This is a genomic window from Nonomuraea wenchangensis, assembly GCF_900111685.1.
Taxonomy (GTDB): Bacteria; Actinomycetota; Actinomycetes; order Streptosporangiales; family Streptosporangiaceae; genus Nonomuraea; species Nonomuraea wenchangensis.
Genome location: NZ_FOHX01000030.1, coordinates 1 through 50,988, shown reverse-complemented (window position 1 = coordinate 50,988; position 50,988 = coordinate 1). Strand labels below are relative to the sequence as shown.

Annotated in this window: 33 protein-coding genes and 4 pseudogenes; 15 read left to right on the top strand and 22 right to left on the bottom strand. The window is 62.3% G+C overall.

Annotation, left to right across the window (positions count from 1 at the left end; genetic code table 11):
* Positions 1-858 precede the first annotated feature (858 nt).
* Complete coding sequence (locus BMW85_RS47175; RefSeq protein WP_091094297.1) at positions 859-2,685, top strand: DUF2075 domain-containing protein; 1,827 nt, start codon at positions 859-861, stop codon at positions 2,683-2,685.
* Between the two features lie 115 nt (positions 2,686-2,800).
* On the opposite strand, the gene BMW85_RS47170 is transcribed toward BMW85_RS47175, so the two are convergent.
* Positions 2,801-5,455: an ATP-binding protein gene (locus BMW85_RS47170; RefSeq protein WP_091094296.1), complete on the bottom strand. Its 2,655-nt coding sequence runs from the start codon at positions 5,453-5,455 to the stop codon at positions 2,801-2,803.
* Positions 5,456-6,445: 990 nt separating this feature from the next.
* On the opposite strand from BMW85_RS47170, the gene BMW85_RS47165 reads away from it, so the two are divergent.
* The gene (locus BMW85_RS47165) at positions 6,446-7,531 is read left to right on the top strand and encodes an AAA family ATPase (protein WP_091094295.1); all 1,086 of its coding nucleotides are present in this window, start codon (positions 6,446-6,448) and stop codon (positions 7,529-7,531) included.
* A 5-nt stretch (positions 7,532-7,536) separates the two neighbouring features.
* Entirely contained in the window at positions 7,537-8,208 is a 672-nt protein-coding gene (locus BMW85_RS47160; protein WP_091094294.1) for a DUF4276 family protein, read from the top strand.
* 264 nt (positions 8,209-8,472) lie between these two features.
* On the opposite strand, the gene BMW85_RS47155 is transcribed toward BMW85_RS47160, so the two are convergent.
* The 3 genes and pseudogenes from BMW85_RS47155 to BMW85_RS52770 all read right to left on the bottom strand — a co-directional run.
* A complete protein-coding gene (locus tag BMW85_RS47155; RefSeq protein WP_425434432.1) occupies positions 8,473-9,801 on the bottom strand; it encodes an IS256 family transposase in 1,329 nt (442 codons plus the stop codon).
* 403 nt (positions 9,802-10,204) lie between these two features.
* The gene (locus BMW85_RS51760; RefSeq protein WP_281249713.1) at positions 10,205-10,687 is read right to left on the bottom strand and encodes a transposase; all 483 of its coding nucleotides are present in this window, start codon (positions 10,685-10,687) and stop codon (positions 10,205-10,207) included.
* A gap of 361 nt (positions 10,688-11,048) precedes the next feature.
* Positions 11,049-11,729 (bottom strand): annotated as a pseudogene (locus BMW85_RS52770) (ISL3 family transposase); the annotation flags it as partial.
* 238 nt (positions 11,730-11,967) lie between these two features.
* Between BMW85_RS52770 and BMW85_RS52765 the strand changes: the two are divergent.
* Together BMW85_RS52765 and BMW85_RS47140 are read left to right on the top strand one after the other, a co-directional pair.
* Complete coding sequence (locus BMW85_RS52765; RefSeq protein ID WP_177241258.1) at positions 11,968-12,282, top strand: hypothetical protein; 315 nt, start codon at positions 11,968-11,970, stop codon at positions 12,280-12,282.
* Positions 12,283-12,574: 292 nt separating this feature from the next.
* Entirely contained in the window at positions 12,575-14,422 is a 1,848-nt protein-coding gene (locus BMW85_RS47140) for a DUF262 domain-containing protein (RefSeq protein ID WP_091094292.1), read from the top strand.
* A gap of 30 nt (positions 14,423-14,452) precedes the next feature.
* On the opposite strand, the gene BMW85_RS47135 is transcribed toward BMW85_RS47140, so the two are convergent.
* On the bottom strand, positions 14,453-16,003 hold the full coding sequence (locus BMW85_RS47135) for a restriction endonuclease (protein WP_143082664.1): 1,551 nt from the start codon (positions 16,001-16,003) through the stop codon (positions 14,453-14,455).
* A 956-nt stretch (positions 16,004-16,959) separates the two neighbouring features.
* Between BMW85_RS47135 and ltrA the strand changes: the two genes are divergently transcribed.
* Positions 16,960-18,213, top strand: a complete 1,254-nt coding sequence (ltrA, locus tag BMW85_RS47130; RefSeq protein ID WP_218156255.1) for a group II intron reverse transcriptase/maturase — start codon at positions 16,960-16,962, stop codon at positions 18,211-18,213.
* A gap of 128 nt (positions 18,214-18,341) precedes the next feature.
* Here ltrA and BMW85_RS47125 read toward each other — a convergent pair.
* Positions 18,342-19,159: pseudogene (locus tag BMW85_RS47125) on the bottom strand (transposase family protein).
* A 597-nt stretch (positions 19,160-19,756) separates the two neighbouring features.
* Between BMW85_RS47125 and BMW85_RS52805 the strand changes: the two are divergent.
* A complete protein-coding gene (locus tag BMW85_RS52805) occupies positions 19,757-19,969 on the top strand; it encodes a hypothetical protein (RefSeq protein WP_483869910.1) in 213 nt (70 codons plus the stop codon).
* 235 nt (positions 19,970-20,204) lie between these two features.
* Here BMW85_RS52805 and brxL read toward each other — a convergent pair whose 3' ends face one another.
* Genes brxL through BMW85_RS47075 form a run of 9 tightly spaced genes read right to left on the bottom strand, consistent with a single transcriptional unit; the run spans position 20,205 to position 35,005 of the window.
* Positions 20,205-22,247 (bottom strand): protease Lon-related BREX system protein BrxL, encoded by a 2,043-nt coding sequence (gene brxL, locus BMW85_RS47115; RefSeq protein WP_091094288.1) that lies wholly within the window; start codon positions 22,245-22,247, stop codon positions 20,205-20,207.
* 2 nt (positions 22,248-22,249) lie between these two features.
* On the bottom strand, positions 22,250-24,790 hold the full coding sequence (locus BMW85_RS47110) for a PglZ domain-containing protein (RefSeq protein ID WP_091094287.1): 2,541 nt from the start codon (positions 24,788-24,790) through the stop codon (positions 22,250-22,252).
* The gene (locus tag BMW85_RS47105) at positions 24,790-27,201 is read right to left on the bottom strand and encodes a BREX-1 system adenine-specific DNA-methyltransferase PglX (protein WP_091094286.1); all 2,412 of its coding nucleotides are present in this window, start codon (positions 27,199-27,201) and stop codon (positions 24,790-24,792) included. Before BMW85_RS47105 ends, BMW85_RS47110 begins: the two co-directional genes overlap by 1 nt.
* Positions 27,198-29,147: an Eco57I restriction-modification methylase domain-containing protein gene (locus BMW85_RS47100; RefSeq protein ID WP_091094285.1), complete on the bottom strand. Its 1,950-nt coding sequence runs from the start codon at positions 29,145-29,147 to the stop codon at positions 27,198-27,200. The genes BMW85_RS47105 and BMW85_RS47100 overlap by 4 nt, the downstream gene beginning before the upstream one ends.
* 13 nt (positions 29,148-29,160) lie before the next feature.
* Positions 29,161-32,700 carry a BREX system P-loop protein BrxC gene (gene brxC / locus BMW85_RS47095; protein ID WP_091094284.1) on the bottom strand — a complete coding sequence of 1,180 codons (3,540 nt, stop codon included), beginning with the start codon at positions 32,698-32,700 and terminating at the stop codon, positions 29,161-29,163.
* 9 nt (positions 32,701-32,709) lie between these two features.
* Positions 32,710-33,288, bottom strand: a complete 579-nt coding sequence (locus tag BMW85_RS47090; RefSeq protein WP_091094283.1) for a BREX protein BrxB domain-containing protein — start codon at positions 33,286-33,288, stop codon at positions 32,710-32,712.
* Positions 33,285-34,070: a BrxA family protein gene (locus BMW85_RS47085; protein ID WP_091094282.1), complete on the bottom strand. Its 786-nt coding sequence runs from the start codon at positions 34,068-34,070 to the stop codon at positions 33,285-33,287. Before BMW85_RS47085 ends, BMW85_RS47090 begins: the two co-directional genes overlap by 4 nt.
* A 3-nt stretch (positions 34,071-34,073) precedes the next feature.
* Positions 34,074-34,643, bottom strand: a complete 570-nt coding sequence (locus BMW85_RS47080) for a BrxE family protein (protein WP_091094281.1) — start codon at positions 34,641-34,643, stop codon at positions 34,074-34,076.
* Entirely contained in the window at positions 34,640-35,005 is a 366-nt protein-coding gene (locus BMW85_RS47075) for a hypothetical protein (RefSeq protein ID WP_091094280.1), read from the bottom strand. The genes BMW85_RS47080 and BMW85_RS47075 overlap by 4 nt, the downstream gene beginning before the upstream one ends.
* A gap of 473 nt (positions 35,006-35,478) precedes the next feature.
* Between BMW85_RS47075 and BMW85_RS47070 the strand changes: the two genes are divergently transcribed.
* Positions 35,479-35,742, top strand: coding sequence for a hypothetical protein (locus BMW85_RS47070; protein WP_091094279.1), 264 nt, complete (start codon positions 35,479-35,481; stop codon positions 35,740-35,742).
* 271 nt (positions 35,743-36,013) lie between these two features.
* Here BMW85_RS47070 and BMW85_RS47065 read toward each other — a convergent pair whose 3' ends face one another.
* Positions 36,014-38,170 (bottom strand): tetratricopeptide repeat protein, encoded by a 2,157-nt coding sequence (locus BMW85_RS47065; protein WP_143082662.1) that lies wholly within the window; start codon positions 38,168-38,170, stop codon positions 36,014-36,016.
* 588 nt (positions 38,171-38,758) lie between these two features.
* On the opposite strand from BMW85_RS47065, the gene BMW85_RS47060 reads away from it, so the two are divergent.
* The gene (locus BMW85_RS47060) at positions 38,759-39,988 is read left to right on the top strand and encodes an IS256 family transposase (RefSeq protein ID WP_091094277.1); all 1,230 of its coding nucleotides are present in this window, start codon (positions 38,759-38,761) and stop codon (positions 39,986-39,988) included.
* A 256-nt stretch (positions 39,989-40,244) separates the two neighbouring features.
* Positions 40,245-40,472 (top strand): hypothetical protein, encoded by a 228-nt coding sequence (locus tag BMW85_RS49125; RefSeq protein ID WP_143082661.1) that lies wholly within the window; start codon positions 40,245-40,247, stop codon positions 40,470-40,472.
* Between the two features lie 740 nt (positions 40,473-41,212).
* Here BMW85_RS49125 and BMW85_RS47055 read toward each other — a convergent pair.
* From BMW85_RS47055 to BMW85_RS47045, 3 genes are all read right to left on the bottom strand, one after another.
* Positions 41,213-43,255, bottom strand: a complete 2,043-nt coding sequence (locus BMW85_RS47055; protein ID WP_091094276.1) for a hypothetical protein — start codon at positions 43,253-43,255, stop codon at positions 41,213-41,215.
* Positions 43,252-43,545 (bottom strand): hypothetical protein, encoded by a 294-nt coding sequence (locus tag BMW85_RS47050; protein WP_091094275.1) that lies wholly within the window; start codon positions 43,543-43,545, stop codon positions 43,252-43,254. The genes BMW85_RS47055 and BMW85_RS47050 overlap by 4 nt, the downstream gene beginning before the upstream one ends.
* 110 nt (positions 43,546-43,655) lie before the next feature.
* Complete coding sequence (locus tag BMW85_RS47045) at positions 43,656-44,315, bottom strand: HAD family hydrolase (RefSeq protein WP_091094274.1); 660 nt, start codon at positions 44,313-44,315, stop codon at positions 43,656-43,658.
* A 289-nt stretch (positions 44,316-44,604) separates the two neighbouring features.
* Between BMW85_RS47045 and BMW85_RS47040 the strand changes: the two genes are divergently transcribed.
* Together BMW85_RS47040 and BMW85_RS52755 are read left to right on the top strand one after the other, a co-directional pair.
* The gene (locus BMW85_RS47040; RefSeq protein ID WP_245775484.1) at positions 44,605-46,482 is read left to right on the top strand and encodes a DUF2075 domain-containing protein; all 1,878 of its coding nucleotides are present in this window, start codon (positions 44,605-44,607) and stop codon (positions 46,480-46,482) included.
* A gap of 115 nt (positions 46,483-46,597) precedes the next feature.
* Positions 46,598-47,089 (top strand): annotated as a pseudogene (locus tag BMW85_RS52755) (GIY-YIG nuclease family protein); the annotation flags it as partial.
* Positions 47,090-47,112: 23 nt separating this feature from the next.
* On the opposite strand, the gene BMW85_RS52275 reads toward BMW85_RS52755, so the two are convergent.
* From BMW85_RS52275 to BMW85_RS47025, 3 genes are all read right to left on the bottom strand, one after another.
* Complete coding sequence (locus tag BMW85_RS52275) at positions 47,113-47,235, bottom strand: nucleoside triphosphate pyrophosphohydrolase family protein (RefSeq protein ID WP_281249710.1); 123 nt, start codon at positions 47,233-47,235, stop codon at positions 47,113-47,115.
* A gap of 366 nt (positions 47,236-47,601) precedes the next feature.
* On the bottom strand, positions 47,602-48,906 hold the full coding sequence (locus BMW85_RS49120; RefSeq protein WP_143082660.1) for a PIN-like domain-containing protein: 1,305 nt from the start codon (positions 48,904-48,906) through the stop codon (positions 47,602-47,604).
* Positions 48,907-49,091: 185 nt separating this feature from the next.
* On the bottom strand, positions 49,092-49,622 hold the full coding sequence (locus BMW85_RS47025) for a hypothetical protein (protein WP_143082659.1): 531 nt from the start codon (positions 49,620-49,622) through the stop codon (positions 49,092-49,094).
* 169 nt (positions 49,623-49,791) lie between these two features.
* Here BMW85_RS47025 and BMW85_RS52270 point away from each other — a divergent pair.
* The 3 genes and pseudogenes from BMW85_RS52270 to BMW85_RS52265 form a co-directional block, all read left to right on the top strand.
* Positions 49,792-49,941 (top strand): annotated as a pseudogene (locus BMW85_RS52270) (DUF4291 family protein); the annotation flags it as partial.
* Positions 49,942-49,952: 11 nt separating this feature from the next.
* The gene (locus BMW85_RS47020) at positions 49,953-50,435 is read left to right on the top strand and encodes a DUF4291 family protein (RefSeq protein ID WP_281249709.1); all 483 of its coding nucleotides are present in this window, start codon (positions 49,953-49,955) and stop codon (positions 50,433-50,435) included.
* Positions 50,436-50,490: 55 nt separating this feature from the next.
* Entirely contained in the window at positions 50,491-50,613 is a 123-nt protein-coding gene (locus tag BMW85_RS52265; protein ID WP_281249708.1) for a hypothetical protein, read from the top strand.
* Positions 50,614-50,988: the final 375 nt, after the last annotated feature.

The following is a 50,988-nucleotide window of genomic DNA, read 5'->3' as shown; positions in this document are numbered from 1 at the left end:
TGCCTGCAAAAGGGCGTGACCTACAACGAAGATGTCGCCTTCCAGCCACCATCGAAGGCCATGGCTTGACAACTTACGCAGATCGGATGTCTGCGACACCCGCTTTAGGAGAGCGGAGGCTCTACAGCCGGGATGCCCCCTCTGAGCTCGGCAGATGCCTCGCGCGGCGTGTGCCACACCAAAGATCATCCCGTACATGTCCCCGCGAGCGGCATGCGCTCGGACGGTCTGGTGGCGGACTCACAACCATGCTGCACTTGCTCACCGAAGCTTGGTCGGCTGCCGCTGACGCCGTATCTGACCACCGGCACCATCGAACTGCGCTCGCCTTCAGGTGGTGCTTGCCAAAGCTCCGAGTGAGCGCCAGCAAGGCTCCTTCTAGTAACTGAAGGCGTTTCCAGAGGCCGGGGCGGGTCGGTTCTCTGACGGCAGCCACTTTTCGTCACCCATACCTGATGGCCCACCGCGTACCTCTACCGCGATCAAGTGGAGTCGCACCTCACTGATGGCGGCCTCCGTGCTGGACTCCCAAGCGGAGATGGCCGACGACCGTGCCGCCGCGACAGTCGTCGTTGCCGGCCCGTACGCAGGACCTGGCGAGGTTACCGCTGCCGAACGGCAGGGGCATTGTGACGGCCGCCCGATCGCAGGTGGGGCGCGCTCCGCCCACCGCTTGGAGGGGAGATGGACGGGTCCGCGGTTCGCCCCGCCGAAGCGCCAGTTTGTATCTGCGTACGGATGCTGCCCTGATCTGTCCCAATCTGTCAGCAATGATCGCTACAGTACGGCTCGCACCACCCTTCGCCCCCGCCCGTCTGCTGACCGCTGCGTCGGCCGTCGTTCCGAAGGAGCAGTCTCGTGGCGTTGCGTTGTCTGTACCAAGGCAGTGCAGGTGAACTCGCCGAGATCATCGCTCAAGGTCAACTGGTCGAGGAACTGCGCCGACGCTTCGTCGCGATGCACGGAGCGAAGCCGAGAGAAAGCGAGAGCGCCTCGTGGGGCGGCAGCATCCCCACCGTCATCGACCTGCTGATCAGCGCCGGCCTGCAAGACGTGCAGGTGTTGGTCGAGCTGACCGCGCCGATCTGCGACGTACGCATGGACATTGTCCTGGTCGGAAGCGAGCGCGAGACCGGCGAGATCTGCGTCGTGGTGGTGGAGAACAAACAGTGGTCGCAGGTCCGGCCGGTGCGCGGCACACAGATGGTGCACGTGCCGAACGCACCCGGCCGTCACCCACGCCTGCACCCGGCCGTCCAGGCTGATGGATACCGGCAGGTTCTGCGCGACTTCGTGCCGATGCTGCGGACCGCCAAGGTGATGAGCCTGGTCAACCTGCACAACATGCCCGCCGCGGTTCTTGAGACCATTCAGGGCGACAGCCAGGAGCTGGAGGGCGGTGCGAAGCGCACGAAGATGTACGGCCAGGAACAGGAGGAACGTGAACGGTTTGCGGCCATGCTCACGAAGACCCTCTCGGCCGAAATGGCACTCGAGCATGCTCAGGGCCTACTGTCCGCTCGCGTGTCGCCGACCGACAGCCTGATGACTGCAGTCAACAAGAGTGTGCGGGGACGCTCCGTCTTCCCCTTGCTGGACGAGCAGCGCAAAGCCGTTGAGTACGTCAAGGCCCAGCTGGCAGCGAGCCGTCGAGGCAACAAGCGAGTCGTGTTGATCGTGGGCGGCCCCGGCACCGGCAAGAGCGTGATCGCCTTAGAACTGCTGGCCGCGTGCAGCAAAGACGGGTTGAAGGTCGCGCACGCCACCGGCAGCCGATCCTTCACCCGCACGCTGTGGGAGTACGCCGGCGAGGACACGCGCGCCAGGCGCATCTTCCGGTACTTCAACAGCTTCGAAACCCTCCGTTCGAAGCTGGACGTGCTCATCGCCGACGAGGCGCACCGGCTCAGACGTCAGGCATCCGGCACGGGCCCGTCCCAGGTCAAGCAGCTCATCGAGGCGGCGGACGTACCCGTCTTCCTGCTGGACGAGCATCAGGTGGTGCGCCCCGGCGAAGACGGCACCATCCAGCTCATTGAAAACGCGGCTAAGGAAATGAAGCACGAGGTCCTGCGGATCGACCTGCGCAGCCAGTTCCGTTGCGGCGGCGACCCGGAGTACATCCGCTGGGTCGAACAGCTGCTCGGGCTGGTGGCTGGGGAACCACCGCGCCGGTGGCGGCCGCTGGAGAACTATGAGTTGTACGTTGCCCCCACCCCCGAGGCGATGGAGAAGTTCCTCTACAGGCGCGCTGCCGAGACCAACAGCACCGCCCGCATCGCGGCCGGCTTCTGCTGGCCCTGGTCGTCCGCCCGCAAAGACGGCACCCTCGTCGACAAACCGCCACACACACTGTGGGCGACACATCCAGGCGGCCACGGCCAGATTGGTTGCATCTACACCGCACAGGGCTTCGAGTACGCCTGGGCTGGCGTCATCTTCGGCCCGGACCTGGTCTGGCGCAACGGAGATTGGGAGGCCGACGTTAGCCAGAACCGCGACAGAGCGGTCGAGGACGCGCCCGACTTCGACTTCCTGGTGCGCAACACGTACAGGGTGCTTGCTACCCGCGGAATGCGCGGCACCGTGTTGTACTCCGTCGATCGCACCACTAACGTGATGCTGGCCAAGCTCGGTGCCTGTCTGCTCGACTATGACGGCGTACCCATGAACACTCCGCGGTAGACGATCACGGATCAACTTTACGTGCACCTAGTTTGAGCTGCCGTGAGGCCCTGATGGTCCTTGCTGCTCGCCCTCACTATCCTGCGTATGCCTCCCATGTTGAGCAAGCACCACGTCAAGTCCTGTCCGGCTGCTCGCTCAGATAAGGGAGTTTTTGGTTGAGCGGGGAATGCTGCAGGTAACGGGCTCGTTGTGCACAATCCGTAATACTGTCGGCAATACGTTGTACACGGTCCTGTACGTCGGCGCGCAGCCACATGACAGTTTCCTGGCTGTGACCGACGGTTTCCAGCACCTCTGCGGCATGGTGGAGGACCTCTTCGGTACGCAACGCGGGTAGATCTCCTACACGCCGGAGAATGTCGAGGGCATCTCGGGCCAATACTGCGGCGGCCTCAGTCTCGCCACGCAGATGACGGATCCGACTGATCAGGGAAAGCGCCGCGATCTCACTCCGGATCATGCCTGTTCGTCGAGTCTCTTCGATGGTTTCTTCAGCGAGAGCCAGCGACTGGTTCAGCAGAGCTGGATCGGTGTCGCCAAGTAGAAGTAGCACCTCGGCGTAGAGGTTACGGACGATGGGGACGAGGTTGAGCAGCCAGGTTTGCTCGGTTTCCCGCCATGCCTCCGCAAGCATCGGCTGACAGGCGTGCCTGCGGGCTGGATCAAATGCTATGAGCCGAGCAAGGAGGGCGCTGTTGTAGGCGTGCCAGCCGCTGAGTCCGCCGCGAGTCTCCTCGAAGGACAGAGCTTCCCGCAGGGCGTTCTCCGCCGTGTCTGCATCCCCCATGGCTGCGTACAACTGAGCAAGGTAGTTGAGCGCGATAGGAAGCTCCGCATTTAGCGGATCCTCGCGCAGGCGTTCCACACATGCGGTGAGGTGTACCAGCGCCGCCCCGAAATCCCCAGCATCGAAGAGATTTACTCCCAACTGCATGTCGGTGAGGTTGCGGGCATGGCGAAGGACTGGATCAGACAAGTTGCGGAGACGGGGGTCGGTCTCGTAGAGCCGTTGGGCTTCCCGGAGCACTGTAAGGCCACCGATCAAGTCGCGCTTTGGCAGCTGACGCCCGTACTCGGCAAGGGCGACGAAGAGTGCCAGAGAGTTGTCAGTGTCTCGGGCGAGTTCCACCGCTAGCTTCAGCATGTCCAGTGAGGGCACTAGTCCCTGAGTGTGTAGGAGGACTTTGCCGTGAAGCATGACCGTGCGTGCCGTCAGGACGGGGTCGCCGCAGCGGCGAGCCGCCTCCTCGGCGTGTGCGGCTAGACCTTCCAGGTCGTCGCCCTTGGGACGCCGCCGTGCCTGCCAGTGGATCTCGGTGATGTTGAGGAGGAGCTCTACGGCCTGCGCCATCAGAGAGTCCCGGTGAGAGGCTCGCTCTGGCAGACGCTCGATCTCTTGGACCGCGAAGCGACACAGTGTCTCCGCCTCAGCAAAGGACAGTCCCTTGACCGCCACATCCTTGGCCAGTTTAAGGTGCTCGGTTCCAGAGGCTGGATGCGGGACGCCCGAACGGAAGTGGCGGACACAATCGAGTCGGGCATCCAAAGGAAGCTCATGGCCGAGCGCCATAAGCCCTTCGGCGATCTTTGTGTGACGTTGCCGACGCCGGCTGGGACTCTGCTCTGCATACAGCTCCTTCTGAAGCAGAAGACAGTCGAACTGATAGCAGTCGGCAAGGGGCGCCCAGTCGGGATTCGGTGCCGCTGAGATAAATCCACTCTCCCGCGAGAGCCGATGAAGCCTGTCCTGGACTTCCTGCTCCTCTAGATCGGCCGCTCGGGCAACAAGCGGAGCCAGGAAAGTGGATCCCTGGGTGGCAGCTACGATCAGCAATTCCCGGTCAGAGGTTTCCAGTAGCGCCAACGGCCGCCGAACCGCTCGGCGCAAGGCTTCTGGTAGCGGGCCATCGAGCCCGCCATCGGTCCTCATCAAAGGCAGGAGCTGAACGACATAAGCAGGTCGCCCACCGGTGAGCCGGCTGAGCCGGGTCAAAGTTGATGTAGCGATATCGGGGCCGTGATAAAGGCGCACGAGTTCCGCCACGGCGCCGTCTGATAGGGCGCCGAGGGTAATCCGCTCCAGGCGTCCCTGGAGTTGCCACCGGTCGAGGAACTCCCTGACCGTTGCTCCTTCGGATGGCGGACCGCTATCCTGATTCGTCTCGTGAATCAGCACAACACCCACCGGGTGACCCCAGGACTGCTCGATGAAATGGTCGAACACAAGCAGGCTGCTGGGGTCGATCCACTGCACATCATCGACTATCACCAATGTCGGTCCAGCATTCACCAGGGCATCCACCAATGCCGACGCAAGACCATGAGCGACGCTTTGCCGGTACGGCAGCAAACTGTCCCCCTGCACAGAACCAGAATCAATGGCTGCCTGGGTGATCTGCGCCGCGGCTGCAAGGGCCGGGCCCACTAGAGGCAGCGACCCAACGAGTTCGGGTAGATGCTGCACAGCCGCATACTTGATGTGGCGGACGGCCCTCGGCGGATGAAGAGCATTGAAGATGGCCATCACGGGCCCGTAGGCATTGGTTTCACCAACAAATGCCTGACACCTGGCGCGAATCATTCGGATAGTCGGTTCCGCGGTACACAGCTGTGTAAGACGTACAAGTTCATCGAGAAGGGCTGATTTGCCAATTCCGAGTGGTCCTTCGACTACAAGAGCACGGCTTTGTCCTCGGTAGACGTCTTCCGTCAGCTCCATCAGCTTGTCTACGTGTTCCACCCGATCAACAAAGGCGATGCTCCTCATATGTTCTCCATACGTCGACCAGAGTCCACAGTGCAAGGCCCAATACTGAGCGCCGTGACGACGCGATGACGCGGAGTACAGGGCACGCTAGGCTTCGTTTGGTGCCAGCGCTGCTGGAGCCTGGCCCTGTGTCTGCCGGTTTCGAAGCCATTGGCGTCCCAGTCGAAGCTTGGATGACGCGATTCACGCATTCGGAGCCGCTTTGGTGGGGTGCCGGTCCAAACGGAGCTGAGTATGCTCTGCTGCTTCGGCATCCCCTTTCCGCCATGTGGAGTGTCAAGGAAGACTTGATAGACTGTCTGCCTTGTTCGTGCCGATTTCGCCCCTGTCCATGACCGCACCGACATCGCTGGCTGCCGAAGACCTATCGCAGGCAGATGGCTTCTGACTGAGCGTTGCGCCGCGCGCTCACAGCCGAGGAACACAGCATGTTCTTCCGCAAGCAGATCTACAACTGGGCGCGTGACGAGCACCTGCCCGAATCGCTGGCTCAAGTGATCATCAGGATGTGTACTGAGGTCATCGCGGTCACCCATCCCGATCAGGCTGTGGTGCGTCTCCATCACCGGGCTCGGCGCGAGAGCCGCAGCACGAATGCTCGTACAGCACTGCTGGAAATGGTCGCCGGTGACCCATGGCTCCGGCGGCTGCTGCTCGTCCAGCTCACCATGCACGTCAGAGAGTGGCGGAGAGATGTCGAGCTCTTCCTCGATGTCGCTGATCCCGCCGCCTTCACCGCCCCTGGCGATCGCGATCGCCCGCTGGTCGCGGAAGCAGAGATACGAGCGATGTTGACCAAGGGATGGAAGCGCACCTTCCGCGAAAGTGCCGAGTCGGCCTGGCAAGACAGGGCACGGCAATGGGTCATGACAGCCCTCCACGACGACCGCCATCGCGACCTGCGGCGACCGAGTCGCGCAGGGGTGTGCCCAATCTCCGACTGCAGGAGGGTGGAGGCGCCGCGTCGGAGGATCACTCTAAGCTGGGCACATGGCGCCACAGAGATTGCAGTCGATCGCGATCAGGGGATACACCTCGATCCGCTCCACTCGGGTGGAGTTGCGAGATCTCAATGTTTTGATCGGTGCCAACGGTGCGGGTAAGAGCAATCTCATCTCTGTCCTTGCCCTGCTCGGACGGATCGTCGACCACCAGCTGAACCTGTTCGTTGGCCAGGCGGGTGGGGCTTCGGCCCTGCTCTATCGCGGAGGCGGGAGTATCCCGGAAGTCGCCCTGCGCTTGAGATTCGGGCCCAACGTGTACTGGGCCAAGCTCATCCCGGCGGCTCGCGATGAGCTGATCTTCGGCCTTGAAAGCATCGAGGTGCGTGGCGAAGAACATGTCCTCGGACGGGGGCATCGGGAGAGTCGCCTCACGGATGAGATCGATGAGCAAGACTTGTCATCTGTTGCCGGGCATGTGGCTGACACGCTGCGCGGTTGTCGTGTCTTCCATTTCCACGACACCAGCGCGAACGCTCCTGTCAAGCAGACAGGGTTCGCCTCCGACAACATTGCGCTGCATCCTGATGCCCGAAATCTGGCCGCCATCCTGCTTCGGCTCCAGCAGGAAGACCACGCCGTGTACAGGAGGATCGTCCACACGATCCAGCAGGTCGCGCCGTTCTTCAGGGACTTCGTGCTCATAGAGGAGAACGACCGACTCCGGCTGCGATGGCAACAAGAGGGCTCGGACGTCGTCTTTCCCGCGGACGCGCTGTCGGACGGAACACTCCGTTTCATCTGCCTTACGACCTTGCTCAGCCTTCCTGATCTCCCTGACCTTGTTGTGCTGGATGAGCCGGAGCTTGGTCTGCACCCCTATGCCATCGTGCAGCTGGCCGACATGCTCCGGGCCGCTAGCACCACCAGTCAGATCCTGATCGCGACCCAATCGGTGACGCTCATCAACCAGTTCGAGGTAGACGATCTCATCGTCGTTGAGCGGGACAAGGGAGCATCGGTCTTCAAGCGGCTTGCCCCCGAAGGATTGGCCGACTGGCTGGAGGAGTACTCCTTGGGCGAGTTGTGGGAGAAGAATCTGCTCGGTGGCAGGCCGCAGGCCGAGTCGCGGTGACAAGAATGCGCCGAGTGCACATCCTGTGCGAGGGCCAGTCCGAGGAGACCGTCGTGCGCGAAGTCATCGAGCCCTACTTGCGCAGCTCCGACGTCTACGTCACTTGGTCCATCTTCACGACCAAGCGTCCCGCAGGTGGCCCTTCCTACAGAGGAGGCCTGTCCAGATGGGCCAAGCTCGCCTCGGAGATCCGCCTGCTCCTTGCGGATTCCTCCATCGCCGTTTTGACGACCATGCTGGACTACTACGGACTCCCAACCGACGTGCCCGGCATGGCGACACGCCCCTCGGGTTCGCCGTATGACCGTGTGACTCACGTCGAGCGAGCCATGGCCGGCACCATTGACCATCCTCGTTTTGTGCCGCACCTGGTACTCCATGAACTGGAGGCATGGGTTCTGCTGGGGCATGAGGCGCTCGGTGAACTCACCGGCGACGACGCACTGGCCCAAGCCGTCCGGGCCATAGTCGTGCAGGCCGAAGGTGCCGAACTGGTCAATGACGGGCTCAACACAGCCCCCTCCAAGCGTCTACTGCATCTATATCCGCGGTACCGCAAGACGTCTGACGGCCCGCTCGTCATAGCCGATATCGGCATCAACACCATCAGGAATGCCTGCCCTCACGCGGACGCCTGGTTCTCCGCAGTGAACACTGCGCTCACGAAAGAGCTCTGACGCGCCGGATTCAGATGCTTCGGCAAGCCGACTCTCGGAAGGCATGCCTCAACGAGACTCGTGCAAGGCCGGTAACAGGTTGCTCGATCGTCAGCTGGCGTTTGGGGCTGAGGGGTCGTCGGCTCCCTGAACGGAGATCTGGCAGACATCCGCCCGGCGACCAGATGCAGTCCAGAAGATCCATTCGTCACCTGTGAGGTGGACACCTTGGAGGTTGTCACTTCAGGTGTGTAAAGATCGTTTCTGAGAGCTTGGGAGCGGTCTTTACCTGATACGGCCTGGATAGGCGATGTCGAGTTCGATGAGTGCTTCGCGCCAGCCGATGGTGCGCTGTCCTTCGATCAGGCGGGCGGTGCTGGGCGAGTTCTTGATCTTTCCGGTCTTCTCCTTGGTGATGGCGCGTTCGCGGGCGCGTTTGTCCTCGATGTTGATGATGGCCAGCCACAGCAGTTTGACCACGGCGTCGTCGCCGGGGAAGTGGCCGCGGGCCTTGGTGACCTTGCGCAGCTGGTAGTTCAGCGACTCGATGCTGTTGGTGGTGTAGAACAGCTTGCGGACCGCCGGGGAGAAGGCGAAGAACGGGGTGAAGCGGTTCCAGGCGGTCTCGAACACACGGGCCGCCTGCGGATACCTCTGGCCCCAGGTGGAGGCGGTGAAGTCGGTCAGGGCGTCGAAGGCGGCCTGCTCGCTGGGTGCGGTGTAGATCTTCTTGAGCTCGGCGGCGAGCGTGGCGCGGTCACGGCGGGCGACCGGCCGGAGCGCGTTGCGGATCAGGTGCACGACGCAGGCCTGCACGATGGTGTGCGGGAAGGCATGGTGGATGGCGTCTTCGAAGCCGTTCAGTCCGTCGGTGCAGGCGATGAGGATGTCGCGCACTCCCCGGTTGCGCAGGTCGGTCATCACAGAGGTCCAGAAACGGGCCGACTCGCCGGCGGTGGCGGTATCGAGCGGGGTCTTGGCCAGCCAGATCCCGAGGACGTGCTTGTCGCCGTCGGCGTCGATGCCGATCGCGAGGTAGGCGGGTTTGGCCTGGACGCTGTGGTTGTCGCGGACCTTGACCACGATGGCGTCCAGGAACACCACCGGGTAGACGGTTTCCAGCGGCCGGGCCTGCCAGGCGCGGACCTCTTCGAGTACGGCGTCGGTGATGTTGGAGATGGCCTCGTGCGACAGTTCGACCTCGTAGATCTGGCGCAGGTGGTGCTGGATGTCGCGCACGCTCATGCCGTGCGCGTACAGGCTGATGATCATGTCGTCCAGGCCGCCGGAGACGCGGCCGGCCCGCCTGGGCACCAGCATCGGCTCGAAGGTGCCGGCCCGGTCGCGGGGTACGGACAGCCGGACCGGCCCCACCCCGGTCTGCACGGTCTTGCCGATCCTGCCGTTACGGGAGTTGCCCGAGCCGTGGCCGGCCACTTCGTGCTTGCCGTAGCCCAGATGCGCCGACAGCTCGGCCTCCAGCGCGCGTTCCAGCACGGCCTTGACCAGTTCGCCGAGCATCGAGCCCTGCCCGGTCAGCCGCAGCCCGCCCGCGCCGTCGCGTGAGCGTTCCAGCAGCAGGTCCAGCACGTGATCGCCGAGCAGGTCCCGCAACGGCGTCTCGCCGTCACGCTGGGGGGATTTTTCCCCGCCATGATGAGCGGCCGCCCCCAGCAGCGCCGATGTGTCATCGTGCTGTTCTTGCCCCACCGCGGCCAGCGCGGTTCTTCCCCGTGTCGTGGACATGATCATGTTCTCCCCCGAGATGGTCAATGATCGTTGCAGACTTCCGTCTACGTTCGGTGATCATTTCCACACCTGGAGTGATACCCCCACACCTTGCTACCGCCAGGTGTCCACAGAGGAGAAGAATCCCTACGACAGCCCGAGGGAGTTCCGAGTTAGGAGAGGGGAGGCTCCTGTGCCTGTTCAGAGGCGTTGAGCTGGGCAAACAGCCTATGTGTGACGGCGACGGCTGAAAACTGGATCAGGCACACTTTCCGTGATTGGACCCTGGTCAGTCGGTCAGCAGGATGCGTTTGCGCAGGAGATCGGGGTTGGCGCGGCCGTACATCTGTCGCTTGAGCATCTTGGTGCGGTTGACATGGCCTTCGACGGGCCCGGAGCTGTAGGGCAGAGTGAGCCCGGCGGTGACGGCGTCTTGGTCGCGGCGTAGCCCGGTGACGAAGGAGCGCAGCTCGGGTAGATCGTCGTTCAGGACGGCGTTCATCCAGGTCTCCAGGTTCTGCCCGCGGCGGTGCGTCATCATCTCGGCGAATTGGTGTACGCGCTCGTGCAGGGCCGCCAGTTGAGGGCATGCGGTGGTGAGCACTTGGAGGCGGTGGTGCTCGTCGGGGTCGAGGTTGGCGGGGTTGCGCAGGAACCAGCTGGTGGCCTGCCGGACGGTGGGCGGCCGCGTTGGGGCCGGCGTGGGAGGCGTTGCGTTGCGCCAGGGGTGGACGTACTGGCGGACGGTGGTGCCGCTGCCGCGATATCCCAGCGCCTGCAGTTCCCGGTAGAGGGTTTCGGCGTTGGTGCACCCCTCCTTCCACCGCTTGCGCAGGTAGGGGTCGTAGGCGTCCAGGTTCTTGGGCCGTCGGCCGGTGTCGTTGTGAACGAGCAGGTCCTCGTGGCTGGTGGCGCGGGCGAAGCGCCGGACGGTGTTGCGGCCCAGGGACAGCAGGCGAGTGATCTCCCGGCCCCTGGCCTTGTTTCAGCAGGGCGTGTACGGCGGCATGCCGCTCGCGGGTCCTGGTGGCGATGCGGTCCTGGCGGTCGGCGGGCGAGCGGGGCAGGGCGGGCAGCGCCTCGGGCGGTGAGCTGGCTTGAGTGCTGGGCGTGGCGATCAGGGCTTGGAGGTGGTGGCGGTGGCGGGTGACGGTGCGTTCGACGGCCTCACCGAGGTTGCGCCACAGGTGCCACCTGTCGGCGACCTGGGTGGCGTGAGGCGCGCCCCGGGCGATGCCTTCGGCGTAGGCGCCGGCCCGGTCGCGGCAGACGATCTCGACCCCAGGGTGGGCGCGCAGCCATGCGGCCAGGGTGTCGGCCGTCCGGTCGGCCAGCACGTCCACCACGGTGCTGGTGGAGATGTCGATCAAGATGGTGCCGTAGGTGTGACCTCGCCGCAGGGCGAAATCGTCCACCCCGAGCACTCGTGGACCGGCTTGCAGTGTCGGGTCGGGCAGGGCTCGGAGCAGCCTGATCAACGTCATTCTGCTGACGGAGGCCGCCAGCCGGGAGGTGAGCCGGGCTCCGGCCCGTCCGCCCAGCGCCAGCGCGATGGCCTGCAACGCCCTGGCCGCGGTGACGCTGCGGCGGCCGTATCGGACGGTCAGCGCCGGGACCTGCTCGGCGAATGTCGCCTTCGCACACGTGGCAGTGCGGCAGAAGAAGCGGCGTACCCCCAGGTGGATGAGCACTTCCTGGCCGCCGGCTGCGGTATCGGACAGTCGTCGTTCGTAGCGGCTGTGCACCTGCTGCGACGGAGTTCCACAGGATGGGCAGGCGGCCTCCATGGTGCCGGTTGTGGCCTGGATCCTCACCGTGGTTCCCGATCGGAACACCTGCTCAACGCACACGCCGGCCAGATGAGGGAACAGGACGGCGACCAGTTCCTTGATCAACACGCTGCAGATGTTCGTGTTGAGATGGACGACTACCGGCTGGAACGCCCGAACCGTGATCTACTCAGCGGGCCCGATCACGGAAAGTGTGCCTGATCCCATTTTCAGACGTCGTTGACACTATGTGGCGCCTGGGCCACGCAAGATCATCCCGCGTATGTCTCCGGACAAGCTAGCGAGTGGTCACGCATCTCTGGGGTGGAAGCTCGCGCGGGGCGTGGTGACCGTTGCGCACGACCAGGCGGCGACCGGCCTCGTCACGCTCATCGGCGAACGCGGTGATTTAGGCGTCGACCTCGGCCTTGAGCGCTTCGGCGAGTATCCGGCGGGCGCCTTCGCGGACCAGTTCGTCGATCAGCGCGGCCGAGACCGGGCCGCCGGCCGTGCGGTGGGCGCCATCGGTGGGGTCAGGGACTACGGCGAGTATCGGGTGTGCCTTCCCGACCGACGTCGGCGCGTCGGCCATGCGTGAGAGACCTCAAACGATCACCGGGAAGGTACACCCCATCCCGGCCGTCCACAGGCCTCAAGCATTGCTCGAGTCATGCTCACCCTCGCGCTAACTGGCAGTGCTTCTCGGGACCGGCCCGTTCTACGGACCGCTCTGGGTCCGACGCTTCCCCAAGCTCGCACCATGCCAGAGAGGTATATCTCTCTCTCGCGTTCTCGATCTGCTGAAGCTCTCCTTCGCTATGATCGCGGATCGAGCGCTCAATCGAGGATTCTCCTGCCTGCAGAGTTGAGATCGACAAGAATATGGAGCTGTGGACGCCAACACGTACTCACTGAAGCAGATCCTCACTCAGGAACGGCGGTTTGTCGTGCCGACGTTCCAGCGGGACTACGAGTGGACCCTCGAGGGGCAGTGGGAGTTGCTCTTTGATGATCTTGAAGCAGTAGCGGACCGATTGTCCGAGGCGCGTGTGAACGCCGAGCTGACGGGGCAACCGCTATCCAGGGCCGATCGGCAGGTGACCCCACATTTCCTCGGTGCCGTTGTGCTCGATCAATTGCCAGCTCCTGCGGGTGGCCTTGATCTCCGCGCGATCATCGATGGCCAGCAGCGTCTGACCACACTTCAATTACTGCTGCGGGGCGTCCTCGATGTGCTGATTGAGAGGGAGTCCTCGCGTGCCCCGCAGGTAAGGCGGCTGCTCCAGAACCCGTCCGACATCATCACTGCGCACCACGAACGTTACAAGCTGTGGCCTCGGCGTAAGGATCGGGAGATGTGGCCGGTCGTGATGTCTGATGAGGTGACGACCGCAGCTGGACACGGGTATCTGCAAGCCAGGGCGTACTTCGCTGAGAGGGCTCGCACTGCCGTGTCCGGCGTAAACGGAGAGGACCTCACCGATGCGGTGGTTGACGCGTTGCTTGATTTGTTCAAGCTGGTCGTGATCGATCTCGAGGACAACGACGATGCCCAGGTCATCTTCGAAGTACTCAACGGCCGTCAGACACCGCTATCCGCTACCGATCTGGTGAAGAACCTGCTATTCCTGCGTGCAGAGCTGAGGGATGAGAAACAGCTCGAGGACATGTACGACCGTTTCTGGTCTCCCTTTGACGACGACTGGTGGAAGATCTACAAAGGGCGTGGCCACGCGGCGCGTGGGCGGCGGGACATCCTACTGTCAAGCTGGCTGACAGCTGTGTCTGCAGATGAAGCCAACATCGGTCACCTGTACAGCGAAGTGCGTCGCTATCTCGACAGTGCTGAGCGTAAGACTCCAGATGTACTGGCTGAGCTGAACGCGTACGGCGCCGCCTATCGGGACGTTTATAGCGAGAACGGCCGCGGAACAAGGCGGCTTCGACAGGCTTACCAGCGCTTTGACCGGCTAGAACTTCTGACGGTCACCCCGCTACTCGTCTGGCTGCGCACTGTGACGCCCGAACGCCTTACGGAGAGAGAGCACGAGCTCGCCGTACTCGCTCTCGAATCATGGGCAGTCAGACGAATGATCACTGGGGCAAACACCCGTACCTACGGGAAGGCTTTCCTCGAGGTCCTCAAGGCTGCCAGGGCAGCCGCTTCCAACCCGGAGGAATCGATCGCTAACGCGATCGTGGCCGCGTTGCACGCCGCTCCTGCCGGCCTTAGCTGGCCGGAGGACAACGACCTGGAGGACACCTTCGTCAACAGGCCACTCTATGGTGTGCTCACACAAGAGCGGATCAGGATGCTGCTCGGCGCCATCGATGAGCGGATGCAGATCGACAACCCCAGAACCGAGCCCGCGGTGTTCGACTACGACCGTCTGCAGATCGAGCACGTAATGCCTCAGTCGTGGCGGGATCACTGGGCTCTTGATCTGCCAAGCGAAGAACAGCGTTTTTTGGCCGCTCAGCAGCGAGAGCAGTTGGTGCACCGCATGGGCAACCTTACTCTAGTGACCTCCGACTTCAATCGGGACGTCTCAAACCTGGCCTGGGAGATTAAGAGGAACGCATTGGCGACGCACGCCAAGCTGCAGATCAGTGCCGACTTTGCGAAGACCGAAACCTGGGATGATACGACAATAGAAGGGCGAGCACGCCTGCTCGCCAGAGTCGCTGCACTTGTATGGCCGGCCGCCGACCACCTGATCGAGGAATTGCGGCTCTAAACCATCCGAGATTGATGGAGGCTCTGATGGTCACTGCTCTAGATCCATATGATCACCCGGTGTCTCGTTGTAGGTTTGGTCCCGCTCACGCATGCTGTCGCACGGAGTGAGGTCGCGGATTCTGCCCTGCAGGTCGGCTGGATTCCAGTTGCAGCTCACCGCAAACAGCTGTGCGTTGATTGATCGAGCGCACTCCACTCGATCGGCGTAGTAGGTCACCCGCTCATAGCCAAGCGGATGATGATGGGCGAGGTTGCAAATTATAAGCTCGCTAGACTGAAGTGGTCGCAGATCAGGATCCATCTCTGCAGGCGCAGACTTGCCGAAGAGTGGGTTTCTAATGACAATTCCGGTCACCCACTCCGCTGGCCGCATGGTGGTGGTCGATTGAGCATCTCTGTCGGGATCAAGGAGTAGATCGAAGTCATCGTGCTGAACAACGTATGCCACCACCTCTATATCCGTCTGTGACCTTAAAGGGAACCTTTCCGATCTCGTAATCGAGCGGCTGTGCAAGGGGCGGAAGTGCACTGCTTCATGAACTCCAACCGCCTTGCATAGTTGCATTAGCGGGGAGAGATCCAGTGGGATGCCTTGCAGCTGAAACGATAGGTTGACCATCGATACGAGTCGCGACTGGTGAGCAGCGAGATTAGCCGTGAGAGTGTAGAAACCACCATCACATACATCCGTATAGCAGCATTCCTCGGAATGGTGAGAATCGTCATGCGCGGCGCGCTCCGCCCATCGAGGAAGCGCTGTGGCGAACTCAGCTGCACCGAGGCCGTGCCAGTTCTGGGAGGCCTGTTGGATACTCCAGCACGCTTGCCCAGTCACCCACCCTAAGTTTGATAGCGTATCGATCAAATCCAGAAGTGACTGCTCGCCATAAATTTTTGGATACAAATCAAGTGCCACACCGAAACCTGCCGCCGGCATCCAATCGATGTCCGGGATCTCCCTGGCGAACACGAACTGTCCGAATTCGCCACGACAGTCAAGCACGCGACTACGATGCCCATCAGGCCACATGAACTCTGCGGGCGACACGGGCAGCACCGCAGCCGATTTCCTACTTCTCGCTGACATGGTTTGCATGAGCGCTGCGTCCAAGAGAACTGTACCGTGGGCGAGGAGAGCCTCCTTCTTGCGATGCAGGAGTCGCAGCAGTGACTCTCGATCGAGCAGGATCTGCTCAAGCTCGCCCCCGGAGAGAAGAATGACTGGTTGGGCGGTGTTTGTAGCCAAGTCTGCGATGACGGTCTCAGAGAAGCCCCCAATGCTGACCAAGAGTCCGGTGACATGGGCAGGTACTCGGCGTAGCCGAGATCGGAGGCTGTCGATATCATCGATACCCGACTTGTCGCTTCGCCACTTCGTCTCGATCAGGTAGCTCTCTGTGTCTCGTGTCGCGAAAAGGTCTACCTGTCGAGGCTTGGCCGCGCCAGCGTTTGGCGTGGTTTGAAAGTGATAAAAGCGGAACAGGTTGACCATGAACCGTTCGAGGTTGTAGCCACGCTTCGCCGGATTCTTGATCGCCGCGATAGTCCGGAACTCTTGCAATAGGCTGTGTTTGCTCACAGAGAAGATAATGCCAGAGGATCCTGAGGCGATCTGCTTTTTTGGGGCTCTGACCCCAGAGCTGCCGTCGCTGTCGCCTACCCGCGAACTCGCTGATTTCGAGTAGGCGAAATAGGCATCCTGCTTGGTTGATCAGGGGTAAATGGGTCAGTGGCGTATGGGCAAGCGCGAGGGCGCGCTGGCACCTGAGGACGTTCCTGCCGTACGTAGTAGTACGACTACTGAGCGCTTTTCGTGCGCCCAGCAGAGCAGGAGGTGAAGCCGTGACATAGCGGCTGATCTTGTTGTTCGTAAGCTCGTCGTCGCTTGCCGGTTGGAGTCCGGTCCGGGTAGCTGCCAGGAGGCCCGGTAGCAGGCTGGCGGTTTCGTCTGGAAACGGGCGGGGTCGAAGCCCAGCGTCAAAGGCCCTGTAAGAGGGGGAGCGACGGTGCGGTCCGTAGCATGAAGCGAAGCCTGCGGCGTCGTTACTCAGCCGCCCCTCGGGGTGGGACAAGGGAGAGCCGAGCCCCTCGAAATCGGGGTGAAGGCCATGGAAGCGGCCAAGAGCCTGGAAACGCAGCCGTCATGAACTCCCCGGCGTATGGGGCGCGGAACGTATCGATAGTGGCGACGGGAACTGGGGAGGCCCTCCCCGGCCCGATGACCTGCGGATATGTGTCATCGGAGCGTAGCGCCCTATAACCGATGACCTCGGGAAGTGGACGATCAGCCGGGTGGGCGTCGGAGGTGGCCGTAGTACCGCTTGAACCGGCCGGACAACACAACCGGCGGCGATGGGAAGGGCCACTACTTCGTCGATGCGTGCGGTGTTGAGGAGGGGCCCGGTGAGTGCCGTTTCGGCTATTCCCGCCGCTGGCAGGTCTGGTGGACGTTCTCCGCGAGACTCGGTCCGAGCCTTACAGCACACGCTGTACCGGGCGGCCAAGGCTGACCCCGGACGTCGATTCCACGCGCTGATGGACAAGGTCTACCGCAGAGACGTCCTGGCGCGCGCGTGGCTGATGGTGCGCAGCAACAACGGCGCGCCGGGTATCGACAACATCACCCTGGCCGACGTCGAGGAGTTCGGGGTGCCCCGGCTGCTCGATGAGGTGGCCGCCGAACTTCGGGAAGGTCGTTACCGTCCCCTGCCTGCGCGACGGGTCGTGATCCCCAAGCCTGGGTTGAAGGATGAGTTCCGGCCGTTATCGATTCCCGCGGTTCGGGACCGGGTCGTGCAGGCCGCCGTGAAGATCGTGTTCGAACCGGTCTTCGAGGCGGATATGGCCGACTGCTCGTTCGGGTTTCGTCCCAGGCGTTCGGCTCACGACGCCCTGCAGGTGCTCATGAACGAGTACGGGCGGGGTCGCCGGTGGGTGGTCGAGACGGACATCGCCAACTGCTTTTCGGCGATTCCGCACGATGAGTTGATACACGCGATCGAGGAGCGCATCTGTGACCAGTCCCTGCTTGGCCTCCTGCGGGTGATCCTTCGCGCAGGGGTCATGGAGGACGGCCAGGTGCGCACCGGGGACGTCGGGACCCCGCAGGGCGGGGTGATTTCACCCGTCATGTGCAACGTCTACCTGCACCGGCTCGACCGGGTATGGGATGAGACCGACGGGGTCCTGACCCGCTATGCGGACGATCTCACCGTGATGTGCTGGTCACGCAGCCAAGCCGAACGGGCCTTGGCCCGATTGACCGAGCTGCTGGCGGAACTCGGGCTGGAGTCCAAGGCCGCCAAGACCCGCATCGTCCATCTGGAGGTGGGCGGGGAAGGCTTTGACTTCCTCGGCTTTCATCACCGGCTGGTGCGATCGACCGGATTCAACGGGAAACGACCTTTCGTGTTCCTCGCTCGCTGGCCCGCGGACAAGGCCATGCAGCACGCCCGCGGCCGGATCCGGGAGCTGACGGACCGGCGCAGGAGACTGCGGCCAGAAGCGATCGCCGAAGAGGTGAACCTGTTCCTGCGGGGCTGGATCGCCTACTTCCGGTATGGGCACTCCGCCCAGCGCTTCAGCAAGATCAGGCAATACGCGCGAACGCGTCTGGCGAGATTCATCAGCAAGAAACATCGCGCCAGCAGGGGATTCGGGTGGCGGGCGCTGGTCGCCTTGTCCCCGAACGAACTCGGTCTGATCGGCATGTATGGAATCGTCGTCCCGCCCAGACCCTTCAAGGACTGGCGGGTGAGGCCGAATGCCGGCGGTGAACGACGTCGGTGAGCCGTGTGCGGGAGAACCGCATGCACGGTTCGAGGCGGCGGGAGCTGGAAACGGAGTCACGCACCTGGTCATGGTCACTGAGGTGGCACACCCGTCCGGGAAACCGGCGGAATCGAAGGCCTCAGGCCCTACCGCCAGGAGACGCCACCGCGCCAGCTCCCGACCCTACATCCTGAGTAGCGGCCTTCTTCGGTGGGCTGCAGGACGAGGATGGCCTGCACGATCGTGGTGGCGCGGTGTGGGCAGCAGCGCAGGCGGGTCAGGACTTTCCAGGTCTTCAGGGTGGCGACGGCGCGTTCGCCGCAGGCGCGGATGCGGGCGTGTGCGCGGTTGACCGAGCGCTGGTGGCGTGACAGCGGCGGGCGCAGCCGAGTTTGAACGGGGTGCGGATGCTGCCGCCCGCGCCTTGATATCCCTTGTCGGCGAAGGTCGTCACCCTTGCGGCGGTCAGCGCGTCGATCAGGCCGGTGGCGCGTGCCGCGGTCAGGTCATGTGTGGCGCCGGGCAGTGCGGGTGAGGCCCACACCAGCCGACCGGCCGGATCGGCCAGGACCTGCACGTTCACGCCGTGGCGTCGGTGTTTACCGGAGTAGTAGGGCCGTTCGTCGGCCAGCCGGTCGATCAGGATCAAGGTGCCGTCCAGGATGGTGTAGGCCAGCCGGCCGGCGCGTAAGACGGCGGCGTGGACGTCGTCGGCGAGCAAGGCGAGCAGGTCGGTCGCCTCGCGGACGTAGCGCCAGGCGGTGCTGGTGCCGACGTGGAAGCCGGCGGCCAGACGTGCGTAGGTGTCGCCGTTGCGCAGGTGGGCGAGTACGAGCAGGGCTTGCCGGGATGGGTCCAGGCGCCGCCAGCGGCAGCGGCGCTCGGCACGCCGGGCGCGGATCAGCTCGGCCAGGCGGATCAGGGTGTGATTGGACAGCGGAATCGAGGCACGATAAGACAGCAACGAGGCTCTCCGGTAGAGGCATCGGATCTTGGTCGACTGCTGTCTTACCGGGAGCCTCTTCTCATGCCAACCCGTCCCGGCGCCGCCCCTGTTGACCAGCGCGATCAGGTTGGAAAAGCCTCACTGTATTGCATCAGATGGATCATCCGGTGCCAAGGTGCGGCCGCCGAGCGCCAACGCCTGGTCTGTCGGCCACGCGTCCGGGTCGAGAGATATCCGCAGTAGGAGAGCGTGGACGGTACTGCTTGCTCACCAGGAATGACCCGCAGAAACACCCAGCGCCGTACTCGCCCTTCCTATGATCATCCCGCGTGTGTCCCGCACCCACCGAGACGGCCCCGTAGACCGTTCCGAACGGCAACGCCCCCGTCCTGCAACTGCGCAAGGTTATCGGCGGCGACATGGTCACCACCTACCTGGACAGTTTCGAGCGGGTGTGGGAGCAGGCCGGGCCGTACAAATCCATCCGATCACACTGCGACATCACCGACATGAACTCGCAAACCGCACTCTAAAGGCCTACATCCCGGCTACACCCTGGCATGCCGGCTGCAGACCCGGGCCGCGCAGGTCTGGCGCTTCACCTCCGACTTCGCCGTGCCCTTCACCAACAACCCCGCCGAGCAGCCACAGCGCATGGTCAAACTGCAGATGAAGATCGGCGGCTGCTGGCGCAGCGTACGCACCGCCGTCCGCTACTGCCTCATCCGCTCCTACCTCGGCACCGCCCGCAACCACGGCATCCACCCACTCGATGCCCTCCGCGACACTCTGTCCGGGAACCCCTGGATGCCACCACAAAACGCCTGATCAATCACAGGCGTGAATGGATACCGTCGGACCAGTCGTATTCGAACCTTGGGCGGTGTAGATGCATCCGACCTGGCCGAAGCCTGCCCACACCAAGGATCAGGCGGTCATCGGCCCGCCGCCCACCACCTGCGGCCGTGTCGGCGACGGCGGCATCACCCGCTGGGAACAGCTTCCACCACTCACCAGAAACCAGCCGATCCACGAATCATAAGTTGACCAGGGGTCGGCCACGTCAATTCAGTACGAGCGCCTTAAATACGGCCTGGCGAAGGTCGCCGTAAAAGAGCGGATCAACGCGCTCAAGGACTTCGGCGTTGACCTCCAGGAACTGCCGCTTGTTCTCGATTGGGATTAGAGCCCGCGTGGCGCCGTTGTCCATACCGACCTGCAAGGGCTCGGTGAGAGACGGGACCGGTTTGACGTTGCCCTGGACGCTCATGTCGCCGAGGACAAGAAGGCCGGGCTGTGGCGGGACCTTGCGAAGGACTGAGTAAGCTGCAGCGAAGAAGGCGACACCGACCCCGGCCTCCACCTTGTTACCAAGGAGGTCGATTACCTCAACGTGGAAATCGGAGGTGTCGACCTCGCGGCCTACGCCAAAAGCGTTCTTGTTGGCGAGTAGGTAGCTGAAGGCGCGGCTGATCGACTCCTTCACCGCGCCCGAGATGCCGCCCGCTGACTTGATTTTGCCCGTTCCGGACGACAGTGTAATCTCTATGCGGTATACGCCGACGGTGCCATCGCTGCTCACGGACGCGCTGTATATGGTCCCGGGTGCCAAGGGGTCGGGCGAGATGAGGTCCTTGCCACCCTGTTCGGGCACGCCGACGAACTTCTCCTCGCCTGTCTCCCTGATCTGGTAGCTGAACGAGGTCTGGTGGTACTCGAAGGAGCCCATTTTCTTGAGCTGCTCCTTCACGCGCCGACGGCCCTCCAGCGCAAGCTGCAAGAGCTCCTCCATGTCCCCGCGTGAGACCTGGCCATGTGGATGCAGGATTTTCACGAGCCCCGACACAGTTCGACGAACCGCCTTCCGGTCGCGGGCGTTGAGATGCGACCCTAGTGAAAAGTAGTGGTCAATGATCTCGGTGTGGTTGTGTTTGCGCAGGTCGCGGAGGGCCTCGGCGAGGTAATCGATGACAAATCCGTAGCGGTCAGTGAAGTGCTCGTTGTACATCTTCGGCACTTCCCACCCAGGCAGGTAGAAGTGGAGCCGGTCGATGAACGCCATGTCGTGGCGAATGACGTCGGGCATCGGTGCAAAAAGGTGATCGGTCTGCACCATCACGTCGATGGCCTGCTGGGTGTTGCCGAACATTGCGATGCTCGCGTATCCCGCCATCGCCTCCTGGCCGCGTTGAAACTGCCCTGACTCGCAGTAGGTCTTCATCATGGTGATGACTTCCTTCGGCATCTTTTGAAGGTCGGCCACCTCGTCGAAACCGATGACATCCCAGATTTGAACCATGCCTTTGTAGCGGCCCTGTTGTTGCCCGAAGAGGTTCGCTATGGTAGTCGGCCCTGTAAGCAGTGCGGAGTATGGGGATAGCTCCTGGACCGCGTAGCTCTTTCCCGTGCCACGAGGACCAAGCTCTACAAGGTTGTAGTTCCGCTCACAGAAGGGAATAAGGCGGGTCAGAAACAAGAACTTGAGCCGACGATCCATCACCGCGGGCTCGTAGCCCATGCTGCGTAGCATAAGGTCAAGCCACTCGTCGGTTGTGAATTCAGCGCGAAGCTTGCGGTACTCCTCGAGGTCGAAGGTAGCGAGCTGGATAGGCGTGAGCTTGTCGATCCAGAACGGGTACTTGCCCTTGCTCTCCTCGTCATACTCGAACCGCATGTCGACCTGCGCCCAGATGCCACCGGTGAGTAGACGATCGAAGTCGCGAACGTATTGACCAGGGATATGCACGTACTTGTGGCCAAAGTTTGTCACCTCGGCCCAGTACTGCGAGTCGACTAGCCTAACCTTAACCTTGTCGATGAAGGTGTGCTTGCCTGCCTCCTTGACCTTGCTCTGAGCCTTAGTGCTTTCGTCCGGCCGGATGTAGTTATCAGCGAGGGTATCGTTGACGACCTGCAGGCCCATTTGAATGGCCATTTCGTCGCTGGACGCGCAGTACTTGCCGAGTAGGTACTCAAGCACGAAGACCGGCACGTTAGCCCCGACCTTCACTTTGCGGACTAGGTCCTTGCGCACGACCTTGCCGGCGAAGACGCGGTTTACCTTGTCGTCTAGAGCGCCTCTTGTCGGTTGCTGCTCATTGCTCATGATCAGATCCCTAGCTTGACACGTAGCTCGTCAGATTGGGCCAAGACCGCGTCGGTTGCTGGGTCCAGGACCACAACGCGCACCGATGTGCAGTCATCGCGTGTGAGCATCATGCCAAGATTGGCTTCGGAGTTCGGGTTAACGCGAAGGACGCCACTCGCGTGGTCGAGATCGCCGCCCATGGCCATCCCTGCCTGTCCCACCTGCTCGTTCCCCGAGACGAGGACGACCCTCAGCGCGACCGGCTCGGCATGGAAGAGGTCGCCGACCATCAAGACCCGAACCCCGAAGGTGCGGTTGGTCAGCTGATCGGGTACGCCGCGCAGTTCCACGATCTTGCCTGCCGGCAGCTCCGAGCCTTGCAACGGAATGCGCAGGCTCACTACAGGGACGACGAGCTCCTGCAGGCTCACGCTTCCGTGGTGGAAGCTCAAGCCGCCGCCAGTCTTGAACACGCCCAAACCGGTGGGGAACACGAAGTCGAGGTTTGTGTCGTAGCCGAGCTCGGCACCGGTTACGCGAACGGTTCCCGCTGGTGTGGCTCCACCACGTCCGATCCAGCAGCGTCGATGGATGTCAACCGTGTTGCCGCCCGGGCTATCGGTCTTCATGTCGTCGTCTTTACGAATCGAGAACTGATGACCGTGGTCAGCGCTGATGACGAAATTCTCGATACCGACAGACGCCAGCTTGCGGATGGCACGCGCCACATTGCCAATGACTCCCTCCATGGCGGCTCGTGCGGTGAGCTCGTCGACGTTTTCACCGAGGGCATCGATCTCTTGGGAGCGCACGACCACAAGCGAGGCGTCCTCCATCGTCTTACTCAATTTGGAGGGCGAGGCGCTGAGCAACCTACCCAAGGGCAAATCCACCACGTCGGGTACCTTCGTCTTCAAGAACTTGAGGCGCTCGCTCAAGCCCGACATGGTTGTGCCCTCGATGCTGGATGCAATCTTTCCTTTGTGCTCGACTACAGAGAAGCTTGCAGATGCGCCAGGAAGAAGTGCAGCCATGCCTACTGGAGTTATTGTGGGCAGTGCCGCGATAGCCGGGCGAATTGTGAGGTCCGTCGTGCCTTCGAGTTGATGCGCAAGCTCGACGCCCATCTCGAAGCGCATGGCGTCGACCAGGAAGTAGGCGACCCGTCCCCCCATGGTCTGCACGACATTGGGATAGATGTGTGTCTGGTGCAGCATTCCCGAGACCGTCCAAGCAGCCTCACAGAGTACCTTGGCAAAGCCGTCGGCCATCTTCTTGAGCAGCTCTTCATGCTCTCGTCGGACAAGGGCCAGGCCCTTCTCAGTCTCGGGTTCCTCGCCCATTTTGGCAACCCACGTCTCAAGTCTCCGTTGTAGCTCATCGACTCGAAACCACCCGTCCTCTGCCGAGTATGCACGAACCCAGCTAACCGGATTGCCTGGGGGGTTAGAAAGGGCGAGTCGTGTCTTCTCGATCTCACTACCGAGCTTGGCCATCAGGCGGCAGGCTTCCCACTGGGCTTGCCGCGCCACGTCTCGGTCCACCCAGAAGCTGCGGCTGCGGTCGGCAGCAATATTGAGACCCTTGGCATATTCACGGCGGCAAATGAGCTCGCTGGCGTACGCCAGCAGAGCCCGTTCCTCGAACCGGAAAGTGTCGATGTTCCCGAGGTGCCTGGCATCAATCTCCGACATGTCGAGATTGAGCTCCGACTCAACCATGTTCGCCAGAGCCACGTAGCGCTCTGTGTATCCACACCGCAGACGCTCGACGACGTCACGGATCCGCGCGATGTGATCTTTGCTCGGCGGTTCTGGCACCATCCCGACAGACGCTGGCGGCGTGCACTCCAGATCGGATCGAAACTCGCTCACCAGTACGTAGCGCAGTACTTTGCCTCTTGCCTCGGCGACCGTGGTGTTTTCGGAAACCGAAAAACCAAGGCGCGTCTCAACGAGCTTGAACAGCTCGACTCCAGCATCCTTTTCGAGGATGATCGAGTCCTTGCCGTCGTCCGCGAGCCAACAGGCGATTAGGGCCTCACTCTGAGCGTCCTCGAAGATGGTGCGCAGGACCGACCCTAATTTGTCTTCCTCGCTCTGATGGAGGAACGAAACGATGTCGTCGTAACCGATGCTCGCGGGTCGCAGCATTTCGTCGATCTGACCATCAGTGAACCGTTTGCGCAGAACATTGAGGGCCAATCGCTTGAGATTCGGCTCATAGCAGATGCCCCCCTTTTCGAGCTCCATAAGTACCGACGCTTGTCGGTCCCGGGTAACCCCAGGAAGGTACACGATGAGCGGCTCGGGCCTATCGAGGTCAGCGATAAGTTCGACAGCAGCTCTTAGTGCGAAGAGGGAGCCTTCGTGCCGGGCGAGGAAAGTGAGTCGGTCCTTTACAAGCACGCGTGGCAGGCCTTCATATCCTGTGCCCACTTGCTTGAGCTCGCGGTCGATGAATGGCTCGAACTCGCGGCGGGGGTCGTAGAACACCACCACGCCACGCTTCTTCAGCGCGTCATCGAGTTGCATGCAGAGGTAGTCGTGAAACGGGTGCATCAAGTGGTACCTCCTGCCAGATGGTAACGGGCACCACGACGCTCACCGATTTGTGTGACTGAGCCGTCCGCCAGGAGCACCTTGATAACTATGCTCCACTGGCCCGAGGTGATGCCGGTGGCTTTGATAACATCGGCTTTACTGGCACCCTCACCGTTTGCGGCGATGACCTCCTTCACCTTGCTGAGAAGGTCTGCGTCAGGAGCCAGTCCAGTCTCACTACGAAGGGCAGTTCTGTTTGAGGCTGAGCTGGTGCGCGATGCGACTTGGCCGCGCCGAGCACCGGTGCCGCGTGATGCCTTCCTCTTGCTCGCTTTACCAATGCCGGGTGCGGGGGCCTCAAGTAGGCTCTTGAGGGCGTCTTTGACGGCGGCAGAGGTTCGCTCTTTGACGAGCATCTCTACGGTCGCCTGCTCTACGTGTCGTGGTTGCCATTTGCGGTCGCGATCCTCGTACCAAAACACGTCCTCAAGTCCGTGAGCAACTGCAAGACTGCGGTCCACGGCGCACTTGGGGACAACCCGCTCGGGCCAAAGGTGCATCGCGATATGGGCCCAGTCATAGTTACCTTGGCGAAGCTTACCCCAGCTCCCCGCGCACTCCTTCTGCCATGTTCGATGCTGTGGGATGAGTCGCCACAAGGGTGCGAAGTTAATGATGACTCCGTCATTGAGGTTTGGATTCCAGAGAGGGGCAAGACGCGCTACCTCGTCCTGGAAACGGCGCAGCTCTTCGACAAAGGACTCCTGTGCGACGATTTCGCGGTGTTGGTCCCCGCTGGGGTTCGAACTAGCCTCCTGTATGAGCCCGATGAGCCTGCGCTCTTCGTGTTTCAACTTCGGAGTCACGTAATCATTGAGCACGCGATAGAGTGTGTCCTTGGTGATGCGGGGATAGTAGAGCCAGACGGAATAGCTCGAAGAAGGCGTGGCAAGCTGCCAGTAGATGGGGGCCTTGCGGCGGCTCTTTGAGTACCGCTTAATGTGGTACTCGAAGAACGACTGCGTGAACCAGTCCCGTAGGTCGCGGCCCTGGGCGTCCACCAGCTCCGCGGCTTCTCGCCAGACCGCATCACAGTCCTCGCCGAACACGGTCTCGAGCACGCGGCGAGATCCTGCGGCGAGATCCCGGTCGTGGCCGACGTCATCAACGAGGATCCCGTCTCGAGGGATCTCGACTGGGTAATCGGGCGGCGGCGCATCGACCGGTTGGCCGTCTCGCATGGTTAACATCCCCGGCGAGCACAGTGGAAGCGGATCGAAGGGCTCAGGCTCGGTGGGCAGTTGCCGCACGCCCGTAGCGAGGCGAACGTCGAAGCGCCCGAAAACTGCGCCCACGGACCACGAGAGCATCGCGGCCACGAGTGGCGCTGCCTCAACTTCCTCTGGTACGTAGTCGCTCTCGTCGGCGTCAAGTTCGCTGGCCTCGTTGGCGGCAGCCCCGAATCCTTCTTCGATTCGTCTGCGATCTTTCCCGTCGATGTCGTAGAGGGCAAAGCAAATCTCGTCGATCTCGCGTCGGATTTTGGCGAGCTCATTCTCGACTGAGGCCAGTTGGTTCGCCCACGCCGAAGCCCGGTCGGCTAGGCGGGCCCCTCCTAGTTGGAGCAGCGCGGGAGTCACGAAGGCGTGGGATGTCTCGGTGCGCATGTCCAGCGAACGCTTGAGCGCCCAGGCGCTGCGGGTGAGGCCGACGAGACTGGTCCGAGCAGAGTCATCCAACTGGGGGATCGGTGTCTGCTGAATCAGACCAACCTCGTAGGATTGAGCCAGTTCGGTACGTGCCAACTGTAAGGCCACGAGGCCGCCGAACGGCGCCGAATTAGCGATCGCGCATAGGGCAAGGAGCTCGTCTGGCTCGTCGCCCACCACGAACATCGCTGGTCCCTTGTCGGCGAAGATGGAGCCGGCCGGCATGGCGCGGAAGCTGAGTCCGTTGGTGCGCCTCGGCCACGTCAGGCCAGGGCGGAAGTAGTGCTCGGCGCTGCGGATGTTTCGTGACCAGTGCTTGGTTCCCGGGGTTGTTTCCGCGAATGCCTTGATCTCCTGACCGTCGTCAGTCCAATCCACGGTCAGGTAGACGTCAGCATAATAGGGACTGAAATGTCCTCCCTTCGCAAACGGAACGTGGCCGGAGGACCCGGGTGTCTCCCACCACAGAGCAACGAAACGGAAGTCGTCGCTTGACTGAAGCCCGACAGTGGCGGTCGCGACTTCGCGTAACGCCGAGAGGCTTCGGAAGAGGGTCAAAATATCTTCGGAGACCCAGTAGGCAAATGGCGAACGCGGAATTGCCGCAAAGTCATCCGTCTCCACTTCGAAGCGCGTATCCGGAACATCGACCGCGATACTGTCGCGAAGCGCCATCGCCTTGTCGTCAGCCTCAATAATGCGGAGGAAAATCGCCTTCATGCTGGCACCTCCAGGCAATACGCTGCGGCCTCGACCGCAGCGTCGTCCATCACCCCATAGCCCAAGTCGGCAACCACAGTCGGTGACGCCTCCTTCAAAAGGATCTCCTCGCGCCATTTCTGGAACGATGAGAGGAAAAAGCCGGTTCGCGGGGTGATGGCGCCGAGGCGTCCACGGGGATGGAGGAGCTTAATACCTCTTTCTACGAAGGCCGCATAAATGTCGTTCTTGGTTCGAGGCCACGCCGATGACGCCCACGCGCGAACACCTTCGGCGAAGGCACCGAACGGCGGATTCATAAGTACCACGTCGCAACGGAGACCGCACATATCGACAAATCCTATGCCTCGCACGGCATCCTCGGCGAACAGGCGACGTTGGTAAGCGCGGCCGTTCGCGGCCTGCTCAGTGTACGAACGCAGCGCCGCAAGCATTTCTTGCTCGGCCTTATGCCAGCGCTCCTCGTCGGAGGCTTGGAAGAGCCCTCCGAGCTCACCGTAGACCTCCCGCACGGCGTTGCGGATGTCGTCCTCGATCCGAAGCAATGAGCCGGCCTCGCCTGCTAACTCCATTCGGTCAAAGACACGATCGACGAGCCGTGCGAGCTTGGGATCTAGAGTGGCGGTGAACTCGCGTCGCAACTCGAGGTCTCCCGGCATCGGTTCGGCCACCACTATGTTTGTCTTCTGAATGGGTGGGCGAGTCTCGCGCGCGATGCCGAGTTTGTTGTAGGCACGTTGTGCCCGCATCCAGAGCGCGAGTGCTGCGATTTGTGCACATCGTGCATCGATGTCGATGCCGTGAAGATTGTACCGGAGGATGAGCCCAGGAGCAGCAGAACGCAGCGACTCGAGGTCCGGGTAATCCTCATGCAGCGTGTGGTCCGTGATCTCGGATACGGGCGACGACTCGTCGCCCCAAGCCTCTTCGTATATCGTCAATAGTAGGTCGAAGGCGTAAAGCAGGAAGTGACCCGAGCCGCAGGCTGGGTCGAGCACGTGGATGTCCCGCGGGTCCTTCCTCGCCCGGAACGACACGTAGAATGGCCGCTGGTGCAATTCCTCCCGAAGCAGCTCCTTGTCACCCGGCTCGGCTCCGGTGGGCGCTTCTTCCCCCTCGGCGAGAAAGACCTCGTTCGGTCGGCGCACGAGGTACTCGAGGCCGCGGATTCGGGTGTTGCCTTGCCGCATCTCGTGCCAGATGCGCCCGAGAGTATTATCGGTGAGAAACTTGACGATGTATCGCGGCGTGAAGAATTGATTGCGGACAGCAAGCTCGTAGCTATTCTGCGGAGCCTTGGGTCTACCTTCGTCGTCGTACCTAGCCTTCTGTCGATCCGCGTCGCTGTTGAAGTACTGGTAGACCCAGCCGATTGTCTCGTCCTCACCCCAGACTGCGGCGAGCTCCGCATCGTTGAGGACGCTGAGCAGATCCAGGAGCGCTTGTCTGCGAGGCCAGAGCAGGCTCGCTGGGTCCCGACGGTCGAAGAGAACGCGGACCTCTCGACCGATTTCGTCGAAGAGCGACTCGATGTAGATGCGGTATCCATGATCGGGCAGTTGCACGAGACCGGGAGCGAGCCCGGTGAACTCCTTGAATCCCGCCGATTGATCGCCCCGGCTAATGCATTCCTGCACGAGCCCGCGCACTTCAAGCATCTTGAGCGCCACAAAGCGGTTCAACGTAGTGAATGCTGCCTCCCGAAGATAGGCTGCGACGGAGTCAACTTTGTTGAGCCCACTGGCACGCTGGTGCTCGACCGCTGTTACCAGCTTGGTCTGGAGAACTCTCTGCACGGCGTCGAGGTGTTCCCCAGGCGTGATGGCAATGGTTCCGTCGAGGCGAATGTCGAACACCCCCTCGAGCTGCTCGGCATACTCGCGCTCTAGGAGTGCCCTTGCGGCTTGGGCCGCCTGTTGAATGCGGTTTCTGGTCCCTTTATCCATCTTGTCCGATCCCCTACTGAACCAGAACCTTCTTGCCGGCGCCTATGAGTTCCAGGCACTGCTCCTTGAGGCCAGACAAAGCCTGATCGAGCTGCTCTTCGGTCTCGATCCCGCCGCTGAAGTAGCTCGACACCACGACTCGCACAACGCGGTTTCCGTCAATGAGGCGTAGCATCTCTTCCACGGCCTTGGTTAGAAAGCCTTGACACGCGACCAGGTCTGCCCGAAGCAGAGGGATCGACAGGCGGGCTGCGCCGTCGGTCGTTGCGCGAGACAGCAGGTCTGCAGCGATCCGCTGCTGTTGGTCCTCACCAATCTGATCCCAGCCTGGCGTGGCGCGAAGTTGATTGGCCGCGTCGTCGAAAGCCGCTGCCCGAGCGTGAGCTGCCTCTTCGTGGCGGCGCTTGTACTCGTCTTCGAGCGCTCGCGTGTACTGGTCAATGGCGGGCAACTCGCGGAAGAACGTCTCTTTTGCCATCAGGTCAAGGAGCTTCTCGGCATGCAGGCGGTGCTCATCGGTGAGATCTGGCTCCTTCTTGAGGAACGGCCATCGTGAGTCGAGTACCTTGCGTGCGCGACCGATGTCGTGGAGGCGTGGCTCTGTGAGCATCTGTGCCAGTTCGGCCCCGCGTTTGATCGCTTCTTTTAGCTCTCTATAGGCAGTGTTGAAGGTGAGAATCACGTGATCTTCCCTGCCAGCGCGAATGGAGCGCATCTGATCGAGCGCAGTACGCAAGACTTCTGCCCCGGGAAGATTGTGCTGGACCAAGGTGGTATAGACCTCGTGGAGCTCCTCATCATGGCGATGAATCTCCTCGCGGATAGCGTTGGCAACAACGCCTTGTTCGAGCTCCGAAATCTCGCGTCCGAATACTTCCTTGAAGTGTTCGGACGCATCCACAATGTTGATGAACTCAAGCCCGATCTTGGGCCGGAACGACGCCTGACGGAACAGGTTGTTGTTAACGAAGGTGTTCCGGGCATCAAGGGACAGCGCCGACTCGATGATTTGACCTTTGCTCGTGGCTTCGAGCTTGCCCGCGCGCAGCAGCGCGATCACGAGCAGGCGGACGACATCGAAGTCCCATCCGAAAGGTTCCTTGGCGAACTCGTCTGTCAAGTAACGTCCGGTAGCCACCTCACCGTAGCTCGTACGGTTCTCGATGCGGGACAGCACTTCGGCAAGGGGGCCGCCTGCGGTGTTGAAGATCGGCTTACCTCCCTGGTCCCTAACAAGATCGAGGTCGGTAAACACCGATGTGAGTCCCCGAAGGTTCTCCGTTGTCACCAGCGACTCGAGGTCCTTCTTGCTCACCCGTGCCGCCGCCTCTTCGAAGCGGTCGAAGACCTCGGGAAGCGCTTGCGCGAGCACTTTGGCTGCAGCGCGGCCGACGTCCGTCGCGGTATCGTCGGGGCTGCGATCGTTACCGCGAAAGTAGATGGTGCCGGTTAGTAGCGCCTGCTTGATGAGCCGGCGAAGCTCGTCCCGGTGACGTCGCCATCGAATCTTCTCCTCGGCCACCAAGGCCGTTTCATCCTTGGTTTGAGCACCTCGTTCCTTGCGGGACAGGATCTCCTTCGAGCGGAAGAGTTCGACGGTCTCGCGATTGATGGCTTCTTCGAGGGAAACAAGCCAAAAGATGGACTTGGTGTCTGTCTGGCTACGCTTGCGCGCTTCCGCAACGCGCTCCTCGTATTCTTTCCCGGCTTCGGCAAGGGTCAGATGTACGGGTAGGTCACCCTCGTTGCTGAGGCGACCACCGATGTAGAGGCCGGCCTTGAACACTTTCACGTCGAGGAAGCCGTGCTGCGGCTGGGGCTGCCAAAGGCCAGTGACGATCTCGGCGTGGAGTCGGCTCATGTCACCCGGTTTGGGAGACAGGCTGGCGCGTTGCCGCTCCCAATCGTCCTCGGCGGGGGTGGGGATGCGGTAACCGTCGTCGCCCCGGCGAACCATGTGGGCCTTCTCGAGCGCGTCGAGGGCCGCTTTGACCTCTGAGAGGCGGGAATCAGCGTCTACCGCCGGGTGCAATGCCGCAGCCAGGTTCTCTGGCGTGCGGTGGATGCTTCGTACGTACTGAAGCAGGCAGATTGCTTTGGCGACTGATTTGGCGAGTGGGTGATCCACCTTATGCCCGATGTCGTCGATCTTGCCCCGTACCTCGCTGGCGATGTTGCCGGAGACCAGGTCGTAGACCTGATCGATCCGGGCCAGAGATCCAAGTGAAGCTGCTGCGAGATCGACGTCTGGATGAATAAGAAGCTGCTGGGCCAGCTTAATGATCGTGCGGTTGGCCCCGCCCACGTGCTTACTGGCGCCGCCCTGCGTGCGAAGGCCCGAGACGACCTGGATGATGAGGTCGATCTGGTACGGCAAAAGCGGGTAGAGGTCAACAAAGCTCTCCGTGGAGAGCTCAGGCAGCTTGATGTCAGCTGTGAGCCGCGTGTTGTCGGTGAGCCTACCGCGGTGATGGGTGAACAGGTCGCGTAGCGCCTTCTCGGCTTGCGCGTTCTTCGAGAGGACGCGCTTACTCGTGACCTCGGAGATGTCCGCTGGTTCGAGGTGAACCTGCAGAGGGAAGCGGTCCATCAATCGCGCCAGTTCCACCCGTTTGTCGTCGAGACCGCCGACCAGTTCGGTCAGCTTTTCCTGCGAAGTGACGACGATCCACATCTTCCCGCGGCCGATGCGGCCCAGGTTCTGCACTACGGCCTGCAGGTCGAGCATTTTCTGAACGTCGCGGGCGACAAACTGGCCGACTTCATCGACGACGAAAAGCAGCGTCTTGCCTGGGCACCGGCGCTTCATTAGCTCCATGCCACGCTTAGCGAGGTCTCCAGGTGTAATGTCGGCGCGTTTCATGGCGGACTCACGCCAGCTGTCCGCCGTTGGGTACGTCGCCGGGTCCATCTCGTGCATGACCCGGCTTGCCTGCTGCACTGCAATAGCGATAAGGCCCTTGCCGACGTTCCAATCCTTGTTGAAGACCTCCTGATACTTGGCCTTGAACGTGTCGAGGTGGCCCGCTTCCTCGAGCGTGATCTCAAGCTCGGACAGGTCGAGGTCACGCGCATAGCCGAGGCTCTGAAGGAAGAGCCGGTACATAATCTCGGTAATGCTCTGGTTACCAGTGCGGATGCCACGATCGGTGGAGACGTCAAAGATGACCGCTTCAGTCGGAATCTGCTCGGCGATGTTGCTCAGTAGGACCTCGACCTTGCGATCACCGATGCGTTTAGCCAGGATCTGCGCCGCACTCTGGCCGATGACGGTGCGGTTTTGGAGGGCGAGGCCAAGGTATTTCGCGAAGCTCGACTTGCCTGAGCCGAAGAAGCCCGATACCCACACCGCGACGCCTTCGTGTGGCTTCCTCGGTGTTTCGCAGTAGCGCTCCAAGATCTCTGCGAGGTGGTCACGAATGGAGTCTGTGACCACGTATTCGGCGAGCTCATCGCGGATGATCTGCTCGTCGGCCTGGTCAACTTTGATCACCTCCTCGATGCGGCGGGAGATGTCACTAGCGAATAAGTCTTTAATCGTCACAGCGGTCATCGCGGTCCCTCAGAAGATCTTCGGTCGATAGTTGTGCTCGGCATCCAATACACCCATGAAGCGCAACCCCGCGGCGCCGTCGAGCTCACCTGGATAAAAGAGGACGGCGGGCACGTGGACCTTCCCTTTGAGTTGCTCCAGCAACGATGAAGTGCGATAGATGGGGAAGAGCGCACCGGCGCGGACGATGAAGACCACATCGTGTAACGGGTCCGCGTTCTCGGGGATGTACGCGGCCACAAGCTCGTCGAGTGGCCGGTATTCGCTCAGAACCTGGTGGATGGTCTCGATGGTTGCCTCGAGTCCCACCGACTTTTCGGCGTCGGCGAGGGCTTCGGTATCGAGCCCCTCGGCCTCTAGGGCTTCGCGCATGCATGCCGCCAGAGAGATTGCAGTGACCCGTTTGCCGGCTTGCTCCAGGCGAGTGCGAAGTAGTGCGATCTCCTGTCGAACGGAGAATTCGTGTTCCGGCGGATAGCGGAAGATTGCGTATGGCATGTCATGGTAGGCGCTGATCGCCGGGCGCGGGTCGGACTGCTTGAGCACGGGCTCGAGCTGCTCTACGAGTCGGTCTTGCCAGTCCGTCATGCGCAGAGCTCCTTTGCGTATTCACCCGGTGATCCACAGGGCAGCTTGAGCTGGGCTAGGCTCCCGGCGACTTCGTAGTGCACCTTGCGAAACTGATGCAGGCGCAGGAGCTCGCGCTCCACGTCGGAGATGTCCATCAGATACATGTGCCAGTCGTCGGCCTCGATGATGCGCCGAGCGTTGGGCTCCACTTCGGCCATGGCGTGGAGGAGATACACGAAGCTCGCCTCTGATAGGTGGTAGGACGCAAATTCCTTATGCACCGTGCCACTAAGAAGGCCAAAGTCGGTGGCCATACGCAACAGGCCGGACGCCACGCGCAAGATTGTCGATTCAGTCCATTTTCCCGACCACTCGATCCCTTTATTCTTGCTTAGCATGGTGAGGTATGTTACGACATCGTCGGTATGGAGCCGGAACGCGCCCTGAACGAACTGCGGATACAGCCAATGCACGAGAAAGTCGCGCACGAGGAACTCATCACGCGTCAAGTGAAAGAGCAACAGAGGCTTCCACACGTCTCTCGCGCAGCCGGCTATTGCGAGATCGACAAGGGGGCGGTCGCGCCCAGCGGGATCGAAGCGTCGACTGATGACCTTCGCTACGTCGCGCGCCCAGTGAGTACTCTTCGCACCTATAGTGTTCTCCTCGCGTACGCGGATAAGGTTCTCGGTGCGAGATTTATCGAAGTCCCACTCTCGAAAAACGGCGTAGGTCTCATCGATCAGAGAACCTTTGATGATGGTAAATGACGAGACGACGCTGGAACGGGACTCCGCCATGGGCTAAACCTCCAGCTTCGCGTATGGAATGGCCAGATTTCCGGCCTCGCCACGTGCGAATCCGGACGCGAGCAATGTGATGATGTCGTCATTCGGTTCAAACATGCCGGAGATGTGCACGGCCCGATTCTCCGCAGAGCGCCGCATTCTACTCACGGTTTCGAGCTGTTCCTGAGAGAGCAGGTCGAGCTCGCCAAGGGCCTTTAGGAGATCGTCGCCAGCTTGGGCCTCGACGGTCAGAAATATGGGCTCCCATTTGTCCGTTTCGTCAAGCCATCCCTGCCAGTGCTCCTGGAACTGATCCTCGATCACAGCCGGTAGGTTCCAGAGCGTCATGCACCCCGGCGGGTCGAAGAGCTCGCGGCATCGGCTCTTGGCAACCTCGAATACGACGCGCGCTTGTGCGAAGCGGTGAGTTGACAGGAAGCCCCGCTTCAGTACGACGCTGCCGCGGCGGCCCAGCATGCCTTGGGTGTTCCACCAGCGGGCGGCGTCCATCTCGCCGTGGCGGGCAACCACGAGCCGAAGCTTGAGTAGCCGGTCGAAATCGAGGAATGGAGGGGCCACGCTCATTCCTGACCCTCCCCAGGGCGGCTGAGGTTGCCGCACTCTGGATCGCTCCAGTACTCCAGCAGGCGGCGTGAGGTAGCACTGACGTTGGGGAATCCCCGCGTCCGCCAGTGAGCGACCTGATCACGGATGCGGTTGACGAAGTGGTTCAGCTCGATCTGATCGTCGGTCAACCCGAGCTCTGGAGTGTCCAGCTCGACCTGGGCGCCCCTCTTCTGTGCCCGCGGCACGGGGATGAAGTACGAGCTCGGGCTGCGGCCTTCCTCGATCTCCTCCCTGATGTCGTCGTTGTCGAACTTGAAACGCCTGGTTGGAGCAAGATAGAGCGAGTTGATGATGGGATTTTCGATGACACGATCACTCACTCGCCGCCTCCGTACCGCCAACGCGCAGGTCATCGGAAGCCTACCGATTGGGGTCAGCAAATGCCCAGAAGAAGTAAATCTGTGATCTTCCCAGTGTCCAAATAGTGCCAGCCCAAATTGGAGCCAATGTTCCCTTCATTCCATGATGCTGGATTTATCACCTAAAGACCATAAGATCCCATTTAGGGCGATGAGGGCACCATTGTGGATCCGGGAGGCAGGTAAAGCGCACCTTGGAGGGCTGGATCTAGATTCCGGTGGAGGCTCGTCGTCATACCGCAATGGACACTTCAGGCTGTCATCTCCTCGTCGAGCAGGCTCTGCCATGCAGGGCCGGACGCTCGGGGGCAAGCCGTCGTTCGCGTGTACATGTGTCCAGTGAACTTCCGTGCCTGCTGGTTGGCTCGCAGTCGACAGCTTGACCTTGGGCGGCTGGTCTGGCATCCCTCGTAGTAGCCGATGTCGGCGAGGAGATGACCGCGGTCAAGCCGCACTCTTTCCGGCTCATCTTCGAGGAGGGCCGGGGGATGCGGGGGGCGGAGCTCCTTGCGGTTCTTCCTGGACCTGCGCGAATCGGCCGCGTCGTACTGGCCGTCGTGCTCGTTCCGGTGATTTCGGCTCGTTACCGGCGCCTCATCTCGGTGACCTCAGAGCGCGCGGGTGGCGACGGCCGGGACCGGCCGAAGAGCCGCATGCCCGGCTGGCTGGCCGACCGGCGCGCGTGCGGGCCGCCGTAGGCGGGCCGCTTTAAAGACGTGGAGAAAAGTCTCATCCAGTGATCTTCCTGTATCGCGATCACGTCTTTGAGCTGCGGTTTCCTCAATTGAGTTGGCCGCTGTCATTGCGGTCGATGCTGAATGCTGCCGATGCTCGGCTACTTGATTGTGCGTGGGTGCTGCGCCGAGGGCGATGGCTCGCCCAGCAGAACCTCAGTTGGCGATCGACTGGGTCCGTGCTGATTTCCTGGCTGGTAGGTTAAGCGTGCGTTGCGAACCTCCACGCCTTGTTCTACAGGCTCCAGGGAACTTCGATCTCTCCTTCAGCAGTCAAGCCATAGCGGGCGAGATGCTCGGCAGCCTCTCGATCACCCGCACGCCTCCGCATCGATACCAGTTTCTCCAGCCCGGTGGGGTCGCCGGCATCGGCGGCCTGAAGGGCGAGATGCTCGGCAGCCCTACGATCGCCTGCCTGATCCCGCATAAGAGCCAGCCGCCCTGACGCGATGGTGTCACCGGCGTCGATGGCCTGCTGGTACAGACGCTCGGCTCTCTCTCGATCGCCTGCCGCCTCCCAGAGCTCGGCCGCCAGCCTCAATCCATCAGGGTCGCTGGCGTATGCAGCCTGAAGGGCGAAGCGCTCGGCAGCCTCTCGCAGCCTCGCCTCCTGCCTCCAAGCGGCGAGGCCGCCGACGCCGGCGGCCTCAAAGGCAGAGGGCTTGGCAGTCTCACGCATACTCGCCCGCCTTCGCATCAGTCCCAGTTGCAGCGGTACGGTTGGGGCGCCTGCCTCGGCGGCCTGAAGGGCGAGATGCTCGGCAGCCTTATGTTCACCCTCCCGCTCCCGCATCAGTGCCAGTTGCCCGAGCACGGTCGGGTCGCCCTCCTCGGCGGCCTGAAGGGCAAGACGCTCGGCGGCCTCACAATTACCTGCTACCTCCCGCAGCTTCGCCAGAATCCCCCTCAGCCGCACCAGCGCATTGGGATCACCGGCGTCGGCGGCCTTTTCAGCCAGGCGGCACGCATGCCGAAGACGGCCCCTGTTCACTGCTGCTTGCGACAAGGCGGCGAGGGCGGTTGGAGTACCGGCGCGTATGGCAGCTTCCCAGAAGGCCGACGGCGGGCAGAGAAGAGCTCGTTCGCGGCGGCCATGTTGTTCAAGGTAGCTGGCCAGCCGGTACAGCGGGTGTGGTGAGGATGGCTCGCCCGGCCGGGGCTGGTGTTCGGTCAGCGGGCCGGGCAGGCGCCGATGCTTGGCGGTCAGCCGATCCATAGCTGTACTGAACGCGTCTAACCCACCGACTTGGTCCCAGGCGTGCTCATCGAGGTACCCAGGGGCAGCGTGACGCAAGAGGGGCTCAGGCAGAAGCGGGTCATGCCCGAGCCGGCGGGCGTCGATCGCGGCCCACAGGACCGCATGTTCGACCGGATCGGCATGCTGATAGCGGCGTAGCAGTTCCCGCGCCCCGGCCAGTTCCTGTGTGATCCGTCCGCCAGGTGCTCGTTCAGCTGCGGCTCGCAGGCGGGCATCAGCGGCGATCGTCTTGGCCAGATCCGCAATCTGCCGGGAAGTGAACTGGCGCGGGGCGATGATCTCCTCAGCCTGGCAGAGCAGGGCCCGAGCCGCCCGGTACGGGTCAAGATCGGTGACCTGTTCGGGCCTGTGAGTCAGGATTTTCCAGTATTCGGGCCACATCGTACCGAGCACCAGCACCGGACCGATGGACTCCTCAACCAGCAATGCCTGAAGCTCGGCTGCGACGCTCTCACCCGCCTGTGGAGGCTGCAGGTAGTCCTGTGCCTCGTTCAACCAAATAACGGACCGTCCAGCCAGGCGGTTGGAGCGTAGCGCCTCGACCAAGGCCAGGGGGCGGCATGGGGCCAAGGGATGCCATACCCGCCAGTCCGGTAGGACCGCGCGTATCGCCTCCCAGCACGCCCGTGTCTTGCCCGTGGAGGAATCTCCGATGACCATCACCAGCCGACTGCGGCGTTCAGCGGCAGCCACCGCCGCCCGCAACCGGTCGTCGAACCCCGCCCTCATCAGGTATGGCGGCAACACCGGCGCGGCTCCTGCAGCTGCGAACGCCTGGTGCACCTCTAGGCTCAGCGCGTCCCGCTCCTCCAGATCACCGATCATCCGGCCCAGCGGTGGCCCGCAGGGCTCCGGGCTTGTCTGCTTCGAGTCCTCCCGGTCGGCAACCTCCAGCCGTGCCTGAACCTCTAGCCAGGGGCCCGGTTCTTGGCCGAGCGCTTGCACAAAGCGTTGCAGGGTTTCCTTGTGCGGGTTCTTCGTTTTGCCACTCAGCAAATGCTGGATCGTGCCCGCGGCCAACCCTGCGGCCGCGGCCAGGCGCTGCATACCACGTGGGTCTCGATTGAACAGCGATACCAACTGCGCGGTCATCTCTTCCCTGGTCCGGATTCGACTTGGTTCGATCGCGGCCATACCCCTCACCCCGCGCTGTTCAGAATCGTTCGGATACACCTCTACACCTGCGGTCGCGACCTGGCCATCCGAACCGGATCATTCGCTTTCCCCAACCGTCTCGAATCCGAACACCGCCCTACGCGATCGTGCTGTCACCCGACCTCGATCCGGAAGGACACCTCGTGACAAGCAGTTCCTTTCAGACTCGCCCCCGCCGGCGCAGGCACCCTAGCCTGCCAGGACAGCCCAGCCCATCGGACGTGCGCGGCCCCGGCGTCTTTGTGCCCCAACATGTGGTCGCCTTGGTGGTGTGCTCAGTCGTGGGCCTGGTAGCCGGGGTGCTGGTGGAGCTAGCCCCGGCTGTATGGCCGCCCATCGACGCCGCCCTGGCCGTGACCGGACTATCACTGGCGCTGTACGGGTTGTGGCAGGGGCGCAGTCGCTCCTGAGCGATAGGCGTACGACCTGACCGGCTTTTTTGCTGGGTTGCGTCCCGTGGAGTGGTGTAGAACCGGCCCTCATCGGCGCGGCGCCTTCGACAACAGGGGGCCATCGCGTGAGTCTCTGTGTGAAACCGCCAAGTGACACGCAGAGGAGAAGCACGCGATGGCCCTGGATCAGTCTGCCCTGTTAGAAGTCCTCTCGGTACTGAAGAACTCCGAAGCCAGTGAGCGCATCCGGCACGCGGCCGAGACCATCTACCAAGCCCTCATCGAGGCCGAGCTGACCGCGGTGATCGGCGCTGCCCCGAACGAGCGCACCCCGGAGCGCACCGCGCAGCGCAACGGCGATCGGCTGCGGACGCTGACCACCACGGCCGGGGACCTGGAGTTGCAGATTCCCAAGCTGCGCACCGGCTCGTTCTTTCCCTCGCTGCTGGAACGCCGCCGCGTGGATCAGGCGCTGTTCGCGGTGGTGATGGAGGCCTACCTGCACGGGGTGTCCCCCCGCAAGGTCGACGACCTGGTCAAAGCCCTCGGCGCCGACTCCGGCATCTCCAAGAGCGAGGTCTCGCGCATCTGCGCCGACCTGGACGAAGAGGTATCCGCCTTCCGCGACCGGTCCCTGGCCGGCCAGAGCTTCCCGTATCTGTTCCTGGACGCCACCTACTGCAAAGCCCGCGTCAACCGCCGCGTGGTCTCCCAGGCCGTCATCGTGGCCACCGGCGTCACCGCCGACGGCCGCCGCGAAGTCCTCGGTTTCAGTGTCGGTGACAGCGAGGACGGCGCGTTCTGGACCGCGTTCCTGCGCTCGCTCAAGGCCCGCGGCCTGGCCGGAGTGCAGCTGGTCATCAGCGACGCCCACGCCGGTCTCGTCACCTCCATCGGCGCGGTCCTGCTCGGCGCGGCCTGGCAGAGATGCCGCGTGCACTTCCTGCGCAACGTCCTGGCCGCCGTCCCGAAGGGCTCGGCCGAGATGGTCGCCGCCGCGATCCGCACCATCTTCGCCCAGCCCACCCCCGACATGGTCCGCGACCAGCTCGCTGTGATCGCTTCCATGCTCGGCCGTCAGTTCCCCAAGGTCGAGGCCATGTTGCACGAGGCCGCCGACGACATCCTGGCCTTCACCGCCTTCCCGCCCGCGCACTGGAAGAAAATCTGGTCCACCAACCCGCTGGAGCGCCTCAACAAGGAGATCAAACGCCGCACCGACGTCGTCGGCGTCTTCCCCAACCCCGAAGCCCTGCTGCGGCTGGCCGGCGCCGTCCTGGTCGAAGCCCACGACGAATGGCAGGTCGCCGACCGTCGTTATCTGTCCGAAAGCTCCATGGCCCTGCTCACCTCATCCGGCACTGACCAGCAGGAGGTGGCGCACACCGAACTCATGACGGCATAGTCGAACCAGCAGAGCCTCACGCGAGAACCGAACTACACCACTCCGTGGGACGTGACCCGCGGCGACGACCGCCGTACGGCCTGCCGCTCCGGGACCGGCGCCGGCCCGGCCTCGACTCCGATTCTTTCGGCTGGCGAAAATACTCGACCCCCACCCCACCAAGGCGACCAGCGTTGCGCGATCGGCGTCGGCTGACTCTGCCTGCGTTTGTCGCCGCTCTCCTGAGCTGCGTGGCCGTCAGCATCTGGACGAGTCCTTGGGGAGCCGACAGCGCCGCGTCACGATCTATCGCCGCTTCGACGCCGACACCCGTCCCGAGCGCCGCCGGACGCTCGCCCGCGTCTACGCCTTCGCCATCGCCGCGAACACTGCCCTCGACGACACCCCGATCAAGGCCCCACACGTTGAAGAGCAAGGCGACGTCGACAAAGCCCCGTCGTCGAGCAGTGCTTCCGGTAGTGCCACGCCCGCGTCATCGACATGAGCCGGTGACTCCACCCACGAAGACGGTGGCCCCCGTGGACCGTGCGAGGAAGAGCAGTAACACTGACCGGCGAGTCAGGGACTCGAGGCCGGTGGCACCGTGGATCGCCGCGCAGTGTGACGAGCGGTTCCCACCTTCCCGCTCAGAGTTCCTCGTCCGAAACCGGGCGTGCCACCTTATCTTCGGTTAGCCCGGATGTTGTGGCGCCGATGCCAAGAGAAGAGGGCGGAGTTGGCGGGCGAACTCGATGGCATCGGCTTGATGATCCCGCCCTGGTGCTCCCCTGACGATTTGAATGGCTAGCACTTTGGTGGCGTCCTGCGTCCAAGCAAAGGCCTTGGCGCCAACGACGTTTCCCTCTGTATCTTTTATCGGTGCGCTGTAGCCTGGTCCGACGCCGCTAGGTAAGGCCGCTCCTCGGTCCCTTGCTTTCCCGTTCTCCAGACTCTGCAACGTCGACGGATAAGGATCATGTAGCTCGACGGTCATCGACGCCTGATTCTTGATGCTCGGTGATCTGCTCACTACGCAATGCGAGAAGCCGTTCGCCGAGGTGGATCCGCTTGCGTAGAAGTCACTCAACCCTATGGCTCGGCCGATGGCTTGCCTAGACAGCAGGCCACACTCCGCAGGCGGTGCTGTCACGTTGCCGAGTGGGTGGCGATCTAAAGGAGGAGGTGATGAACATGCTGCCGCGGTGACGAGGATGACAGCCAATAGGGCTGGAGCCGACGAGGTCCTCACTCCGCTGCCTCCGGATACGGCGGGACGTCTAACTGGAATCCTTCCCAGACGGCTCGGTCGACCTCGTGGAAGACGGCGGAGGCCCGAGAACTCTTCAGCCACTCATTGTAGGCAAGCTGCTGTTGCCAAGTCATTTGATCGCGAGGGACGATCTGCCCATCGGCAAGGAAGTCGCCGCCCGACCCCTTGGCGTAGTTCTCGGATGAGTGAGGGTGTGCGGAACCTTTACCTGCTTCGTCTCCAAATAGCCCGTACCGCATCATCACATTAGCCGTTAGGTCTTTGAACATGCGCTGGCTCTCGCGGAGGGTTTCCTCGCCCTTGCTGCGTGCGGCCTTGCCCTCGGTGTGCTTGATACTGTCGCTAACGGGCTCTTCTATAAATTCGTAGCCGGCAACCACCCAGTCCCCGGCTGGAGTGAGTGCCAGCTTGAGAGTTCTGGATACGCCGTCCTTGAAGGCCTGGCTCTTCTGATCCCTCTGGTCAGCCTCATTGATGTTCGTCAAGTTTCCGGCGTCAACAATGAGATGGAGCGACTTTCCGAGAGCATTTGCCTGAGCATTGAACAGCTTTCCTGGATTGCTGTTCATGTTGTCGGCCAGTAGTTTTTGTCTGTATGCCTGCTGCTCGCCCTTTGATGCGTTCGGGTGTCCGTCCTGCCATTCGGCGAATTCGGCGTCGACCATGTCGCGGATGGCCTTGCCCTGTGCATCCAGTACTTTCGTTGCGTATTCGCCGTGCCCTTCGACTGTAATCTTCAGCGCTTGCGGATCCTTGAAAGCCCAAGTCATTACATTCTTAACCGCGCTGCCATCGAACATGGCACCATAAGGCTGCTTGCCAGGAAGGTTCGGATCGGAGTCGGGCTGCGGATTGACGCCCATCGGCTCGGGAAAACCAGTGATAGCAGCTCGATGAACGTCACCCATGTAGGCGGAGAAGACACGGGCGGCGTTCTGCCGGGTGTCGGGAAGGTTGGCCTGCGCTCGCGGGTCTGACCAGAAGTGGACGGCCCAGGACGCTACCAGGGCCGATTTGTGCCCGCGCGAACTTCCGGGAGGTTGGCCGTGGTCGCGGAACCTTGTGCTGGCCGCCTCGATGGCACGGCCGAGTTCACCGCTACCGCTGCCCCAGAAGTTGTCCCGCATCAGGAAGGACAGAGGCTTGCGCGCGGGGTCGGTGAAGAAGTCTTGCGCGACTCTGGCGTTGTTCGCGAGAGCGGCTGCGAGGCCAGGACCGAAAGCGATGATGTCCTGCTGCTGGGACTGCGGCTTCGTCGCGTTGTCGAAGACCTTGTTGGCGACCTCGCGGAGAAATGCGTCATCGAAGGTGCCGTAGCGTAGTAGCTCGTCGACCATACGACCGCTCATGGGATTGTCGTCGGTGGCGATCAAGTCGTCGACATAGCTCTTGGGGAGCCTCATCCCGCCGACTCCACGCGAGGCCGTCCCCAATGTCACGCTGAGGGCCCGTGCCAGACGGTCCATGACGGAGGACGACGACGGCTTCGTCCAGTCGTTGTCCAAGGATCCCCGGTGCGACAAGTAGAGACGTTCCAGTAGTACCTTCAACTCCTTCGGAGGCATCTCCTTGGCGAAAGCTACCGCAAAGTAGGGGTCGTGCCGGTGCTTCTCCAACAGGTCCAAGGTCTCCTTGGAGACCGTTCCCTGGCCGCTGGTGGCGTCCTTGACCGCCTTGCGGAGCTGGTTGGCCAGGGACTTGGCCGCCGCGGCACCGCTCGAGGGTGAGTTCGATACCCACAGCGTCTCGTCAGCCCAGACGACACCCTTGTCGAGGCCGATCTTCTGGGTGGAGACGATGAGATCCAGGCGACGCTGGAGGTCGGGGATCTGCTGGGCTATCTGTGAGGCGACATCCCTCAGTGTGCCAGGCCCGGTCATGCTGGCGCCGATCGAACTTAGGGCTCTGCCGATCTGCGCGTCCGCGTCCGGCCATGCTTGGTCCAGGCGCCTGATCTCGCCGATCAGTTGCGTCATCAGGGTGGGGTCGATGCCGATCCGGTTCGGGGGTGGGCTCACGAGCCGGCCCTTCCCGGCAGGTTCAGCGGCGGCTGCCACAGCCCCAGTGGGTCAGCCGGCTTCGCAGGATCAGGTTGTACCGACTCGACCAGCGCCAGGGCGCGGTTGAAGACGCCTTTGTAGGCCGCCTCCCATGCCTGGCAGTCCCTGAGCAACCTGTCGGCGGCCTTGCCTTTCATCGCGCCGCCTTCGAGCAGGCTGATGAGTTTGCGCACGTCGTTGGCGTGCTGGTCGCGTAACTGCTCGATCAGGCGCCGGGCGGCAGCGATTTGTTCCTGGGTCGCCATCATCCTGGATCCTTCGGATCTTGAGGACGACTATCTTTACGGGATCAATGTGACGATAAAGGGCGGTAGTGGCGCCGTCGAGCCGAACTGCTCATACGGCATAAGCTCAACAATTATCCCGGCTGATGCGTATCACACATGATGGCAATCGCCTCGGTGACGTCCTCCACCACGTGATCGGCTCGATGCTCGTGCCCCGGCCATGTCCCCCGATCGACCCAAATTCCGAGGAGACCCGCCGCCTGAGCACCTGCGATGTCGGCGACGAGGTTGTCACCCACCATCCAGCCGCCCTCGGCGAGGCTGGTCCCGCATCGCTGAGCGGCGATCTCGAAGAGACGGGCATCCGGTTTCCGTACGCCCTCAACCCCTGACACGGCATAGCCGTCAACCACGTTAGCCAGGCCCGTCCGCTGGAGCTTGCCGAGCTGGTTGTCCGCCATGCCATTGGTCACGATCCCCACGTGCCAACCCGTGGCCCGCAGGCCATCCAGTTCCGCCAGGACGCCGGGGTAGCACCGTACGAGGTAGGGCATCCTACGGCGGTAGCCAGCCCATAGCTCCTCGACTGGTTCCGGTAGCGCGAAGTGCTCGCGCACCTCGTTGAAGAAGACCTCTCGGTGAGGGTGCACGCCTTGGTCCAAGGCGACGAGCCAGGCGACGTCTTCGGAGTCCAAACGATGCTGCTCGGCGAACTCCTCGACCCAGCGCAGAAACGCGTCGTTGAGGTCGATAAGCGTCCTGTCTAGGTCGAAGAGGGCGAGGCGCTGCACGATAACACCTTAGGCATGAACGTCTCGACGGCAACAGACCATTCGAGGTCGCCGCACACCTGGCGCAGTGCCGCCCGAATCACGACCCCACAGCAAGTGAATCCTCGGGTTGCATAGGGCTTTCGCCGGCTGCTCGGGCCTGGTTCTCGTTGGGTCATCGGTGACTGGAGCGGCGGTGATCCAGGTAATCTTCTGGACGTATCGGTGATGCGGCCCGACGGGCTTCCGCCTCGGTAGCGGACACGCCCCCATACCGCACGAGTCTTTCGTGCTGCCTGGGGGTACATCCGTGGCCGTTTTCCGGCATTCGGCGGAAAGCCTGGTCCAGTTGGTGTCTGAGTCGGTGCCCGAGCGCATCCTTAGCGATGTGATCGCTGAGAACCTGCGGGCAACCCAAGGCATCAATCCGGGCAAGGGGGAACGCAGGTCCTGGGACCGGAGCATCCCGATCCTGGCCCGCGATCTGGTCGAAGCCGGGCTGGGCGGCGTCGAGATGCTCATCGAGTACCAACTGCCGTTAACCAGCAAGCGGGCGGACGTCATTCTCGCCGGACGTGACCGGCGGACGGGAGCCGACTCCTACCTCATCGTCGAGCTCAAACAGTGGAGCCAGGCCGAGCTGTACGAGGACGACGATGAGCTCGTCCTGGTGTCGGGCATGGGCAACCGGCCCAAGCTTCACCCGGTCGTACAGGTGCGTGGCTACTGCGAATACCTGGCCGACTTCGTCGGAGCCCTGGACCAGCACAGGAACGCGGTACGCGGGGTGGCCTACCTGCACAACGCCAACGACCTGGACATCCACGATCTCTACGACCATGTCGAGGACGAACGCACCCGGCTCTTCAGCAAGACGCGCCGCGGCCAGTTCGTCGACTACCTCAAGGCCCAGTTCGCTCCCGAGCCGGGCGCCGCCGCGGCCGATCGCCTGCTCTCCAGCTCCATCCGGCCGTCGAAGCAACTGCTCAAGGCCGCTGCCGGGGAGATCAAGAATCGCGACCAGTTCGTCCTGCTGGCCGAGCAGCGCCTGGCCTTCGAGATGGTCATGCACGCGGTGGAGAAGGCCCGCGGGAGTAATTCCAAGCAGGTCGTGATCATCACCGGTGGGCCTGGTTCCGGCAAGAGCGTTATCGCGCTGTCCCTGCTCGGCGAGGTCTCCAACCGTGGCTACTCGGTCCTGCACGCCACCGGTTCACGCTCCTTCACCGAGACAATGAGGCGAGTCGTCGCCAAGGGGTCGACCCGGATGAAGGCCATGTTCAAGTACTTCAACAACTTCATGGCCGCCAAGCCCAACGATCTGGACGTCCTCATCTGCGACGAGGCACACCGTATTCGCGAGACCTCGGAAAACAGGTTCACCAGATCAGCGCAGCGAACAGGTCGGCCACAGGTGGACGAACTCATCCACGCAGCCAGAGTGCCGGTCTTCCTGCTGGACGAGCATCAGGTCGTACGACCGGGCGAGATGGGGCGCGTCGCCGAGATCACTGCCCACGCTCATTCCCTCGGCCTCGACGTGCACCAGGTCGATCTGGACGCGCAGTTCCGGTGCGGCGGAAGCCGCAAGTACGAGGAGTGGGTGCTGCGCCTGCTGGGCTTGGACGGCGAGGCTCCAGAGGTGTGGAAGGGAGACGACCACTTCGCCGTCTCCCTGACCGAGTCCCCGTACGAGTTGGAGGCCCTGCTACGGGCCCGGCTTGAGGCCGGCTACTCGGCACGGATCACAGCGGGGTTCTGCTGGCCTTGGAGCAGCCCCAACGACGATGACAGCCTGGTCGCCGACGTGCGGATCGGCGATTGGGCGCGACCGTGGAACGTCAAGGGCGATAGGGCCGTGGGCAACGCACCCGCCAGCGCCTTGTGGGCCTCTGCGCCCGGTGGCTTCGAACAGGTGGGATGTGTCTACACCGCGCAGGGCTTCGAGTACGACTGGAACGGCGTGATCTTCGGCGCGGATCTCGTCTACCGCGACGGCAGGCTGATCACCGTACGAAGTGCCAGCAAGGACCCGGCGCTGACGCGTAAGGGCGTGAGTGATGAACAGGCGGACCAGTTGATTCGCAACACCTACAAGGTGCTGCTGACCCGCGGCATGATGGGCACCGCCTTGTACTCGGTCGATCCCGAGACGCAAGAGTTCCTCGCGGGGCTGTTGGAAGCGTAGGCATGAGCAACCGGGCAGAGTTCGATTCTGCCCGGTACCCGCTGTATCACCTTTGTGCGCAGTGTCGGTGACGTGCTCTAGCCTTCCCTCACACAGAGAAGACGGGAGGGCAAGGATGGACGCTGCTGGGTTGCTGGATCCGGCCAAGTTGTGGGAAGCAGCCGAAGTCCTCGCCCGCCCAAGTCCGGTGCCGAGCGCTGCGGGCATCTATGGGTGGTACTTCACCCGGCCTCCGCACCCGAGCCTGCCCGCTGACCGTCTCCTCTATGTGGGGATCGCTCCCCGCCGCATGGTGACCCGCTCCAGCAGGCAGAATCTCCGGACCAGGGTGCGGTATCACTTCCGCGGCAACGCCGAAGGCTCCACGCTGCGGCTCAGCCTCGGTTGCCTGCTCGGGCTTGAGCTCCGACGGGTAGGCAGCGGGAGACGGATGACCTTCGGCAAGGCCGGCGAGAAGGAACTCACGGAGTGGATGGCTGAGCACGCTCGCGTGTGTTGGGTCCCTCACGACGAGCCTTGGACTGGAGAGTCTGCACTGATCGCTCAGCTGGATCTTCCCCTAAACTTGGATCAGAATCGCCGTCACGCTTTTCATGGGCACTTGAGCGGTCTCCGTGCCTCGGCTCGTGCTCAGGCTCGCAACCTTCCAATCATCTCTTCCGCGACCTCGGCGAGCGACGCTTCGCGGAGTTCGTCGGCCTCTTCAAACAATTTAGTCAACAGGGCCTTGCGGTAGTCGATGTCGTCGAGCACGGCGATAACGGGCTCTCTACCGCTCTGGCGAATAATATCCGGAACCCTGTCCCGAACTAGTCTTCCCATGCTCCACGTCCTTCGTTTCGGGTCGTCTGCCTGCAAGACTCCAGAGTCTATCGAGCCTCGGTGACATTCACCTGATCGCGGACTACTCTGAACCGGTCGAAACGCGATCAAGGCTGGTATGCACGGATGACGTTGTCTGCTGCCACCGACTGGTTCTCCTTCGATCTTGATCTAGCTACTCGAAGGATCACTCGATGGCCGTCTTCATTTCACGACGCCACGCCTGTGACCAGGCCAAACTCGTACATCACTCGCGTTGACGCAACCCAATAAGAAGACGACTCATAGCAAAGTCGATCATGAGTCCAGATTGAGGAGCCTCTCGCTTTCCAGCAGGAAAACCTTCCTTGTGGGAGCGCTGTCACCACTTGCTCCCCAGTAGATGCGGCCGTCATTATTCAGCTCCTGGAAATCAGGTTCTCGGATTTTCCAGCTCCGTCCAGGCGGTGGCGGGAAGGTGCGTCCTGACGGCGATGTCACCTGATATCGGAAGGCTGAATCGGAGTCGCTACTGGGCGGACCGATCAGACTCACTGACTGCCATGGGCCACGGGGGTCGTCATCCCGATTTTGATATGTGGTCCGTCTTGGATTCGTACGGAATGTGTACACCTGCACATCATTGAGATTCTGTGAAGTGACTTTTGATCTAGCAATCCACTCATCGATGGTGCTGGGTGATGAAGATCGGGAGGCTTGCTGCTGAACGGTCTCGGCTTCTTCGATAGTAGAGTCGCTCACAGTTGCGCTCAGATAATTTTTGGCGTAGGTCAAAAACGTCTTCACGTTAACAAGGTGAAAGGCTTGGTTGGCGCGAGTGCGCATTTCGTCCACCAGTTCCGGCCGTGGTCCCCGCAAATAGCTACCCTCTTTGCGAACCCAGTCCTCCTTATTGTCATTGCTAACAATCAGAACTGGCAGCTTGCGCTCCACGGCTTCGATGATCGCCTGCTCCCACAGGAAGAAGTCACCTAGAGCCTTATCGGCGTCCTTGGCGTAGTCGCTGTAACCCGGCGGGACCTTCTCCTTGAGCCTCTTTTCACCCAGCTTCACCATCTCATCTCGCTTGGTGAACGCCGGGCCGACCTTACCTGCGACAATCTGTTCGAGCTCCTTGAATACCGCGTCATGCTCGATATTCTGCTCCAGGCTCACACCATGGTCATACAGATCCGTGTGCGCTCGAAGGATGCTCTCGACAGCAGCGTCGATTGCCTCCTTGATGCCACGGACATCGTCGTCCTGGAGACGGCGATGTTCCTTGAGCGCTTGGACTTCGGCGTGCAGCTTGGTGGCGGCATCCCGAAACCTTCCCGGGAAGGCGTCACCAGCCTTGATGACAGTGGCGCGATTGCGCATCAACTCCAGGCCAACCTGGTGCGGGATGAACAGTCGGTCGTCAAGGGCGCGAAGGGTGTCAAGGAACTCGCTTCGCGCCTTGCCGGTGAGCTTGTACATGTCGAGCAAGGCGTTGGTGTCGAGAACGACCATGCCCACAGTCAGGAAGGCTCTGAGAAGCTCGTCGTCCGGTGGGAAGTAGCCAGGGAACGCCTGGCGGAGGGAGCTCTTGGGTGCCGGAGACTGGGGGCCGTCCTGACTCATGGTGGTTAGCGTAGGGCGCGGCGAGGGCGCTGTCTCCACCAGCCCGCCTGTGCGAATCGAACGGCCATGCTGCAATCGGGTCAGGCGATATCAAAGAGGGCGTAAGCGGCGCCCGAAGACGAACTCCTCCTTCGCACGCCGCGGAGGCAGGAGTGGTGTCGGAGAGCAGCACCCATGTCACGAGGTTAGGACGTCAGTTCGCTGTGCATTCGCGCTCGAAGGGCTTGAGCAGCCTCGGACAGCTCCTGGTACGTCTTCTTGTACTCGTCATCGCTGAGGGGGACGAGGTCAGGCCGGTTCGTCTCTGCCATCTGGAACTTACGGTCGTGAAGGAAGAGGGCCATGACCAGCTCGTCCCACTTGTTGGCTAGGTCCTTGACCTCCCGCGACCCATGCAGACCGACGCTGATCACTATCTTGATCAATCGTTCTCGTATCTGATCAGTGGTGGGGATGTCTGGCGCCGGAGGGAGCTGCGACGGATCCTCCGGGTATATGAGGGCGACATCGATCATCAGTGCCATGAGGTCCTCGTATGCCTGAACCTTTCGAGCATCGCGTGCGAGCGCGAGCTGGCTCGCCGCGGTCTTCTCCGCCATCTTCTCGACATGCTGCCGGCCCTTCTCTCCTGCGAGGTAGGTGAATCCAGCTCCGATGCCTGCGCCAACGATGCCGCCTACGGCGGGCGCGACGGGTGTGACCCATTCCCATGCCATTGCCCCAGTATGGAGCCCGACTTTCATGACTCGCGAGATTTGAGGCGCTGACCGGTCCGCAGACGGACGTTGGTGGCATGCCTGAACCCTAGGACCTGCAATGTGCTCTGCCTGTCGGGGCTGCTAATCCGGTTGTCCGGCAGGCACGCGGTTGGCCCTCCTCGGGAGGATGAATATCCCGCAACGGCAGATCCGTGCCGCCTTCACCGACGAAGCGATCATCGTTTACCAGGCCTACGAGCCGGTCATCGCGGCCCCTGCCGTCGCCTCGCAGAGCTTCGTCCCGCCCTTCAAAGGGGAACGGATGACCTGGATTAAACCGTCCTTCCTGTGGATGATGTACCGCTGCGGTTGGGCCACGAAGCCCGGCCGAGACCAGGGTCTTGGCCGTCGCCATCACGCGAGAAGGGTTCGAATGGGCGCTGGGGCACTCCTGCCTCAGCCATCCCGAGTCCGGTACAGGCCAGGCGGCATGGAAAGGCGCTTGCGCGACAGTGCAGTTCGGTTCAGTGGGACCCTGAACGTGACCCGCACCACGATGCCCTGCCCTACCGCTCCATCCAGGTGGGCCTGTCTGGCGACGCCGTCGCCCGTTACGTCGACCAATCGGTCCTGAGGATTGCTGTCATGACCGATCGGGTCCATGACATCCGACAGGCGCTACGCGATGGCAAGGACGTCACCGATATGCTCCTAGTGGAGCGCCCGTATCCCCTGCCCATGGGGCTCGCCCAGGCCATCGGGGCGAACATCACGCCTGATCTTGGCTGTGCAACGCACGGCGGCACGTTGGTACCACGACGACAAGAGTAACCGGCCACCCTCGCAGGGCGAGCTGGCCCGTCTGGCTCTGTGGAACGATGCGATCATGCAGTCACCGCATCCGCTGAAGCGAACCCTCCATCTCGCGCTGAAGAGGCACGGCTATTCAGGTGGACGGGTCGGCGACTGGTGGGACTTCATCGAGGGAGTGCGCAGCCAGCTCCAGTAGCGGCGCGGGGACGGGTGGGGAGTTCGCTGCCGCTCGCCTGCTTGGGGCGTTTGCTAGAGCTCGTGAGCTATGCAGTGGAGCAGGGCGCTCGGTACAGCTCGGCTGTGAATGAGCCAGGCATGGGTGAGGCAGGAAGCCCGCCAAGATCATCCCCCGTATGTCCCCAGAACGCTGTCCTACGGCTGCATTCGGGTGCCCTCGGCGGCCTACGAAGGGTCTGGGAAGCAAAAGACCTGCGGCTGAGAAACCGCAGGTCAGAGGCCGAAATGCCTGGTCGAGATGAGTGCCCCCGGCAGGATTCGAACCTAATGACTCCGTACGACCCCGAGTTTCGCCGACTCGGGCGCTCGCTCCAGATGCCTGGATTCGAATCGG

Excerpts from the sequence above, each read along its gene's own strand:
- BMW85_RS47170 (WP_091094296.1), bottom strand. The coding sequence starts at position 5,455 with ATGAGGAGCATCGCCTTTGTTGATCGGGTGGAACACGTAGACAAGCTG.
- BMW85_RS47165 (WP_091094295.1), top strand. The coding sequence starts at position 6,446 with ATGGCGCCACAGAGATTGCAGTCGATCGCGATCAGGGGATACACCTCG.
- BMW85_RS47160 (WP_091094294.1), top strand. The coding sequence starts at position 7,537 with ATGCGCCGAGTGCACATCCTGTGCGAGGGCCAGTCCGAGGAGACCGTC.
- BMW85_RS52765 (WP_177241258.1), top strand. The coding sequence starts at position 11,968 with ATGTCTCCGGACAAGCTAGCGAGTGGTCACGCATCTCTGGGGTGGAAG.
- ltrA (WP_218156255.1), top strand. The coding sequence starts at position 16,960 with ATGGACAAGGTCTACCGCAGAGACGTCCTGGCGCGCGCGTGGCTGATG.
- brxL (WP_091094288.1), bottom strand. The coding sequence starts at position 22,247 with ATGAGCAATGAGCAGCAACCGACAAGAGGCGCTCTAGACGACAAGGTA.
- BMW85_RS47110 (WP_091094287.1), bottom strand. The coding sequence starts at position 24,790 with ATGCACCCGTTTCACGACTACCTCTGCATGCAACTCGATGACGCGCTG.
- BMW85_RS47105 (WP_091094286.1), bottom strand. The coding sequence starts at position 27,201 with ATGAAGGCGATTTTCCTCCGCATTATTGAGGCTGACGACAAGGCGATG.
- BMW85_RS47100 (WP_091094285.1), bottom strand. The coding sequence starts at position 29,147 with ATGGATAAAGGGACCAGAAACCGCATTCAACAGGCGGCCCAAGCCGCA.
- brxC (WP_091094284.1), bottom strand. The coding sequence starts at position 32,700 with ATGACCGCTGTGACGATTAAAGACTTATTCGCTAGTGACATCTCCCGC.
- BMW85_RS47090 (WP_091094283.1), bottom strand. The coding sequence starts at position 33,288 with ATGACGGACTGGCAAGACCGACTCGTAGAGCAGCTCGAGCCCGTGCTC.
- BMW85_RS47085 (WP_091094282.1), bottom strand. The coding sequence starts at position 34,070 with ATGGCGGAGTCCCGTTCCAGCGTCGTCTCGTCATTTACCATCATCAAA.
- BMW85_RS47080 (WP_091094281.1), bottom strand. The coding sequence starts at position 34,643 with ATGAGCGTGGCCCCTCCATTCCTCGATTTCGACCGGCTACTCAAGCTT.
- BMW85_RS47070 (WP_091094279.1), top strand. The coding sequence starts at position 35,479 with ATGACCGCGGTCAAGCCGCACTCTTTCCGGCTCATCTTCGAGGAGGGC.
- BMW85_RS47065 (WP_143082662.1), bottom strand. The coding sequence starts at position 38,170 with ATGGCCGCGATCGAACCAAGTCGAATCCGGACCAGGGAAGAGATGACC.
- BMW85_RS47060 (WP_091094277.1), top strand. The coding sequence starts at position 38,759 with ATGGCCCTGGATCAGTCTGCCCTGTTAGAAGTCCTCTCGGTACTGAAG.
- BMW85_RS47050 (WP_091094275.1), bottom strand. The coding sequence starts at position 43,545 with ATGATGGCGACCCAGGAACAAATCGCTGCCGCCCGGCGCCTGATCGAG.
- BMW85_RS49120 (WP_143082660.1), bottom strand. The coding sequence starts at position 48,906 with ATGAGTCAGGACGGCCCCCAGTCTCCGGCACCCAAGAGCTCCCTCCGC.
- BMW85_RS47025 (WP_143082659.1), bottom strand. The coding sequence starts at position 49,622 with ATGGCATGGGAATGGGTCACACCCGTCGCGCCCGCCGTAGGCGGCATC.
- BMW85_RS52265 (WP_281249708.1), top strand. The coding sequence starts at position 50,491 with ATGCAGTCACCGCATCCGCTGAAGCGAACCCTCCATCTCGCGCTGAAG.